The sequence below is a fragment of the Streptomyces sp. KMM 9044 genome (assembly GCF_024701375.2).
GTDB lineage: Bacteria > Actinomycetota > Actinomycetes > Streptomycetales > Streptomycetaceae > Streptomyces.
On sequence record NZ_CP113910.1, the window covers coordinates 3506329 to 3563063 of the forward strand.

Below are 56735 nucleotides of genomic sequence, written 5' to 3' on the forward strand. Positions count from 1 at the left end.
GCGCGCGATAGGTCTCGGTGAGGTGGTCGACGGTCGTGCCGGCCGCCACCACGTCGTCGGCACCGCCGTCACGCTGACCGGGTATGCGGGCGGGCCGCGCTGCGGGCATCGGCGCGATCACCGGCATGCCACCGGACGCACCGGCCCTGCGGGGTCGGAGTGCCTGGCGGGGCGGGCGCAGAGCCGGGCCGCGCGGCGTTGCGAAGTCGAGTACCTCAGCCACGCCAGTTGGACACCCGCCCCTCCGTGAGGGTTGTACGTGCCGGACGTCGCGTTTGTTGCGGCGCCCGGAATCCGCCGTCCCCCGTCCGCCCCGGGCAGCACCACCGACAGCACACCGAATGCCCTCATGCGTCCTGCTCTTCCCTTATGCATCATATGAACGGACGTCCCCACGCCCGGAAAAGACCGCCTCTCCCCCCGTGCGCCCGGAAAAAGGAGTACCCGCAAAGACGCTTTCCGCCCGGCACGCGGTTGCGTGGGGCGAAAGGTAAATCCTTGACTGCCTGCCGGCCAGGAGCAAGAGATCGGGGCACCGTGACCGGTTCACATCACTTGCACAGATCCTACAAAGCAAATGCTGTGACCAAGCATTGTTTACAGTGCGTGCGTCCGGGGCCGGTCCGGCACCGCCACCAGCTCGGCGATCTGCGCGGTGTTCAGGGCGGCGCCCTTGCGGAGGTTGTCGCCGCAGACGAAGAGCTCGAGCGCCGTCGGGTCGTCCAGGGCCCGGCGGACCCGCCCCACCCAGGTCGGGTCGGTGCCGACGACGTCGGCAGGCGTGGGGAACTCACCCGCGGCAGGATTGTCGTACAGCACGACGCCGGGCGCGGTGGCAAGGATCTCGCGGGCCTCGTCGACGGTGACCTCGTGCTCGAACCGGGCGTGCACGGTGAGCGAGTGCGTGGTGATCACCGGCACGCGGACACAGGTAACGGCGACCGGGAGGCGGGACAGGCCGAGGATCTTGCGGGACTCGTCGCGGACCTTCATCTCCTCGGAGGACCAGCCGTCCTCGCGCAACGACCCGGCCCACGGCACGACGTTCAGCGCGACCGGATCCGCGAACGGCCCCGTGCCGTCCCCCACGGCCCGGCGTACGTCACCGGGGCCCGTCCCCAGCTCCGTGCCCGCAACCAGGGAGAGCTGGTCGCGCAGGGTCCGCACACCGGCCTGCCCGGCGCCGCTGACCGCCTGGTACGAGGAGACAACCAGCTCGCTCAGCCCGAACTCGGCGTGCAGCGCGCCCACGGCGACGATCATCGACAGGGTGGTGCAGTTCGGGTTGGCGACGATCCCGCGCGGGCGCGTCCGCACGGTGTGCGGGTTGACCTCGGGGACGACGAGAGGCACCTCGGGGTCCATGCGGAAGGCGCCGGAGTTGTCGACCACCACCGCGCCCCGCGCGACGGCGACGGGCGCCCACCGCGCGGCGACCTCGTCGGGGACGTCGAACAGCGCGACGTCGATCCCGTCGAAGGCCTCCTCTGTGAGCGCCACGACCTCGGTCTCCTCTCCGCGCACGGCCAGCTTGCGGCCGGCCGAGCGCGGGGAGGCGATCAGTCTGATCTCACCCCAGATGTCCGCCCGCTGGGACAGGATCTGGAGCAGCACCGTGCCGACGGCTCCGGTCGCTCCCACGACCGCGAGCGCCGGTCGCCCGGACCGCGTCATCAGCGGCCGGTGCCCCCGTAGACGACGGCCTCGTCGCTGTCGGAGTCCAGCCCGAAGGCGGTGTGCACGGCGCGGACGGCCTCGTCCACTTCGTCCTTGCGGGTGACGACCGAGATGCGGATCTCGGAGGTCGAGATCAGCTCGATGTTCACGCCCGCGTCGGACAGCGCCGTGAAGAAGTCCGCGGTGACTCCGGGATGGGTCTTCATGCCGGCACCGACCAGGGAGATCTTGCCGATCTGGTCGTCGTAGCGCAGGGACTCGAAGCCGATGGCACCCTTGTTCTTCTCCAGGGCGTCGATGGCCTTGCGGCCGTCGGTCTTCGGCAGCGTGAACGAGATGTCCGTGAGGCCGGTGGAGGCCGCGGACACGTTCTGCACGACCATGTCGATGTTGATCTCGGCGTCGGCGATCGTGCGGAAGATCGAGGCCGCCTCGCCCGGCTTGTCCGGCACACCGACGACCGTGATCTTGGCCTCGGAGGTGTCGTGCGCGACACCGGAGATGAGCGCCTGCTCCACCTTCTTGTCCCCTCGCTGAATCGGCTCACTGCTGACCCACGTGCCCCGCAGCCCGCTGAAGGACGAGCGGACGTGGATCGGGATGTTGTACCGGCGGGCGTACTCCACACAGCGGTGGAGGAGCACCTTGGACCCGGAGGCCGCCAGTTCGAGCATGTCCTCGGTCGAGATCCAGTCGATCTTCCGGGCCTTCTTCACCACGCGCGGGTCGGCGGTGAACACGCCGTCGACGTCGGTGTAGATCTCGCACACCTCGGCGCCGAGGGCGGCCGCCAGGGCCACCGCGGTGGTGTCGGAGCCGCCGCGGCCGAGCGTGGTGATGTTCTTGCCCTGCTGGCTGACGCCCTGGAAACCGGCCACGATGGCGATGTTGCCATCGTCCACCGAGGCCTGGATCCGACCGGGCGTGACATCGATGATGCGGGCTTTGTTGTGGACCGAGTCGGTGATGACACCCGCCTGGCTGCCGGTGAAGCTCTGGGCGTTGTGGCCCAGGTTTTTGATCGCCATGGCCAGCAGGGCCATGGAGATCCGCTCTCCCGCGGTCAGCAGCATGTCGAGCTCGCGCCCGGCAGGCATCGGAGACACCTGCTCGGCGAGATCGATCAGCTCGTCCGTCGTGTCGCCCATCGCGGAAACCACGACGACCACCTGGTGGCCGTTCTGCTTGGCTTCCACGACCCTCTTGGCGACGCGCTTGATGCCCTCGGCATCGGCTACGGAGGAGCCTCCGTACTTCTGCACGACAAGGCCCACGTGCGCTCCTCGCTCATTCCGTCGTTGTCCCACGTTCTGCGCACATGTGTGCACAGCGTGGTCGGCTCATTCTATCGAGCACCCGGAAATCGCCTCCGCGATATCGCATCGTGAGACTTCCGGGCACCCGCGCAGGAGGGCTCATGCCCAGGGCGGCGCGGACCACTCGGGAAAGTGCCCCGCGTCACACTCCCCCCGTTCACGCCCTCACGGTTCACGGTCGCTCCACGCGAACGCCCTCCCGGCCGGCACAGGCGGCCGGCGCCCTGGTGTCCCCCCCCTGGCCACCCGGCAGCCGCTGAGCGCTCAGCGCTCAGCGCTCAGCGCTCAGCACAGCATCGCCGCCGAGGCGCGCTCGTCCCCGCACTGCGCCGACGCACCGCCGGAACGGGCGGGACGTCCCCACGCGGCAGCAGTTCCTTGTGACGCCCGAGGAACCGCCGGTCGCTCTTCGCGGCGGCGAGGAGCGCGTCCGCCGTGGACCACGTGACTGGTGCGCCGCGCCGCTCCGCAGCCTGGCCGAGGACCACCGCTTCGTACTCGCAGGGCGCACCGGGGTGGTGGTGCGTCGGCGCCGGCGCACCACCCGCCGCCGGAGGGAAACACATGGGCGGGTCACTTTGACGTTCCCCAGACGCCGAGGCGTCCGGGGGCCTCCCTCGCGCTGTCCGTCCTCGCGGCCTTCGTCTCGTTCCACATGGTCGGGAGCAGGGGCGCGGGCTGGTTCCTCATGGCTGCCGGGCCGACCGGTCCCGCGGTCGCCCTCGTATGGCGGACGGCACGACGTGAACGCCCGGAAGCCGCTTTCGTCGTCATCCCGATGGGCCTGCCGGCACTGATGTCGGTGCTGTTCGGTCTCAGCCAGGGATTCCCCTGGTCCTGAGCCGGTCGGCGAGCAGCCAGGAACGGCGTTCCGCCCTCCCCGCCCTTTCCGCACGAGGCGGAGAGGGCGGGGAGGGCGAAATTGGTTGAAGCCTTGTTGATTGAAGCTTTACTACTTCGCCAGCACCATTCGCTCCGGCAAATCCATCTTCACCCCACGGTCCCCCGGGGAATGACGGACAGATCGCGTCCGGGCGCGGAGCGTTCTACGTGACCGGGCGCATGCCCAGCGGGACGCCGATCTCCTCGGCCATGACCCTGCCCGCCTCGATCTCCAGGGCGTCGTCGCCCACGTCCTGGTCGGTGTCGAGACCGTCCAGGGCGGCCAGGGGCTGGTTGAGACGGACGTGGGCCACTACCGACTGGAGTGCTCGCAGGGCCGCGGACGCGGTGGAGCCCCAGTTGGAGAAGTAGGAGAACTGCCACCACCACAGCGCCTCCGTGGTGCGGCCGGCGCGGTAGTGGACCATGCCGTGGCGGAGGTCGGTGATGACGTCGGTGAGGTCGTCGGAGATCCGGGCCGCGACGGGCGCCTTGCGGGGCTCGTAGGGGTCGAAGACCTCGGAGTAGACGTCGACCGGCTCCAGGAGACGGGCGAGGTTCTCGCGGAGTGTGTCCACGTCGGCCTCCGGGCCCGGATCGGGCTCGTAGCGCTCCTCGGGGAGGATGTCCTCGTGCGCGCCCAGCCGGCCGCCGGCCAGCAGGAGCTGGGAGACCTCCAGCAGGAGGAAGGGGACGGCCGAGTCCGGCTCGTCGCCCTTGGCGACCTCCGTGACGGCGACCAGGAAGCTCTCGATCTGATCCGCGATCTGGACCGAGAAGTCGTCCGGGTCCCGGTCGGTCGCGTGCAGCGTGGCATCAGACATCTAGGAGTCGTCTCCCCTCGAAGGCGCGGCCGAGGGTGACCTCGTCCGCGTATTCCAGGTCCCCGCCCACCGGGAGGCCGCTGGCCAGGCGGGTGACCTTCAGGCCCATGGGCTTGATCATGCGGGCGAGGTACGTGGCCGTGGCCTCACCCTCCAGGTTCGGGTCCGTGGCAAGGATCAGCTCGGTGACCGCGCCGTCGGCCAGCCGGGCCAGCAGTTCCCGAATGCGCAGGTCGTCGGGGCCCACCCCGTCGATCGGACTGATCGCGCCGCCCAGGACGTGGTAACGGCCCCGGAACTCGCGCGTGCGCTCGATGGCGACGACGTCCTTGGGTTCCTCCACGACACAGATGACGGCGATGTCGCGGCGGGCGTCACGGCAGATGTTGCACAGCTCCTCCTGCGCCACGTTGCCGCAGGCCGCGCAGAAGCGGACCTTCGCCTTGACTTCCATCAGGGTGTGGGCGAGCCGCCGTACGTCCGTCGACTCCGCCTGCAGGACGTGGAAGGCGATCCGCTGGGCGCTCTTCGGACCGACGCCGGGCAGCCGCCCGAGTTCGTCGATGAGGTCCTGCACCACGCCTTCGTACAACGGACTGCCGCCCTTCCTGGGTTCCTTCAGTACGTACCGTAGAGGCCCGCGGGCCGTCTTAGAAAGGCAAGCCGGGAATGCCGCCGCCCAGCCCCTGGGCCAGCGGGCCGAGCTTCTGCTGCTGGAGGGCCTGCGCGTTCTCGTTGGCCGCCTGGACGGCCGCGACGACGAGGTCCGCGAGGGTCTCGGTGTCCTCGGGGTCCACCGCCTCAGGGTCGATCTTCAGGGCGCGGAGCTCGCCGGAGCCGGTGACGGTGGCCGTCACCAGACCGCCGCCCGCCTGGCCGTCGACCTCCATGTGCGCGAGTTCCTCCTGCGCCTGGGCCAGGTCCTGCTGCATCTTCTGGGCCTGCTGGAGCAGTTGCTGCATGTTGGGCTGGCCACCACCGGGGATCACGGTTCAGCTCCTTGGTCGGTCCGTCCTTACGGGACTTTCCCGTTCAGCACGAGCCTACGTGGTCCGGGCGGCCGTCGCCCCAGCACTCTTTCGAGTGAGTCCCCCCTCGTGCCCTATACCTGATCACAGCCCCCTTCCGGGCGGAAGCAGCACCCGAACCCCCGGCACGGCCACCCGTTGGGCGGTAGGAAGGGGGCGGCACGTCCGTGCCCACGTCCGCGTCGATGTCCGCGTCCGGCGCCGGGCAGGCGTCGCGCAGGGGCCCGCGGGGGTCCCGTGGAAGTCCGGTAGGGGTCAGGGCAGGGTCGGGTTCCGAGGTCAGTAGGGAGTACCGGATGGTTCAACCGGAGATGCAGCCCGAGGACCGTCCGCAGGACGGGCTCGGCAAGGGGGCGGCCGGGCTGCGGCCGGGCGATCTGGCCGGGCGGGTGTTCCCGCTCGGGGACTGGGGCGAACCCGCGCCCCGGCTGGACGAGCTGTACCGGTGGGTGGAGCGCGGGGCGCTGGACACCGCGGCGTGGTACCTCGCGGTCCGGGCCTGGAAGCGGCGGTGCGCGCGGGCGCTGCGTACGGGGGCCGCGGCGGGGGCGGCCACCGGGGCGGCGCTGCCGCTGCTGGACCTGACCGGAGCGACCGACGGAGCTGCCCCCTGGGGATACACGGCGCTGCTGCTCGCGGCGGTCTGCGTGACCGCGGACCGGTTCTTCGGGGTGACGTCCGGCTGGATGCGGGACGTGACGACCGCGCAGGCCGTACAGCGGCGGCTCCAGGCGTTCCAGTTCGACTGGGCCTCGGAGTGCGTCCGCGAGGTGCTGGGTCCGGCCGAGGGCACCGCGAGCGAGGCGACCGAGCGCTGCCTGTCGGTGCTGCGGCGGTTCTCGGAGGACGTGGACGAGCTGGTGCGGGCCGAGACGGCGGACTGGATGATGGACTTCCGTACGGGCACGAGCGTGCCGCCCGCCGTCCAGGGGACGCTGGCGGGCACGGGTCGCCCCGAGTCGCCCGGACAGCCCCACGGCCGCTTCGCGACCGCGCCCGGGACCACCCGCCCGAACATGCCCCGCCAGCGGCCGCCGGAGCCGAGGTGAGCAGACCGAGGTGAGCAGACCGAGGTGACGTGAGCTCCTCGATGTGCCGGGGAACGCTCAGAGTCCGGAGTCGGCACGCAGGCGTCGGCCTCCCGTGAGGCGGGCGGGTGTCGTGGGGCGAAGTCCGCCGGACGTCCGACCACGGGCTGTGAGTGTGCCGTCGGTGTGTTCTCAGTCCCGCGTGTAGGTGAGCTGGTCGCCGTTGCCGGTGTTCACGCGTTGGAGGGTGCCGTCGGGCAGGAGGATGACGTCGGTGGCGGCACCCGGGGCACAGGCGCTGCGCGGCCGGCCGGCCGTCACGGTGGTCGGGCCGATCTCCAGCCGTTCTCCGGGGCCCGGGGCACTGGTGAGGGCGCCCTCGAACACGCAGTGGTAGGTGCCGTTCCCGGTAGGACCGTCGGCGATGAGGGACATGACCGTGTCACCGGCCCCGCCCTGCCGGATGGTCAGCGTGCGGGTGTGCAGCCCGCTCGCGTTGTCGATGATCGTCGACCAGGTGCCGAGGTATCCGGCCGGGATCGTCCCGTCAGCGGCCGGTGAGGGGGTCGGCTGCTCCGTCCCGGCGGTACCGCCTGCCCTGTCCGTCCCGGCCGAGGACCTCCCGTCGAGCGACGGGTCACTGCCGTCGGTGCCCTGGGACATGCCCTCGTCCGGCGTGCCCGAAGGGCTGCCGCCGACGGTGTTGCCGTCGCCACCGCTCGTCAGTGCGTACACCGTGCCGCCCGCGGCGAGCGCGACGACCAGCGCGATCACGACGAGCAGCGCGGTGGAACGGTCGTCGCGCGGGAACCGTGCCGGGCCGCCGTACGGTGGCGGGGCGGCCCCGAAGGGCGGCGGGCCGTAGGGAGGGGTGGCGCCGGCGGCTCCATAGCCGTTGCAGGGATAGCCGCGGCCGGGGGGCTGGGGGTGCTGCTGGGCGTACTGCTGGGGGTGGCCGTATGCGGCAGGGGGCTGTCCGGCCGCCGGGGCGCCCGAGGCCGGGACAGGGGGCGCGGTGGGGCCGTTCGGGCCGGTGACCAGGGTGGGCAGGTGGTTCACCGCCGCACCGTCACCGGGTGCGCCCGGCGGGGGCGGGGCGGAGCCGTCGGCGGCGGGGGCGTGTTCGGGGGTGGCGGCGGGGCCGTCCGGCGCGGGCGGCGGCGCCTGAGGGTCCTCCGCGTCCAGGAGCCGTACGGCGTGCCGGCCGAGCTGGGCGACCAGGGCGCCCGGCAGCCAGGGCTCGCGGGAGCGGCCGTCGGCGACGGTGTCCTCGGCGCCGGTGCGCAGCAGGATCTGGTCGAGGGTGGGCCGCCGGGCGGGGTCCTTCCTGAGGCAGTCCCGCACGAGGTCGGCGAGGCCCTCGGGGAGCCGGCCGAGGTCGGGTTCCTCCTCGACGATACGGAACATCAGGGCGTGCACCCCGCTGTTGGCGGTGCCGAAGGGCAGCTCGCCGGTGGCGGCGTAGGCGAGCATCGAGCCGAGGCAGAAGACGTCGCAGGCGGGGGTGATGCGGTCGCCGCGCACCTGCTCCGGCGCCATGAACCCGGGCGAGCCGACCAGCGCCCCGGTCCGGGTGAGGCCGCCGTCGGTCACGGTCTCCAGGGCCCGCGCGATCCCGAAGTCGATGACGCGCGGCCCGTCGATGGTGACGAGCACGTTGGACGGCTTGAGGTCGCGGTGCACGATGCCGGCGGCGTGGATGTCCTTCAGCGCGTGCGCGAGACCGGCGGCGAGAATGCGTACCGAACGCTCGGGCAGCGCCCCGTGGTCGTGCCCGACGACCTGCTGGAGGCTGGGCCCGGCGACGTACCCGGTGGCGACCCAGGGCACCGGGGCCTCGGTGTCCGCGTCCAGCACCGGCGCGGTCCAGTCGCCGCCGACCTGCCGGGCGTTCTGCACCTCCTGGCGGAAGCGGGCCCGGAACTCCTCCTGCTGGGCCAGTTCCTCGCGCACCAGCTTGACGGCGACAGTGCGTCCCCGGTCGGAACGGGCGAGGTAGACCTCGCCCATGCCCCCGGCGCCGAGCCGCGCGAGCAGCCGGTACGCGCCGATCCTGCCCGGGTGCCGAGCGCCCTGGCCCCCCGCCGCGCCCCCCGGTCCGTGCTTCTCCACCGCTCTGCCGCCTTCCCCCCGCCGTGAGCAACAGCCCGAGGATAAGCCGGGCAAGGTCCGGGGTGAGCCGGGCGCCGCCTACAGTTCCGTAACAGGCGGTACATCGGGTGAGACTGCGGGTGATACGGGCAGGCCGAGGTCGTCGAGCACGGTGCACAGGTGTTCCACCGTCTGGACCGCCTGTGCGAGTTCGGCCTCGCCGCACGCCTCCGCGAGCCGCTTCGCGAAGGCCGCGTGGCCCGGGTCGGTCCCCGCGACGGCCGCGTGCCCCCGCTCGGTGGGGACGAGGAGCTTGGCCCGGCGGTGCGCCGGGTGGGCCGGTACTCGGCGAGACCGCGATCGACCGGCAGGTCGGCGATGCGCTGCACGCTCTGCCGGGTGATGCCCATGACGCGGGCGATGCCGGAGACCGGCAGGGGTTCACGGAGGACCGCGCCGAGCACCTGCCACCAGGCAGCGGTGAGTCCGGCGGGACTGGTGAGTTCCTCGGCGACCGCGAGGAACTCACCGTTCAGCCGGAAGACGCTGAGCGCGCCGCGGCTGAGCAGATCCTGCTGTTCCCTGCTCACCGGCCCAGGGCCTCCTCGAACTCGGCGTACGCCTGGGGGCCGGAGTCGTGGAAGAGCCGGTACCAGGCGTCGGTCGCCGGTTCGTCGTAGGCGCCGAGCAGCCGGAAGACCTCGCGGGCGAAGGCGACGGGCCCGGTGGGGACGGCGGTGGGGACGGCGGTGGGGACGGCGGTGGGGACGGCGGGCGTCATGCCGCCGCCGCCCGGTTACCTCGCCGGGGCGCGGGAGCTGTGCGACAAGCACGGGATCGTCTTCGTGCTGGACGAGGTGACGGCCGGGTTCGGCCGACCGGCACGTGGTTCGCGGCGGACCTGTACGACGTCGTGCCGGACCCGATGACCTGCGCGAAGGGCGTGAACTCCGGTTACGTGCCGCTCGGCGGCGTCGCGATCTCCGGCGCGATCGCGGACACGTTCGGGAAGCGGCCGTACCCGGTCGGGCTCACCTACTCCGGGCATCCGCTGGCCTGCGCCGCGGCCGTCGCGACGATCGACGCCATGGCCGAGGAGGGCGTCGCAGAGAACGCGGCGCTGCTCGAGGAGTCCGTCGTCGGGCCGACGCTGCACGCACTGGCACAGCGGCACAGCGGCACAGCGGCACGGCGGCACAGCGGCACGGCGGCACAGCGGCACAGCGGCACAGCGGCACAGCGGCACAGCGGCACCCGAGCGTGGGCGAGGTCCGCGCGGTCGGCATGTTCCGGGCGCTGGAACTGGTGCGGAACCGGGAGAGCCGGGAGCCGCTGGTCCCCTACAACGCGGCCGGTCAGGCGAACGCCCCCATGGCAGCCTTCGCCGCCGCCGCGAAGGCGCACGGGCTGTGGCCCTTCGTGAACATGAACCGCACCCATGTCGTCCCGCCGTGCACCGTGAGCGGGGCCGAACGGAAGGAGAGCCTGGGGCCGCGCTGGACTCGGCGCTGTCGGCGGCGGACGCGTACGCGGACCGACCGCGAGGAGACGACCCGGCCATTCGAACAGGCACAGGGTACTCGAACACGTAAAGTGGAGTGACCGTGGACGGACGCGTGCGCCGGAGCAGGCGGCCGACGCGCGGGCCGGATGCACACGGCCGGCGCGCGGTACCCGCGCACCACCCCCGCGCGTGGCACGGTCACGCCACTCGAACACGACGAGGGAGACGTCCGACCATGCCCGGCATCGGCGGCAACGGCGCGGTGACGCGCAGCACGCTGCGGCAGCAGATCGCCGACGCGCTCCGTGACGAGGTGCTGGCCGGGCGGATGGAGCCGGGGCAGGAGTTCACCGTCAAGGAGATCGCCGACCAGTACGGGGTGTCCGCGACCCCCGTACGGGAGGCGCTGGTCGACCTGTCGGCGCAGGGACTGCTCGACGCCGACCAGCACCGGGGGTTCCGGGTGCACGAGTACTCCGTCGGTGACTTCCGCGGCATGGTCGAGGCCCGCGCGCTGGTGATCGACGGGATGTTCCACGCCCTGACCGACGCCGACGGCCATCTCGCCCGCCTCCGGCCCGAGGAGCCCCGGGTCGCCGCCGCACTCGCCGGGGTCCGGCGGCGCGGCGAGGAGGCCCAGCGTTCGGCCCTCGCCGGGGAGCTCACCGTGCTGATCGGCTACGACCTGCGCTTCTGGCGCGAGCTCATAGCCCTGTTCGGCAACCCCCACCTCACCGCCTTCCTGCACCGGCTCCGCGTCCAGACCTGGGTGTGCGTGGTGCAGCGTCTGCGCCGGCTGCCCGATCTGCGGGGGCGTCTGTGGTGCGAACACACCGATCTGGTCGACGCGCTGGTGCGCCGTGACACCGACTCCGCCCGCGCGGTCGTCGAGTCGTACAACACCCACTCCCTCGCCCTCGTCGAACAGCTCCCCGCGGACTGAACGGCCCGGGTGATCGCGAGCGAGAGCCCGGGGGCCGGGTCCCGCGTCGTCTGTGTTCGTATGGGTAGAGGACCTGCACGAGGGGAGTCACCCTCGCGCCGCGCCGATATTCTTCCCTGACCGCCGTACCGGATGTGCCAGACGTACCGGATGCGGGGGACGTGCTATGCGAGGAGCCCTCTTTGGCCTGTGACCTGTGGCTGGTACCGCTCGTCGACGTGTTGTGCCATACGCCCGACAATCCGTTCGCCGAGGAACTCGCGCAGTACAACAAGGTGCTCGCCGAGTCCGAGCTGCCGCCGGTGCCGGTGTACCAGTACATGCCGGGTCTGTCCGGCGAGGTCGCCCCGGTCGCGGGCTTCGACTACGACGCGCTGCACTTCCTGCGGCGCACCTACCTGCTCCAGGTGTGCGGGCTGCCGGTCACCCCGGTGGGCGAGCTGGGCGGTGACTACGAGCAGTTGCTGGAGATGTTCGAGACGACGGCCCAGCAGTCGCACCTGGTCTGGCACTACGACCACGCCGGGGCCTATGTCCCCGTGGACTTCCCGCACCCGCTCTCCAGCGACGAACTCCTCGCCGGCGGCGGCCCGCTGGGCTCCTCCCACGCGCTGCTGCGGGAACTGGAGGTCGTCGCCCCGGCCCTCGGCATCGACCCGGCGAACCCCCCGGCCGCGCCGGACCCCCCGCAGGGGCCGACCGAGCTGGAGGAACCCGCCGTCCCCGCCTCGTACGACCCCAGCCCCTTCGCCCGCGAACGCCACGTCTGGCTCGGCCTGCACGCGGCGGCCACGCGCAGCCTGGCCCAGGGCTCGATGATCGTGTTCAGCTGAGCCGGCCGGAAGTCAGTGAGGGAGGTCCCCCATCCAGACGCGTCCGCCCAGCTCGTCCAGCTCCTCTTTCGCCCGGCGGCACTCGGGCAGGGCCCGGCCCAGCAACCTCCAGTAGGCGGGGCCGTGTCCCGAGATCCTGACGTGGGCGAGTTCGTGCGCGATCACGTAGTCGACCAGGTGGACGGGCAGCTGGAAGGTGGCCCCGTGCAGGGCGATCGTTCCGTTTCCCGGTCCGGCGCGGTAGCTCCCCCACCGGTGTCCGAGATCGCGCACGCGGACCTCCGGTTCGGGGACGCCCAGGCGGGCGGCCCAGGGCTGGAGGCGTCCGCGTGTCCAGTGCTGCCCGGCCCGGGTGTACCACTGCGCGAGGGCCCGCCGGGTGAGGGCCGGATCCCCGGCGACCGAGCGGTGGACGCGCAGCCGCCCTGCGACCAGTCGTCCCCCGGGTACTTCGGCTTCGTTCCCCTGCCGCGGGCCCGGCCCGGACTCCTCTTCTCAGAGCCCTTCCGCCCCCGCCCTTAAGTCGTCGTCCATCGTCCCGGAGCCCAGTTCGGCCGTCTCCTGGGTCCGCAGCAGCCGTGGGCCGACCCGGCCCTCCGACACCTTCGGTACGGCCCCGAAGGTTCCGGCGAGGTAGGACGCCATCAGGTCCTCCTCCGCCGTCGGCTCCCAGTCGGCGACCGAGGTCAGGCTCGTGGCGCCCCGCTCGTCCTTCTCGGTGAGCCAGATCTGGCCCGGATGCAGCAGCCGCCCCCCGGCCGGGGTCCGCAGGAGGGAGAGGTCGTGGGCGGTGAAAACGAGCTGGGCGCCCTTGCGGTTGAGCCAGGGCGCCGGGAAGAGGCGCACGACCTCGGCGGCGAAGCGCGAGTGGAGGCTGGTGTCGAGCTCGTCGACGAGGAGGACCGCTCCCGTGTCGAGGGCGAGGAGCAGCGGGCCGATCAGGGCGAGCCAGGAGCGGGTTCCCCAGGACTCCGCGTCCCAGTCGAGGGTGGTCCGGTCGCCCCCGTTCCCGTGCACGAGCCGTACCAGGGGCCTGCCGGAGGAGGTCTGCTCGACCTCCACTCCGGCGATGCCCAGGTCGGCGACCTCCAGGAGTTCCTCGGCCCGGCGTCGGAAGCCCTCGTCGCGCGGCAGCCGCAGGGCCGTGTAGTCCTCGCGCCGGGTGCGTTCCGTCTCGGGGGTGACGTCCCAGAAGTTGTTCCTGAACCAGTCGAACACCGGGGTGAGCTGGTCGTGTCCGTCGTTCGCGGCGCGCGTCAGCAGCAGGGCGTCCGGGCGGGTGGTGCGGGCCAGCCTGACACGGTCGCGAAGGCGGTCGCCGGGGAAGTCGAAGTCCTTCTCGCGGGTGGCGTCCCGTTCGAACCACACCTGGCGGCGGCCCTTGGGGTAGGCGTAGAGCCACTCGGCCTCCACCCGGCGCTCCCGAGTTCGAACCCGTACGTCCAGCGCACGCCGTCGGCGAGGACGAGGTCCGCCTCGTAGAGGGAGGTTTCGGCGGCGGCCTTGGGGGCGAGGGCGAACTCGTCGCGGGGGATGCCGTCGCAGGAGGTCCAGTCGGCGTACGACCGCAGCACGCAGTGGCGCATGTTCCGCAGTGCGGCGATCGGGTTCGACTTGCCGGACGCGTTGGCGCCGAAGACGCCGAAGACGCCGAGGACGGTGTGGACGGGGAGCCGCCGGCCGTCGGAGAGTTCCGTGTCGCGTGCGGTGGCCCGCTCGTTCTCGTCGTCCTCGGGCGCGACGAACGACAGTTCCTGCTCGTCGCGCAGGGACCGGACGTTGGCCACCCGGAATCTCAGCAGCATCCCGCTTCCTTCACGACGTGCACAGGGGTCGCTTCCCCGGTCACTCGGCACTGATCGGTACTGATCGGTACTGATCGGCACTGAGAAGAGTGGGGCGGCCGGTCCGGTCGGGTTCACCGTACCGGCCGTCCCATCAGATCTACGGGACTACGGAGAAGCTCCCTCAGAGGAACGAGTTGATCTCGATCGTCTCGTCGCGGCCCGGGCCCACGCCGATCGCGGAGATCGGGGCTCCGGACATCTCCTCCAGGGCCTTGACGTACGCCTGGGCGTTCTTCGGCAGGTCGGCGAAGGACTTCGCGCCGGTGATGTCCTCGGACCAGCCCGGGAGCATCTCGTAGACCGGCTTCGCGTGGTGGAAGTCCGACTGGGAGTAGGGGAGTTCCTCGACGCGCCTGCCGTCGATCTCGTAGGCCACGCAGACCGGGATCTGCTCCCAGCCGGTGAGGACGTCGAGCTTGGTGAGGAAGAAGTCGGTCAGGCCGTTCACGCGGGTCGCGTAGCGGGCGATGACCGCGTCGAACCAGCCGCAGCGGCGGTCGCGGCCGGTGGTGACGCCCCGCTCGCCGCCGATGCGGCGCAGCGCCTCGCCGTCCTCGTCGAACAGCTCCGTCGGGAACGGGCCGGCACCGACGCGGGTCGTGTACGCCTTGAGGATGCCGATCACCCGGCTGATCTTCGTCGGGCCCACGCCGGAGCCGGTGCAGGCGCCGCCCGCGGTCGGGTTCGACGAGGTGACGAAGGGGTACGTGCCGTGGTCGATGTCGAGCAGGGTGCCCTGGCCGCCCTCGAAGAGGACCACCTTGTCCTGCTCCAGCGCCTGGTTGAGGACCAGGACGGTGTCGGCGACGTACGGCGCCAGCTTGTCGGCGTAGCCCAGCAGCTCCTCGACCACCTGCTCGACGGCGATCGCGCGCCGGTTGTAGAGCTTGGTGAGCATCTGGTTCTTGGCGTCGAGTGCCGCCTCGACCTTCTGGGTGAGGATCGACTCGTCGTACAGGTCCTGGACCCGGATGCCGACGCGGTTGATCTTGTCGGCGTAGGTCGGGCCGATGCCGCGGCCGGTGGTGCCGATCTTGCGCTTGCCGAGGAAACGCTCCGTCACCTTGTCCACCGTCACGTTGTACGGCGTGATGATGTGTGCGTTGCCGCTGATCAGGAGCTTGGACGTGTCGACGCCCCGCTCGTTCAGCCCGCTCAGCTCGGAGAACAGGACGGAGGGATCGACGACGACCCCGTTGCCGATGACCGGAGTGCAACCGGGGGACAGGATTCCGGAAGGGAGCAGGTGGAGGGCGTACTTCTGGTCGCCCACGACCACCGTGTGGCCGGCGTTGTTACCGCCTTGGTAACGCACCACGTAGTCGACGGATCCGCCGAGCAGGTCCGTCGCCTTTCCCTTGCCCTCGTCACCCCACTGAGCACCGAGCAGCACAAGTGCGGGCACGCGCGTACACCCCTTCCGGGCGGGGCATGTCCAGGGTCAGAGGCGTACGCGGAGGATCTCCGCCGCGCACACACCGCGACCACCGTTGGCCGCCAACCGTCGGACCGGATGCCCCGGAATAGACGAAGCCCCTGCGCAACAGCGCAAGGGGCTCTTGCACAAAGATGCTACCCGAGGAAGCGAGGCAAGGCCGAGGTGGCGACTTCCCCGACGTCCGATCAGCTCCTGGTGGTCATCGATCCGGTCGCCCGCCGCAGGGACGGCGAGTCCGTACGTATCGCGAAAGACGTGCTCAGCGGGGGTGCGACGACGAAGGTGTGCCTGCCGGACGGCCCGGAGGAATTCGCCCGCGCGCTCGCCCGGCGGGGCTCGAGGCGCCCGGTGCTGGTCGGCGACGACCGGGCCCTGATCCGGGCGGTGGGGCTGCTGCACCGGCAGCGGGAGCTGACCGGCTGCGCGCTGGCCCTGGTGCCGGTCGGGGGCGCGCTGTCGCTCGCCCGGTCGCTGGGGGTGCCCACGGGGGCGGTGGCCGCGTCACGCGCCGTGCTGGAGGGCACCGAGCGGCGGATGAACCTGCTGGTGGACGACAGCGACGGCGTGGTGCTCGGCGCGGTACGGATTCCGCCTGCCGGTGCCGCGCAGACGCGGGAGGAGGGAACAGACGGGACCGAGCACGCCGGCAGGGGTGACGGCACGGGACAGCATCCGTGGCTGCGGACCTGCCAGACCCTGGTGCGGACCCTGGTGCCGGACCGGCCGTCCCGGGTCGCCTCCGACCCCGAGAGCGGGCCGGTGCGGCTGCGGGTGGAGGTCGACGGGACGACGCTCGTCGACCTGCGCCAGCCGGTGGCGGCCGTCTCCCTCGTGCCGGGCCCCGGCGGGATCGCCCGGGTCGAGGTGCGGCCGGTGTCGGTCGGTACGGAGGCGTCGCCGCTGCTGGCCGAGGGGCACACGGTGACGGTGTCGGGCGCGCACTTCCGCTACCGGACGGACGCGGTCGTGTCCGGGCCGGTGGGCACCCGGACGTGGGTGGCCCGGGAGGACGCCTGGGGGCTGACACTGCCGGTGTGAGCGAGGGGCCGGCCTCGGCTCGGCGGAGTGGCTCAGTCGCGGCCGAAGCGCTCCTCCCGGTGGTCACGCCAGCGGTCCATGAGCGCCTCGATCTCCTTCTCGGCGAACTCGAAGAAGGCCAGCGTCTCCGCCAGCCGGAGGCCCGCCGGGGTGCCGGGGCCCACGCTGGCGACGCCCTCGCGCAGCGCGTCCTGCCAGCGCCGGAGGACGGCACCGCGGCTGGTGAGCGCCTCGTACCACTGGTCGCCGTGCACCCGGTAGCGCTCACGGCGCGAGCCGGGCTCCCGCTCGCGGGAGACCAGGTGCTGCTGGTCGAGGTAGCGCACCGCCCCGGAGACCGCGGCGGGCGAGATCCGCAGCATCTCCCCCAGTTCGGCGGAGGTGCTGACGCCGGTGTCCGAGACCAGCAGGGCCGCGAAGACCCGGGCCGGCATGCGCGGCACTCCGGCCGCCACCAGCTGCGCGGCGAAGTGCTCGACGAACCGGGAGACCGTCTCGGGGTCCCGCTCCGGCCGCCCGGCCCCTTCCTCCGTCATGACCCGCTCATCTCCGCCCTCGGCCCGTACACGCCCCGTCCGCCCTCCGTGGACCCGTCCCCGTATCCGCAGCTCAGCGACGTCGGCCAGTCTAGCTCTGAATTTATACACTTCCTTAACTTCACAAATTTGTGAAACCAGCGTACGTTCCGAACATGACCAAGGCCATCACCGTGTCCGGACTCCACAAGTCGTTCGGCCGCACCCACGCGCTCGCCGGTCTCGACCTGGAGGTCGAGACCGGCGAGGTCCACGGGTTCCTGGGCCCGAACGGCTCCGGCAAGTCCACCTCCATCCGCGTCCTGCTCGGTCTGCTGCGTGCCGACGCGGGCACCGCCCGGGTGCTCGGACGCGATCCGTGGGCGGACGCCGTGGAGCTCCACCGCCGCCTCGCCTATGTCCCCGGCGACGTCGAGCTGTGGCCGAACCTCACCGGCGGCGAAGCCATCGACCTGCTGGCACGGCTGCGCGGGGGCCTGGACAAGAAGCGGCGCGCCGAGCTCGTCGAGCGCTTCGACCTGGACCCGACCAAGAAGGGCCGCGCCTACTCCAAGGGCAACCGGCAGAAGGTCGCCATCGTCGCCGCGCTCGCCTCCGACGCCGAACTGCTGCTGCTCGACGAGCCGACCGCGGGACTGGACCCCCTCATGGAGGTCGTCTTCCAGGACGTCATCGGCGAGGCCAAGGCGGCCGGCAAGACGGTCCTGCTCTCCAGCCACATCCTGGCCCAGGTGGAGAAGCTCGCCGACCGCGTGAGCATCATCCGGCTGGGGCGCACCGTCCAGTCCGGCACCCTCGGCGAGCTGCGCCACCTGACCCGCACCACCATCGAGGCGGAGACCGAGCGGCCCGCCACCGGCCTCGACGCACTGCCCGGCGTCCACGACCTGCGGACCCTCGACGAGGCCACCGGCCGGGTCCGGTTCGCCGTCGACGGCGGCCAGGTCGACGGAGCGGTCCGCAAGCTCACCGAGTTCGGCATCCGCAGTCTCGTCAGCCACCCGCCGACCCTGGAGGAGCTGATGCTCCGCCACTACGGCAGCGAGCTCGCCGCCAACGGACACGGGACGGACGGACCCGGGACGGACGGACCCGGGACGGACGGACCCGGGACGGACGGACAGCGTACGAACGGAGACCTGCGATGACCACCGCGACCGCCGCCCCCGAGGCCCCGGCCCCCGCCGGACCGGTCGCGGGCGGCAACGCGCTGGCCGGGACCCGGACACTGGTCCGCTTCGCCCTGCGCCGGGACCGGATCCGGCTCCCGGTGTGGATCCTGGCCCTGCTCCTCGGCACCCTCATGACGGCGAACAGCTTCAGGACGCTGTACAGCGACCCGCAGGACCGGGCCAACGCCGTCAGGAGCGTGGACAGCCCGGCCGGCCTCGCCATGTCCGGCCCCCGCCACTACCTCGACGACGACGGCTTCGGCTCCATACTGAGCCACCAGATGCTCGGCTTCATGGCCGTCCTCGTCGGCCTCATGAGCGTGCTGATCATCACCCGGCACACCCGCGCCGAGGAGGAGACCGGCCGCGCCGAACTGGTGCGCTCGACCGTCGTGGGCCGCCACGCCCACCTCACCGCCGCCCTGTCCGTCGCGGTCCTGGCCAACCTCGCCCTGGCCCTGTTGCTGACCGTCGGCCTGGCCGGCCTGGGGATGGAGGGCATCGACACCGCGGGCTCGCTGCTCTACGGTTTCGGCCACGCCGCCGTCGGCCTCGTCTTCGCCGCCGTCGCCGCGGTCACCGTCCAGTTCACCGCGCACACGCGCGGCGCGTCCGGCATGGCGCTCGCGGTCATCGGCGTCGCCTACGTGCTGCGCGCGGCCGGCGACAGCGGCGAGAACGGTGCCCTGTCCTGGCTGTCCCCGATCGGCTGGGTGCAGCGCAGCTACCCGTACGTCGACAACCGCTGGTGGCCGCTGCTGCTCTGCCTGGTGTTCGCGGCGGCGGGTGCGGCGGCGGGGTTCGTGCTCTCCACCCGGCGGGACGTGGGCGCGGGTCTGCGTCCGGAGAAGCTGGGCAGCCCCACGGCCTCCGACGCGCTCGCCACACCGGTCGGCTTCGCCCTGCGCCTGCACCGCGGCATGCTGACCGGCTTCGGCACCGGCCTGTTCCTGATGGGCGCGATGTACGGATCGATCCTCGGGGACGCCGAGGACATGCTGGCGGGCATCGACGAGATCCAGGAGGCCCTGGACCGCATCGGCGGTGCGGGCGTCGTCGAGTCCTTCGCCTCCATGATCATGGTCGTGCTCACGGTCGTGGCGGCGGTGTACGTCGTCATGGCGGCCCTGCGGCCCCGCTCCGAGGAGACGGCGGGCCGCGCCGAACCCCTCCTCGCCACCGGCCTCTCGCGCACCCGCTGGGTCGGCGGCCACCTGGCCGTGGCCATGGGCGGCGGCACGCTCGTGCTGCTACTGGCCGGGCTCGGCTTCGGCGGCGCGGGCGCGGCCTCCACCGGCGACGCCGGGCTGTTGCCGGACCTGGTGGGTGCGGCCGTGGCGTACGCGCCCGCCCTGTGGGTCACGGTCGGCGTGGCCGTGGTGCTCTTCGGCTGGTTCCCGCGGGCGAGTTCGGCGGCCTGGATCGTGCCGGTGTACGCCTTCGTGGTCGGCTACCTCGGCCAGATCCTGCAGTTCCCGGCCTGGACGGACAACCTCTCCCCGTTCGGCCACGTCCCCCGGCTCCCCGCCGCGGACATGGACTGGACCCCGCTGCTCCTGCTGTCCCTCGTCGCCGCCGGCCTGGTGTGGCTGGGCCTGGCGGGCTTCCGGCGGCGGGACCTCGAGACGAAGTAGCCGGGTGGGGCCGCGGGACGAGGCAACCGTCCCGCGGTCCCGTCCGGCGCGGGCCTGCGGCGGTCAGACCTCGACCGCCAGCCCCTCCAACCCCCGGATCACGAAGTTCGGCTTGCGCTTCGGTTCCTCCACCGGGGCGAGGGCCGGGGCCCGCTCCAGCAGCGCCCTCGTGGACGCCGCGAGTTCGATGCGGGCCAGGGGCGCCCCGATGCAGTAGTGGATACCGGCGCTGAAGGAGAGGTGCGGGTTGTCCGTGCGGGTGAGGTCGAGGCGGGCGGGGTCGGTGAAGACGGCCGGGTCGTGGTTGGCGGAGCCGAAGAGCATGGCGATCTCCGCGCCCCGGGGGATGACCGTGCCGTCGATCTCGATGTCGTCCAGGACCCAGCGCTCGAAGAGCTGGAGCGGGGTGTCGTAGCGCATCAGCTCCTCCACGGCGGAGGGGACCAGGGAGTGGTCCGCGCGGAGGGCGGCCAGCTGGCCGGGGTTGTGGAACAGCGCCGCCCAGCCGTTGACCGTGGAGTTCACCGTCGCCTCGTGGCCCGCGTTCAGCAGGAGCACGCAGGTGGAGATCATCTCCTGCTCGGTGAGGCGGTCGTCGTCCTCGTCGTGGGCGGCGATCAGCCCCGAGACCAGGTCGTCGCCGGGGTGGGCGCGACGGTGCGCGATCAGCTCGCGCAGGTACCCGGTGAACTCGACCGAGGCGCGCACCGCCCGCTTCGCCGTCTCCTGCGACGGGTTCAGCTCGTACATCCCGCAGATGTCCGCCGACCAGGGCCGCAGCGGGGCCCGGTCGGACTCGGGGATGCCCAGCATCTCGGCGATCACCGCGACCGGGAGCGGTTCGGCGACGTCCCGCAGCAGGTCACCCCCGCCGGCGTCGACCAGCGCGGCCACCAGGTCCCTCGCCAGTCCTTCGACGTACGGCTTCAGGCGCTCCACCGTGCGCGGGGTGAACGCCTTCGACACCAGGCGCCGGATGCGGGTGTGGTCCGGCGGCTCGAGGTCGAGCATGCCGTGGTCGTTGAGGGTGTGGAACGGCTCGTGCTCGGGCGGCGGGGCGGTCCGGCCGAACTCCTCGTGGGTGAAACGGTGCTGGTACGTCCGTCCCAGACGCCTCTCGCGCAGCAGCGCGGAGACGTCCGCGTGGTGCGGGACCAGCCACTGGTTCGTCGGCTCGAACCAGTGCACCCGCCCGCGTTCCCGCAGCTCGGCGTAGGCGGGGTACGGGTCGGCGAGGAACACCGGGTCCCAGGGGTCGAACGCGAGGTCGCCAGGAGGTGCCATGGACGGACGGTAGCCCGGCGGACCCGCGCTGACCAGAGGCGTCCGTCACTCCGGCCGTGCCCCGCCCGTCACCTCACCCGGGTGACGGGCGGGGGTCACCCGGGGGTCACCACCCGCGCCTCGTAGGCGAAGACCGCGGCCTGGGTGCGGTCGCGGAGGCCCAGTTTCACCAGGATGCGGCTCACATGCGTCTTGATCGTCGACTCGGCGACCACCAGACGCCCGGCGATCTCCACGTTCGACAGACCCTGTGCGATGAGCACCAGGACCTCCGTCTCGCGTTCGGTCAGGTCGCCGTACGCCGCGTGTGCGGACGGCATCAGGCGCGGGGTCTCGGACAGTTTGGAGAACTCGGTGATCAGCCGCCGGGTCACCGAGGGGGCGAGCAGCGCGTCACCGGCCGCGACCACCCGTACCCCGTCGGCGAGGCGGCGGGCCGAGGCGTCCTTGAGGAGGAAGCCGGAGGCTCCCGCGCGCAGCGCCTGGTAGACGTACTCGTCGAGGTCGAAGGTGGTCAGCACCAGCACCTTCGCGGCACCGTCGGCGGCGATGATCTCGCGGGTCGCCTCGATGCCGTTCATCTCGGGCATGCGGATGTCCATCAGCACGACGTCGGGGGCGAGTTCACGGACCCGCTGCACCGCCTGCCGGCCGTTGACGGCCTCGCCGACGACCTCGATGCCCGGCATCGCGTTCAGCAGGACCGAGAAGCCCTCGCGCACCATCATCTGGTCGTCCGCGATGAGGACACGGATGTTGTCCTCGTCGCCGGTCCCGCGTCCTGTTCCGGGGCCGCTCGCCCCGCTCATGCCTCGTCCTCGTCCGCCGCGCCGACCGGCAGGAACACCGCGATCTCGTAGCCGCCGTCGTCCGCCGGGCCCGCCGTCATCTCGCCGTTCAGCATGGTGACCCGCTCGCGCATGCCGGTGATGCCGTGTCCGGCCCCGGGCGAGGGCTTGACCAGGTTCGGCTCGGGCGCCGGACCGTTGACGATGCGCAGGCCGAGCCCGCCGAGGACGTACCCGATCTCGACCCGGGCGCTCGCCCCGGGCGCATGGCGCAGGCTGTTGCTGAGCGCCTCCTGCACGATCCGGTACGCCGACAGCTCCACGCCGGGCGGCAGCTCGCGCACCGCCCCGGTCACCACCTTCTCGACGTCCGGGCCGGCGTCCCGCACGTTGGCGAGCAGGGCATCGAGGTCGGCGAGGGTCGGCTGGGGGGCGTCGGGGGCCTCGTAGTCCTCGGCGCGGACCACGCCCAGGACCCGGCGCAGTTCGGTGAGGGCGGCCACCGCGTTCTCGCGGATGGTGGCGAAGGCGCGCTCCATCTCGGGCGGCGGGTTCTCCACCCGGTAGGGCGCGGCCTCGGCCTGGATCGCGACGACCGACATGTGGTGGGCGACCACGTCGTGCAGCTCGCGGGCGATGGTGGTGCGTTCCTCGAGGAGCGTGCGCCGGGAACGTTCGTGCGCGGTGACCGTCTGCTGGGCGGTCACCTCCTGCTGGGCGGTGTGACGGACATGCCGGAAGGAGACCACGAGCAGGGCGAAGGCGGACGTCACCATCATGGGCCCGCTGTTCGTGTAGGAGTACGACCCGCCGAAAACGATGTCCGAGAGGAAGGCGTACACGGCGGTCAGCACCCACATCCAGGCGGCGGTGCGGGGCCGGGTGCGCAGCGCCACGACGATCAGCACCGCCAGGTGGCAGACGAACGCGCCGGGCATCCACGGCCATTCGCCTCCGCTGCCGCTGAGGACCGCGACCACCGGGGTCACCGCCAGCGACATCCAGAACGCGCCGACCGGCCGGACCAGCGTGGCGAGCACCGGGAACGCGCACAGCAGGCCGGCCAGCAGAGCCAGTACGTTCCCGCCGGGCAGGCCGCCCCCCAACGCGCCGGCGCACAGGGCGAGCAGCGCGACCACTCCCACCAGCGCGTGCGGGAGATGTTCCGCGGAGGACCTCAGCCGGCCGGGCAGCCACCGGACGAACGGGCCGTCCGTGCGCCGGCGCGGCAGCGGCCGGTAGGCGAAGGCGTCCTCGAACAGGTCGTGGCGCAGTCCGCGCAGGGCGTTCTGGGCCAGCCGGTACTCCGGGCTGCGGGTCTTGGCCCCGTCTCCGGGCCGCTGGGCCGCGGAGGGGGCGTGGGTCGTCTCGGTCACGGTCACACGTTAGGCCGACCGGGGGGCCGGTGGCGTCCCCGGTGGGAGGGGTTCTCGGGCGTCCGTCTCAGGTACTACGAGGGGTGGCGGGGGCGGTGAGGGGGCGCGGAGAGAGTTCCGTGCCCCGAGAGCCCGCCCGGCCCCGCGTCAGTACCCCGACGGCCTGAGCAGCCCCGACTCGTACGCGAAGACCGCCGCCTGGGGAGAGCCCCGCCGGGCACACCTCGGCCGGCCGGGTTCACCAGGCGAGCTGGGCGATCTCCTCCGCCACCACCGCGCAGGCGTCCGCCGTGGGGTCGATCAGCGGAAAGTGGCCGACATCCTCCAGCAGCGTCACCCCCACCACCTCACCGGCCTTGGCCGCCGCGTCGGCGTACGACCCGGCGACCGCCTGCGGGACATCGGCGTCGGTACGGCCCTGGACGATGGTGGTGGCGATGCCGGTGGGCAGCAGCAGCGCGGGGTCGGCGTAGGGCTGCCGTTCGGCGAACCGCTCGTCGCCGCCGAGGAACTGGCGTACCGCACCGCCGCAGACGTCCAGCTTGTCGGCGACCGCGAGGTCGGCGATCGGGGCGAGGGCGACCACGCCGCGCAGGGGCGCGGGGCGGTCGGTGTGCCAGGGGGCGTCGGCGGGGAGGAGGTGCCGGGCGGCGGCCCACAGCGCCAGGTGGCCGCCCGCCGAGTGACCGGTGACCACGGTGCGGCGCGGGTCGGCGCCGGGCAGGTGACGGCGGGCCAGCTCGGGCAGCGCGTCGAGCGCGGCGGCGATGTCGTCGAAGGTGTCGGGCCACCGTCCCGCGACCGGGTCCCCGCCGCCCGTCTCCCCCGCCCCGCGCCGGTACTCGACACTGGCCACGGCGAATCCCCGGCGGGCCAGGAAACCGGCGAACGGGCTGACATGCCGCCGGCCGTAGGGCGCCCGCCAGGCACCACCGTGCAGGACCACGACCACGGGCGCGGGGCCGCCGGGGCCACCCGTGGCACGTGGGACGTAGAAGTCGATCAGCTGGTCCAGGCCGTCGCCGTAGGCCGCGGTCGCGTCGGCGGCGACCGGCGGGCGGGAGAAGACCGACTCCTCCTCGGCTGCGGACCGGGCGGCTGCGACGTCGTCCCTCATGCTCAACCTCTCAGCGATCAAACGTACTTGACGGACGAGAGAAGAATTCGGCCGTTGGCCGGGACGGTATCAGCACGATGACGTGCGTGGACATGGGGATATCACGCTCGGTGAACCTTTCCCGAGGATGGCCGGGCGGAGAGCACCTCCTGACCCCGGCCACCCTCTTCCGGCCGCCGGTCAGGCCTCGCTGTCGGCTTCTGCCTCCGTCAGCACCTCCGCCAGCACCCGGGCCGCCCGCTCCGCGTCAACGAAGCCGACGTACAGCGGGGTGAAGCCGAAGCGGAGGACGTCCGGGGGGCGGAAGTCACCCACCACCCCCCGCTCGATCAGCCGCCGCATGACGTCACCGGCGTCCCGGCAGCGCAGGGCGATCTGGCTGCCCCGCTCCCGGTGCGCACGCGGGGTCACGCACTCGACCCTGCCCTCGGGGAGGTACGCCTCGACGCACTCCAGAAAGAAGTCGGTCAGGGCGAGGGACTTGGCCCGTACCGCCTCGACCGTGACGCCGTCGTCCCAGACGTCCAGCGCCGCCTCCAGGGCGAGCAGGGACAGGATGTCCGGGGTGCCGACCCGCCCGCGCAGCGCGCCCGGCGCCGGTGCGTACTCCGGTCGCATGCCGAAGGGCTCCGCGTGGGAGTTCCAGCCGGGCAGCGGGGAGTCGAAGCGGTCCTGCAACTCCGCGCGCACATAGAGGTACGCCGGTGAACCGGGGCCGCCGTTCAGGTACTTGTAGGTGCAGCCGACCGCCAGGTCCACGCCGTGCTCGTCCAGCCCGACCGGCAGCGCGCCCGCACTGTGGCACAGGTCCCAGACAACGTACGCCCCCGCCGCGTGCACGGCGGCCGTGAGCGAGGGCAGGTCGTGCAGTCGGCCGGTGCGGTAGTCGACGTGGTTGAGCAGTACGGCGGCCGTACGGTCGCCGAGCGCACCCGGGACCTCGGACGGCGGCACCGGACGCAGGGTGCAGCCGGTCATCCGGGCCGCCGACTCGGCGATGTAGCCGTCCGTGGGGAACGTGGTCGCGTCCGCCACGATCTCGTCGCGGGCGGTTCCGGCGGCACCGTCCGTCAGCCGGGCCAGGCGCACCGCGCCCACCACCGCCTTGAAGACGTTGACACTCGTGGAGTCGCCGACGACGATCTGCCCGGCCGCCGCGCCGACCAGCGGAGCGATCCGGTCGCCGATCCGCTCGGGCGCCGTCCACCAGCCGCTCTCCGTCCAGGACCGGATGCGCAGCTCGCCCCACTGCCTGCGGACGACGTCCTCGACCCGGCCGGGGACGGCGACGGGGAGCGCGCCCAGCGAGTTGCCGTCGAGGTAGACCGCGTCACCGCTCTCGCCGTCGCCCGCGTCGAGCACGAACCCGGCGCGTTTGGCGGCCAGCCCGTCGGCCGCGTCCAGCTCCTTCGCCCTGAGCCTCGGTTCAGACATCGGTTCAGACATCGGTTCAGACATACGACCGTGCCGTCCACAGCTCGGGGAACACGTTGTTCCGTGCCCGCTTCTCCAGCCAGGCCACTCCGGCGGAGCCGCCCGTACCGGTCTTGGCGCCCATCGCGCGGCGGGTGGCGACCAGATGGTCGTTGCGCCAGCGCCACACCAGCTCGGCGACATCGGTGAGCGCCTCGCCCAGCCGGGCGACGTCACCCCGTTCGTCACCCGAGTAGACGGCCGTCCAGGCCTCCTCCACCTGCGGCGACGGCTCGTACCGCCGGGACACGTCACGGCTCAGCACCTTGCCGGGGACCACGTGCCCGCGGCGTGCGAGGAGGCGCAGTGCCTCGTCGTACAGGCTCGGCTCGTGCAGCGCCTTCTCCAGTTCGGCGTGCGCCCGCGGCGCGCCCCGGTGCGGGACGAGCATGGACGCGGACTTGTCGCCGAGCAGGAACTCCATGCGCCGGTACATCGCCGACTGGAAGCCGGACCCCTCGCCGAGTGCGCCGCGGTAGGCGTTGAACTGCGCCGGGGTGAGCTGTCCGAGTGGTTTCCAGGAGGCGTTCAGCGCCTCCAGTTCCCGGACGGACCGCTTCAGCGCGTCGATCGCGGTGGGGATGTCGTCGCCGCGCAGCGCGTTCGCCGCCGTCTCCCACTCGTGCACGATCACGGTGAACCACAGCTCCATCACCTGGGTGGTGACCAGGAAGACCATCTCTCCGGGATCGTCGGAGAGGGTGTGCTGGAGGTGGGTGAGGACGTCGGCCTTGACGTAGTCCTCGTAGGGGGTCGTGCCCTCGAAGTCGAGATGCGGGGTCTCCGGCTCAAAAGCCTCGTGGGACATCGCTGTCTCCTGTTTTTGTGCTCCGGGTAGCGGTCCGCCCCTGCCGTTACCGACACGGGGGCCCCGGTCCCCACACGGCATCCTCCGCAATCGTCCCCCGGCATCGCAAGGTCCGCCTGATCACGGACGGGCCACGGGGACACGTCACAGGGACACGTCAGGGAACACGTCACGGGAATGCGCCGGGGAGCCGCACCGCCGGAACGCATCGCAGGGGCCCCGCACAACGCCCCGGCCGTCGGCGCCGGCCCGTGCCCGCGGAGATCTTCCGGTAGCCGTCGCCGGGGGCGTGCCGGAGACTGGGTGCCGGCCGCACCGGCGGGACGACCACCTCAGGAACGCTGAATCGCATGCGAAACGGGCGCAAGGAAGTGAGGGAGCGCGAGCGGTGGCTCCGGTGGCTGCCCGCCGCGCTGCTCGTGAGTGCCTTCGTCCTCGACCTCGGCGTCCTGAACAACTTCAGCACGTTCCCCCTGCTCGCGGCCGCCCCCGTCCTGGCCGCGCCGGTGCTCTCCCTGCGCGGGACGATCACCACAGGTGTGGCAGCGAACATCGTGGGGCTCTTCCTGGTGGGCCTGGAAAGAGAGCCGACCCGCGCCGACGGCACCGCGTTCAGCAGTTTGATCCTGCTCACCGTCATCGCGGCGGGCCTCAACGTGCAGCTGACACGCGACCGGCAGCAGCTGAGGACGAGCCGCGAGGTGGCGGCGGTGGTGCAGCGCGCGGTGCTGCCGGACCCACCGCACCGGGTGGGACGGCTGACCGTGGCCGCCCGGTACGAGGTCGCCCACGTGGAGGCCGCCATCGGCGGTGACCTTTTCGCCATCCACGAGACGCCGCACGGTATCCGCATGCTCATCGCCGATGTCCGCGGCAAGGGTCTGGAGGCGGTCCGCGCGGTGAACTCCCTGCTCGGATCGTTCCACGAGGCCTGCCTCTACCGGTCGGACCTGCGAGGCGTGGTCCAGCAGCTGGAGGAGCGGATGCGGGGGACCATCGACCAGGCGAGCGGGACGGAGGCCGAGTCGTTCGCCACGGCCGTCGTCGCGGAGCTCGCCCCCAGCTGCTCCGAACTTCGTATCGCCGTCCGGGGCCACGCGGCACCCCTGCTGGTGCACGACGGCCGGGCGGTCCCGCTGGAACCTGCCGTACCGTCGCTTCCCCTGGGCCTGGGCGTTCTCGGTGACGGCCCCGGTGGCGCTCCCGACGGCGACGAGATCCCGGTCGACCGGTTCGCGCTACCGGCCGGGGCCACGCTGGTCCTCTACACCGACGGCATCAACGAGGCCCGCGACGCGGACGGTGTCTTCTTCGACCTCGTTCCGATGCTGTCCCGGCCCTTCCCGCCGGATCCGGACGTGGTGCTCGACGCCGTGCTCGACGCCGTCTTCCGGCACACCGGGGGCGCGCTGCAGGACGACGCCGCGCTCTTCGCCGTCACCCTGGACACGGACACCGCCGCCCCGCCGGAACGGTCCGCGGCAGATGGCAGACTGGCGTCATGACCACTCAGAAGAACCTGCTCGGCGGCCCGGACCCGACCCATCTGCCGGAGAACGAGGAGGCGTACCGCCTGCTCGGCGAGGAGTCCCTGCCGCCCTCCGAGGTGGCGGCGAAGTTCCCGACGTTCTCGCTTGCCTGGGCCATGCTCGCCGACGAAGCCTTCGAGGCGGGGCGAGTGGTCGAGTCGTACGCGTACGCCCGGACGGGCTACCACCGAGGGCTCGACTCCCTGCGCCGGTCCGGCTGGAAGGGGCACGGCCCCGTCCCGTGGAGCCACCGTCCCAACCGCGGCTTCCTGCGCTGCCTCGCCGCCCTCGCCCGCGCCGCCGAGGCGATCGACGAGAAGGACGAGGCGGAGCGCTGCAAGCAGTTCCTCCAGGACAGCAGCGCCGAGGCGTACGAGGAGCTGAAGCGCGCTTAGAGCCTCCCGGGCCCGGGCGGTGGTGGTGTTTCACGTGAAACACCACCTTTCCGCCCCGCCTCGGGTCCGGGGCCGGATTCGGATGCGGTCTCGGATGCGGTCTCGGGTTCCAGTGGGGGTACCGCCACACTGCCGTGTGTACGGCACTCGGGGTGGCGGCAGCCCGGCGCGGGACGTCGCACGGTCACGAAGGCGATGACCGAGCCGACCACCAGAACCGCGGCACACAGCACCATCGCCCGGCCGAACGCGTCGTCGAAGGCGTCCGGCTCCCGGTACGCCTCCGGCCCCATCCCGACCAGCAGCGGCAGCGCGGCCACCGCCACCAGGCCGGCCGCGCGGGCCGCCGCGTTGTTGATGCCGCTGGCCAGGCCCGCCCGCCCGGTGTCCACGGCGGCGAGAACGGTCGCGGTCAGCGGCGCCACCAGGGTGACCATGCCGAGCCCCAGCACCAGCAGCGCGGGCAGGACGTCGGGGAGGTACGAGGCACCCGGCCCCACCCGCGTCATCAACAGCATCCCGGCTGCGCACAGCAGTGGCCCGACCGTGAGCGGGATCCGCGGTCCGATCCGGTCGGCGAGCTCGCCGGAGCGGGCGGAGAGCAGCAGCATCAGCACGGTCGTGGGCAGCAGCGCCGTACCGGCGGCGAGCGCGGACCAGCCGACGGCGACCTGGAGCTGGAGCGCGGCGAGGAAGAAGAAGCCGCCGAAGGCCGCGTACACGCACAGCGTGACGACGTTGACCACCGTGAACAGGCGGGAGCCGAAGACGTCCAGCGGCATCATCGGGTGCGGGCCGCGCTTCTCGACGGCCACGAAGGCGACGGCGACGGCCAGTCCGGCGACCGCGGTGACCGCGACCAGGAGGGAGCCCTCACCGGCCTCACCGGCCTCGATCAGCGCGTACGTCACCAGGCCCAGGGCGAGCGCGCCGAGCACCGCGCCGAGCACGTCGAAGCGGCCGTGGGCCTGCTCCCCGCTGTCCGACTCCGGTACGTGACGGACGGCGATCAGGACGCACAGCACCGCCGGCGGCACGTTGATCAGGAACACCCAACGCCAGCCCGGCCCGTCCACCAGCCAGCCGCCGAGGAACGGGCCGACCGCCGCGCCGATCCCGCCGAAGCCGGACCACAGGCCCACCGCCCGGCCCCGGTCGTCGGGGTGGAAGGACGCCTGGATCAGGGCGAGCGAGCCGGGCGTGAGCAGCGCCCCGCCGACCCCCTGCAGGGCACGGGCGGCGATCAGCACACCGGCGTTCGGCGCGAGGCCGCACAGCAGGGAGGCCGCCGCGAACCACAGCACCCCGACCACAAACACCTTGCGGCGGCCGAACCGGTCGCCCAGCGCCCCGCCCAGCAGGATCAGTCCGGCCAACGTGACCATGTACGCGCTGACCGTCCACTGCAGGACGGCGAGGTCCGCGTCGAGGTCACGGCCGATACGCGGGAGGGCGACGTTGACGACGGTGGAGTCCAGCAGGACCATGCTGGAACCGAGCACCGTGGTGAGCAGAACCCACCTGCCCTGCGGGGAGGCCAGCCGGACACCGGGCATGCTCGGAGCATACGCAAACGGGCCGGGCCCGGCACCACAGGCGCCGGGCCCGGCCACGCGTGAGAGCGACTACTTGATCTTCGTGCCCGTGGAACGCAGGTTCTGGCAGGCCTCCAGGACGCGGGCGGACATCGACGCCTCGGCCAGCTTGCCCCAGGTACGCGGGTCGTACGTCTTCTTGGAACCGACCTCGCCGTCGACCTTCAGGACACCGTCGTAGTTCCTGAACACGTGGTCGACGACCGGACGCGTGAAGGCGTACTGCGTGTCCGTGTCGATGTTCATCTTCACGACGCCGTTCTCCAGCGCGGTGAGGATCTCCTCCGGCGAGGAGCCCGAGCCGCCGTGGAAGACGAAGTCGAACGGCTGCGAGCCGGCCGGCTTGCCGTACTTGACGGCGGTGCCCTCGTTCAGCTCCTTGAGCAGGTCCGGGCGCAGGACGACGTTGCCCGGCTTGTACACACCGTGCACGTTGCCGAACGACGCGGCCAGCAGGTAGCGGCCCTTCTCACCCAGACCGAGCGCCTCCGCCGTGCGGATCGCGTCGTCGACCGTGGTGTAGAGGGAGTCGTTGATCTCGTGCGAGACGCCGTCCTCCTCACCGCCGGTCGGGGTGATCTCGACCTCGAGGATGATCTTCGCGGCGCGGGCGCGCTCCAGAAGCTCCTGGGCGATGCTCAGGTTGTCGGCAAGGGTCTCCGCGGAGCCGTCCCACATGTGGGACTGGAACAGCGGGTTGCGTCCGCCCTTGACGCGCTCCTCCGAGATCGCGAGCAGCGGACGGACGTAACCGTCGAGCTTGTCCTTCGGGCAGTGGTCCGTGTGCAGGGCGATGTTGACGTCGTACTTCTCGGCGACGATGTGCGCGAACTCGGCCAGGGCGACCGATCCGGTCACCATCTCCTTCTTGTGCTGACCGCCCAGGAACTCGGCGCCGCCCGTGGAGATCTGCACGATGCCGTCGCTCTCAGCCTCGGCGAAGCCGCGCAGAGCCGCGTGCAGGGTCTGGGACGAGGTGACGTTGATGGCCGGGTAGGCGAACTTTCCTGCCTTCGCCCGGTCCAGCATCTCGTTGTAGACCTCGGGAGTTGCGATGGGCATCTGTCCGCTCCTTATGCATGCGCGTGCGGGTTGGCGTACTGCGTACTGTCGGCCCTGACCTGGAACCTTGGATGCGACGTCGTTGTCGGGCCCATCCTCCCAGACTCGTCCCGTCCGTCGACGGTGCCGGTCGAGTCGTTGTGCGGGGTGACGCCGGGGGGCCGGTCCCGTCTCCCGTGATGCCCGCCCGTCAGTCCAGGCCGAGCTCGTTCTTGCCGAAGGCGAACAGGTACGGCACCCCGGCGCCCTCCTGGATCTTCTCGGCGGCGCCGGTCGCCCGGTCGACGATGGTCGCGACGGCCACGACCTCACCGCCGGCCTCGCGCACGGCCTCGACGGCGGTGAGCGGGGAGCCGCCGGTGGTGGAGGTGTCCTCGACGACCAGGACCCTGCGGCCCCTGATGTCCGGACCCTCCACCCGCCGCTGCATGCCGTGCGCCTTGGCCGCCTTGCGGACCACGAACGCGTCCAGTCGCTGCCCGCGCGCCGCGGCGGCGTGCAGCATGGCGCCGGCCACCGGGTCCGCGCCCATGGTGAGGCCGCCGACCGCGTGGAAGTCCAGCTCGGCGGTGAGGTCAAGCAGCACCTGGCCGACGAGCGGGGCGGCCTCTCCGTCGAGGGTGACGCGGCGCAGATCGACGTAGTAGTCGGCGTCGAGCCCCGAGGAGAGGGTCACCTTGCCGTGCACCACGGCCTTGTCCTTGATCTGCTGCAGCAGCGCGCCACGTACGTCACTCATGGAAGCCAGCTTAGAGGCGGGTCCACGTCCAGGTGGATGTGGCCTCCAGCGGCTCCAGCGGGGTGACCAGGCGCGGGTGGGTGTTCAGTCCGTTGGGCGGCCCGGTCTGCGGTTCCACACAGACGGCCTCGCGCTGCTCGTCGTAGACCACCACCCACTTCTCGCGGCTGGTCACCCTCAGTTCCAGCCGCCCCGGCCAGGTGAGGGTGACGTCGACCCCGTCGGGCATGCCGAAGCAGTCGTCCCAGGGGCCGGGGCGGGGGTCGATCCGGTTGCCGGTGGGCAGGTGGTCGTCGCCGCGCTCCTCCTGCCAGGCGGCGGTGAAGCCGAGGCGTACGTCCTGGGCGTCGTCCGGGCCGCCGAGGGTGCGGTTGAACCAGGGGTGCCAGCCGATCTGCGCCGGGAAGGACGACTCGTACGTCTCCACGGCCATGGTCAGCGTCAGCGCGTCCTCGCCGAGCGTGAACTGCTGCGTCACCCGCCCGGGGTACGGCCACGGCTCCACGAGGTCGTACGTGAGCACGGTCTCGTCGGCACTCTTGCGGGCGGTGCGCCAGGCGGCGTCACGGGCGGTGCCGTGGATGGCGTTGGGCGGGGCGTTCAACGGCAGCTGGTGGACGGTCGCCCCGTCCCGGAACCGGCCCTCCCTGGTCCGTCCGCACCAGGGGACCATCGGGAAGCACCCGAAACGGTCGCCCTGCCGCAGCAGCTCGACGCCCCCGACCCGCAGCCCTGAGACCCGCCCGCCGTTTCCCGGCCGTACGGTCACCTCCGCGTCGCCCGCGGTCAGCGTGATGTCTTCGTCACTCACGGGACGACCCTACTTGGGGTGATCAGGACTGCCTCCACCGGTCGGGCCGGCCCCGCCCCTCGGCCACGGGTCTCAGCGGCGCCTGCGAAGGGCCCGCACCGCGACGATCGCCGAGGCCACCGCCAGGGCCGCCGCCGGGACGGCCCAGCGCAGGGGTGCGGCGGCGGAGACGGTCTGGGGGGCGGGGACCGGCGCGTAGCGGCCCCGGGGCGGAGCGTGGTCCACCTCTTCTGCGCTGCGGCCGATCATGGTGCGGCGCGCGTGCGCGGCCTCGGCGACGGCGTCTTCGTCCGCGTCGACGGAGTCGTCGGCCCCGTCCTCGTCGCCCGCCGGGTCCGCCGTCCCGTCCACCGGCTCGTCCGCTGTCTCGTCCGCTGTCTCGTCCGCGTCGTCCTGGGGTCCGGGGCCGAGGGGCGGAAGGGAATTCTCCGCGTCGAAGGCGGAGGGGGCCGAGGAAGCCGGGGGCGCCTCCGGGACGGGGGGCTCCTCCGAGGACGACGTCCCCTCCGCGGATGCCTCCCCCGCGGGCGTTTCCTTCCCGGGCGTCTCCCCCGGGGTCGTCGCCGTCGCTGTATCCGCCGTGGCCCCCGTCTCCGTCCCCAGGTTCGCCGCGAAGCGGTTCAGGAGGCGGGCCACCGCCGAGGTCACCGTATCCGGCGGCAGCTCCACGACCCGGCCACCGGCCGCCGCCGTGCCGTGGACGGTGAGCGTGGCACCGCCCTCCGCGGCCCGCAGGGTCAGCCGCAGGGCCAGTTTCACCGTGCCGGTGCCGCGCACCTCGGCCCCCTCGCCCTCGACCGCGTAGGAACCGTCGTCCCGCCGGGACACCCGGACGGCGCCCCGGTAGGTGATGGAGTGACTGCCGATGCGGACCTTCAGCCGGCCGGCGACCGGCTCGGCACCGGCGTCGTGCTGGAACCCCGGCACCGCGCGGGCGACCCGTGCGGGATCGTCCAGCGCCTCCCTGAGCCGCCCCACCGGAACCGGAACGAACACCTCGTGCTCCATGACTGCGGAGCCTACCCACGCGAACGCCGGGCTGTATCCCCGTCGGCGTGAAAGGACCATCGGACACGGCACGGTGGACCTGCCTCAGCGGTCCCGGGTCGGCGGTCGTGCCTCAGCGGTCCTGGCTCACCGCGCGTACCGGGGATGGATCAGCGTCGACGGCGGGAGACCGGGGACGCGGGTGCGTTCGGCGGCCCGCGCGCCGGCGGCGAGGGAGCTGTCCGTGAGGGTGCGCGGGCGGGGGCCGGACGGGTCCAGGCGCAGCTCGGGGGCGGTACGGGCGGCGAGGACGAAGCCCCGGTCGCGCAGGGCGCGGGTGGTGCCCGCCGGAGCGAGGCCGGGCCCGGCGGCGAGACCGGCCGACCGGTCGGCCGTGCCGTACGGGGCGGTGTGGAGGCCGGCCGAGCGGATCGTGGACTCCACCGTCCAGAACGCCTCGGGCCGGGACGCCACCGGCCCGGCGTGCACCACGAGCCGCCCGCCCGCGGCGAGAACGCGCCGGACCAGGCCGTAGAACTCCTGCGAGTACAGCTTGGTGCTCGCGGTGATCTCCGGGTGCGGCAGATCGGAGACCACCACGTCGTACGCGGCCGGGGGCGCTCCGCGCAGCCAGTCGAAGGCATCCGCGGTGGTGACGCGTACGCGCGGGTCGTCGAGGGCGTGGTCGTTCAGCGCGGACAGGGCGGGGTCGTGGCGGGCCAGCCGCACCACGCCCGCGTCGAGGTCGACGACGTCGACCCGCCGCGCGCCGGAATGGCGCAGCACCTCGCGGGCAGCCAGCCCGTCGCCGCCGCCGAGGACGAGCACACGCGCGTGCGGGCCGGTCATCGCGGGGTGCACCAGTGCCTCGTGGTGGCGGAGTTCGTCCCGGCTGTCGGCCCGCAGCCGGCCGTCGAGGAACAGGCCGAGGGACCGGCCGTCCCGGTCACCGGTGAGCACCACTTCCTGTACGCCGGTCCGCAGGGCCACCCGGACGTCCGCGCCGTACATGGCGCGGCGGGCGGCCCGCTCGAAGTCCTCGACGAGGACGGTGGCCGAGGCGAGGACGGTCAGCACGCAGAGGTTGCCGATGATCAGCAGGCGGCGGGCGCGGCGGGTGAGATCCTGCCGGAACAGACCGAGCACCAGCGCGCCGCCGACCACCGTGTTGACCGCACCGGTGATCAGGGTTCCCGTCAACTGGCCGAGGAACGGCAGGAGAAGGAACGGGAAGGCGAGCCCGCCGACGAGGGCTCCCACGTAGTCCGCGGCGAACAGGTCGGCCACCGCGCCTCCCGCGTCCTGGCGTCGGATCCGCTGGATCAGCTCCATCAGGAGCGGCACCTCGGCCCCGATCAGCAGGCCGACGGCCAGCGAGAACACGACCAGCAGGACAGGCGGCCCGTGCGCCCACGGGCCGCCCCAGTCGCCGGTCCACGCGAAGACGGCGTACAGGGCCATCGCGCTGCATCCGCCGACCAGGGCGAGGGCGGCCTCGACGGCTCCGAAACCGGCCGCCGCGTGCCGCCGCAGCCGCTTGGCGCCCAGCGAACCGATGCCCATGGCGAAGACCATGACGGACAGCACGACGGATGCCTGGGTGACCGAGTCGCCCATCAGGTACGCGGCGAGTGCGACGAGTTCGAGTTCGTACACGAGTCCGCAGGCCGCGCAGACGAACACACCCGCGAGCACCAGGAACCGCCCGGTGCCCGGCCGCACGGGCAACCGCAGAGAACTGCCCGGGCCATCCCCTCCGCCGCCCCCGCCACCGCTTCCGCCCACGCCCTCGCGACTGCCGTCGCTACTGCCGCGTGGCCTGCCCGGGGACTGCGTGGAGCCGGGCGGAGCGGGGGCCTGCGGTTCGATCACCCTGCGACGTTACGTTACGCCTCAGCCGCGGAACGTCACCCATGCGTGTGATGTTTATTCGCCCTTGCCCGATTTCAGCAAGAACGGAAAAGACCCCACCCGACACACACGACACCGCTCACACGCCCGCCTTCACCCGTACGCCCACCCTTGTCCGGGTCGCCACCAACTGACCGTCCTGCGGGTAGGCGTGCCAGGTCCGCCAGTGGACCCGGCTCTCCTGGCGCTGGGCAAGCATCGCGGTGAACGCGTGCGGGCTCCCCGGAAACACGCCCGCAAGACCGTGCGGATGTTCGGAGACCAGGGCGAGCAGTTCCTGGGCGCGGCCCGCGAAGGAGCCCGGGGAGAGCATCTCCACGCGGGCGGCGAACTCGTACTCCCAGTCGCCCACCCGGGTGGCGACGCCCAGGGGAAGGGGTGTTCTGCTGCCCGGGATGCACGCCACCGTCTCCGAACAGACCCCTTGCTCCTCCTCCAGCAGCACCTGGTGGGAGGCACCGAGAAGCCGCAACTGGACTCTGGCTCGAGCCAGTTCGAGCTCGAGTGTGGCCAGCGCGGGCAGCGGCTCGCGCCCCAGGGCCCAGGCGAGGTCGGCCGCGCGCGTGTCGGTGTAGACGGTGGTCAGGGTCGTGAGCATGGATCGGCTCCGCAAGCGCACATGGAGAGGGGGTGGGAGGGGAGATACGGGCGTCCGTCGCACCCCGGTCGTACCGGAGGGTTCGGCTCGCCAGCCCGGCCGACCGGTCGGATGAGGTCCGCAGGGAGTCCGAGGGCTGTGCTGGTAGGGGAGAGGGAATCACGAACTATGGCGCCGCCACAGTGTTTTTACCCAACTTCGTGCGGTTTCCATCCCCTCGGGGGCTCCTCAGATCACCTGTTCAAGGTGTCGGGCATGGCGCTTGCCCGGCGCGCGCTCGGGCGCACATCCGGCGTACAGCGCGACAGTGGGGCCCGCCAGGCGCGGACCCCACTGTCTTCCGGGACGGGCTGCCCCGGCCCTCCTGCCTCCCCGGCTCCGTCAGCTGCCGCCCCCGCCGCATCCTCCGCCGCCCCCGCAGGACGATCCGCCGGAGCTTCCCCCGCCTCCGTCACCGTGTGACGAGCCGCAGGAGGCACCGACGGCCCCGCCGCCCGCCCACCAGCTGTCGCTGTCGCTGCCGCCGCTGCCGCCGCGGCGCGGCCTGCTCGCAGGGCGACGGCGCCCCGCCGCCACCGCGAACACGACGGCCGACGCGAAGACCAGGGTCAGGATGATTCCGATGACCATGACGCCACCGTCCTTTCGTCCCCCCGTGATTCCCCCGAAGCGACCCCCCGTGGGTGCCTCGCTCACGTGTGTGGACGGGAGATGCCCGATGCCCGCACGGCCCAAGCCGGAGTTGAGCGACTCCAGAGGTTCGGCGCAGGATGAGCCGCATGACCTCCAGCGTGCGTCCCCTCCTGAACCGCCGGCTCGCCGGGTTCGGGACCACGATCTTCGCCGAGATGTCCGCCCTGGCCCTGCGCACCGGCTCCATCGACCTGGGCCGGGGATTCCCGGACACCGACGGCCCGAAGGAGGTCGGGGAGGCGGCGGTGCAGGCACTGCGGGACGGCCGCGGCAACCAGTACCCGCCCGGCCCCGGCGTCCCCGAACTGCGCACCGCGATCGCCGCGCACCAGCAGCGCCGCTACAGCCTCTCCCCCGACCCCGACACGGAGGTCCTCGTCACCGCGGGCGCCACCGAGGCGTTCGCCGCGTCGCTGCTTGCCCTGCTGGAGCCGGGCGACGAGGTGGTCGCCCGGGAGCCGTACTACGACTCGTACGCGGCCTGCGTCGCGCTGGCGGGCGCCACCCGCGTACCGGTCACCCTGCGCCCGCGCGAGGGCCGCTTCCACCTCGACCTCGACGCACTGCGCGACGCCGTCACCGACCGCACCCGCCTGCTGCTGATCAGCACCCCGCACAACCCGACCGGCACCGTCCTCACCCGCGAGGAGCTGTCGGTGATCGCCGCGCTGGCGGTGGAACGCGACCTGCTGGTGGTCACGGACGAGGTGTACGAACACCTGGTCTACGACGACGCCGAACACGTCCCCCCGTCGGCCTTCCCGGGCATGCGCGACCGCACGGTCACCTTCTCGAGCGCCGGCAAGACCTTCGTGCACTGACCGCCGCCCTACGGGCCGATCGTCGCATTCCTCGTCGCCCGCCGCACCGCACCGGCCCGGAGCTTTCAGGCCGGAGGTCGCCCGGTCACGGCCGCCCTTCTGGCACTTGCCCGCACGAGGACCGACGTACAACTTCCTGCACGCAAAGGGAGGGTCGACCGTGAAGACCATGACGTATTCCGAGTCGCGCGCCCGGTACGCCGAGGTGCTCAACTCAGTCACCGACGACCGCGAAGAGGTCGTCATCACCCGGGCCGGACACGAGCCGGTCGTCATCGTCTCTCTTGAGGACTACGAGTCCCTGAAGGAGACGGCGTACCTGCTGCGAAGCCCGGCGAACGCTCGGCGTCTGCTCGCGTCCATCGACGAGCTGGAAAGCGGCGGCGGCACCGTACGCGAGCTGGCGACCGACGAACAAGGGCCGCGAGTGAAGATCACCTTCTCCTCCCGCGCCTGGGAGGACCACCTGTGGTGGCGGCTCCAGGACCGGAGGATCCTGGAGCGCATCAACACGCTCATCGCGGACATTGCCCGGAACGGCAACGAGGGGATCGGCAAACCGGAACCGCTCAAGCACGGATCCCAGGGCTACTGGCCGCGCCGCGTCAACGACGAGCACCGACTGATCTACAAGGCCACCGAGGACGGCGTCCTGATCGCACAGTGCCGTTACCACTACGGGAGCTGACAGGACTCAAGGATCGAGCACAGCCCCTGCCAGGCCCAGCGTCGCGCAGCAATCACGCATGTCGGCAACGACAGAACCCGGGTCTGACGTGTCTCTTGGCTTTCGTCGCGGGTTCGACTTCATCGGCGGCGCTGGGATCCGACTTTGGTCGCCGACCTGCGCAGCCGCTGGGCCAACGCCTTGTCCCGAGCCCTGAGGTGTCGCCCCGCCGCTTCCAGAACGGCCCCGGTGCCAGGGTGGTCGCAGCGCCACAGGTCGTCGGCAGCCTGCTCCAGAAGCGGCAGTACCAAGTCCCCCTCCTGGTCCAGGAACATGGCAAATGCCTCGTCGCCCGCGCCGAGTGGGCCCCACAGATGGTCGACGAGCCCCCAGCGCCGGATCTCCGAACCGTGTCCCTCGGGGATCTCGCCCCGGCCGACCAACGTGATCACCGCGGTCTCGGCGCAGCCAGGGACACCCGAGGCCGCTGCCTTGCGCAGGACCGCGAGCGCTCTGGGTTCATCGAGTTCCGCCAGCACCGCTGTGGCGGACAGGCGACGGAGGGCCGCGTCGGCTTCCAGTCCGGCACAGGCGTCGATGAGCTGGACCGCGGCCGGGCCCTGGCCCCGATGGCTGATCCATCCGGTGATCTCGGAGTGGGCGGCGTCCTGGTCGTAGTCGAGCAGGGCGTCGAGCAGCGTCGGGGCGTCGGCGTCGGCCAGTTCGCCGATCAGCGGAGCGTGGAGTCCCTCGGCAAGCAGATACTCGCGCAGTCCGTGGCGTCCCAGTGGGGTGAGCCTGAGCCGTTTCCCGGGCAGGGGAGTGTCGCCGCTGTCTTCGGTGCTCCCCGTGATGCCGAGGATGCCGAGGAGGAGGTGGTCACGCTCCGGGCTCGTGTCCGGGCCGGCCTCGACCTCCGCCGCCCGGTACTCGGCGAGGAGCATGGCCGCCTGGTCGAAGATCTGCAGGATGAGCAGTTCGACCAGTCGTGCCTCCTGCTCGGGGAGGCCCGCCCGGAGGTCGCCGACGAGCAGCGCCGTGTCCAGCCACTCGCCGTCGGGCACCTCGTACAGTGCCCGCAGCACCACCGCTGCCAGGCCGTCGCCGTCCTCGTCCTGCATGCCCAGCGCGGCCGACAGCCACAGGGGCAGGCCGAGGTTCCCGAGGTCGTTCAGGTCGTCGAGTTCGTCCTTGAGCGCCTGACACCAGAGCTCCAGTACTCCCTCGTCTTCCTCGGTGGCGGGCAGGTCAGGACCGGGGCGAGCGGAGCCCGCGCTGATCTCCACTAGGTCCGCGTACAGAGCGAGCCGCCAAGGAGTGTCCAGACAGGGCAGGTCGCCGGAGCTGCGCAGGCGGGCCAGGCGCCTGTCGCGCTCCGCGGGCCGCAGTGCGCTCAGTTCTTCGTCCCGGGCCCACAGTTCGAGTTCCTGGACGGCCAGGCGGCCCAGTGCGGGCTTGAGCACCTCCCGGGACGTGACGGCTCGCCCACCCCGGCACCAGTGGGCCAGGCGGAGCGCGGTGGCGACCAGCGGCACCTGCCGGGCGTCCGCGGCAAGGTCCGCGCGCGGTGCCAGGGAGACAGGGCGCACCGGAACGAACTCCACGTCCACGTCGTCCACGTCGTCGTGGACCTCACCGCAGGAGCAGCGCCGCCCGCCGGGGGCGACTGCGGCCGACCCTCGTACCGGGGTGGCCGTGGGCGACCGCGGGTCCAGGCCGGCCAGTTCCCGGTCGAGGGCCTCGCGGTCGAAACAGGCGGGGTCGAACCCCTCCTCGCGCAGCGTTTCGATCAGGTCCGTCCACGGCTCGGGGGCCGGTGCGCCGTGGTCCGCGACGGCGTCGAGTACGGCCTGCAGCCCCCAGGCTCCCCCGATGTCCTCGGCATAGGGCATGGCGCGGCGGCCCCCGGTGCAGCGGACGCGCCGGTCGGGGGTGGACGCGGGGAGGATCTTCTCCAGCGTGATCCGGTGCCGCCAGTCGTCGCCGAAGTCGTAGGTGTACTCCAGCCGGCCGCCTTCGTAGGGCAGCACCTCGGCCACGGTCACGGACTCCTCGTCTGCGTCGCGGAAAGGATCGCGGTCCATCGGTGCGTCGAAGTCGACGATTTGGCAGCCGGAGCCAGGTTCGGTGAAGGAATGCAGGTGGGAGTCGTCCCAGCCGAAGCATGTCCGGACGATGTCGTGCAGGCAGCCGAGCGAAGTGTCGGCGGGCAGAGTGACCCGGCGCCAGACCGGCGGGCTGGTCTCTCGCAGGGCGATCTTCAACTGGTAGGTGGGCACGGGGTCGGCGGTCACGGCGAGGGGTTCCCTTGATCGAGGCGGTGAAGGATTCCGGCACCGGTACGGGGCCGCGACCGCACAGGTGTCGCAGCCGTCCGTGGTGGCTATTGGTGGCATCCTTCCGCACTCCACCGAACGGGCGAAGCCATTCTTGACACGCCCTGTCCGCCCGCGCGGATAACCTTGCCCCACCGAGGGAGCGCGGAGGACCCACATCCTCCCGAACAAGTACAGGAACGTGTGCAGGAGTGGGCGTAGTGGCGAAAGTCTATCCGTCGGCAGAGTCCGCTGCCCCCCGCACGGCCGGATCCGGCGGGCCGACTGCGGCCGAGTCGGCGGTTCCGGACCAGGAGCGTCTGTCCGCCCGGTTGCCGGGGTTCGCCGTGGGCGAGGCGGTGTTCCTTCCCGCGGATCCGCCCCGGTCGGGACGGGTGGCGTTCTGGACGCCCGGCGGTGAGCCGCCGGACCTGGGGGTGGAACCCGGGGAACTCACCGTGGTCCGCCCGCACGGCTCGTCCGTACGCCGGGCCAGGGTGGCCGCCGTACTGCTGCCGGTGGAGCACGCGCTGCCGCTGCTGACCCGCTGCCGGGCGCTCGGTACCGAAGGCAGCGGGCGGGCGTCGGCCAGTACGGTGTTCTGGGGTGCGGCGGCCCTGCTCGGTCTGGCTCTGGCCGCCCGCGGCCGGGTGCTTCCAGGGGTGTCGCCGGAAGGATTCGACGCGTGGCGGGTCGGCCCGCTGGACACCGAGGACCGCGAGCGGTTGGCTTCCCTGGCCGCCGCCATGCCTCCGGAGGCCCGCGCGGTCGCAGTTCCCGGGCTCTCCCCCCTCACGCTTCCGGCGGCCGAGCCGCTGCTGCGGGCCTTCCTGGACGCCGTGGCCGATTCCCTCACCCGCCCTCCCGCCGCCCGCCAGGTGGCCGGCGGACCGGCGTTCGCTGCCCGTGCGCCGCAGCCGGTGCCTGAGCAGCGCGCCTGGGCGGCGGAGGTCGCCGCCGGCCGCGACGCGGGTCTGGCGGTGTCGCTGCGGCTGGAGCTAGGCCGCGCGGACTCCTTCCGGGCCGTGGTCCAACTGCGCAGCCTGGCCGATCCCACGGTGCTCGCCGACGCCGCGGACCTGTGGTCCGGCAGGGCCACCACCCCCGAACTGTTCGGCCCACGGACCAAGGTGGACACGCTGCTGACGCTGCGCCGGGCCGCCCGCGCATGGCCTCCGGCCGGACGGCTGCTGGACGCGGCCGCCCCGACCGCCCTCGATCTGTCCGACGAGGAGGCCACGGCGCTGCTGGGCGACGCGGCCGAGAGCCTTGCGGCGGCCGGGGTCGCCGTGCACTGGCCCAAAGAGCTGGTACGCGAGCTGACCGCCTCCGGAGTCCTGGAACCCGTACGCCGCAGGGGGACGCAGTCCTCCGCCGAGTCCTTCCTGTCCTCCGGTGGGCTGCTGGACTTCCGCTGGCGGGTCGCCCTCGGGGACCGGGAACTCACCGAGGAGGAGCTGGAGCGGCTGGTCCGGGCCCACCGGCCGATCGTGCGGCTGCGCGACCAGTGGGTGGTCGTGGACCCGGAGCTGGTCCGCCGACTGCGGCGGGCCGCGCAGTCCAAGGCACCCTCACTGACCGCGATCGACGCCCTGGGCGCCGCGCTGACCGGCAGCGTCGAGGTGGACGGCGAGCGAGTGGCGGTCACCGCGGGCGGCGTACTGGAGGAGCTGCGCTCCAGGATCGCCGCCCCCGAGGCCCGCGCCGCGCGCGAGCCCCAGGGGCCGCCGAAAGCCCTGGCCGCGACCCTGCGCGACTACCAGCTGCGCGGCCTGAACTGGCTGCACCGGATGACCTCGCTCGGCCTGGGCGGCTGCCTCGCCGACGACATGGGCCTGGGCAAGACCGTGACCCTGATCGCTCTCCACCTGCGCCGCCAGGAACGGAAGACCACCGCCGGCCCCACCCTGGTGGTCTGCCCCGCCTCGCTCCTCGGCAACTGGGAGCGCGAGATCCAGCGCTTCGCACCGGCCACCCCCGTGCGCCGCTTCCACGGCCCCGGCCGCGACCTGGCCGGCCTCGACGGCGGTGCGGACGACGGCTTCGTCCTGACCACCTACGGGACCATGCGCCGCGACACCGAACGCCTCACCGAGCAGCCCTGGGGCCTGCTCGTCGCCGACGAGGCTCAGCACGTCAAGAACCCGCACGCGCTCACCGCCCAGGCCCTGCGCCGGATCCCCTCCCGGGGGCGGGTCGCACTGACCGGCACCCCGGTCGAGAACAACCTGTCCGAACTGTGGTCACTGCTCGACTGGACCACCCCCGGCCTGCTCGGCACGCTCACCTCCTTCCGCGACCGCTACGCCACGGCCGTCGAGGGCGACCGCGACGAACAGGCCGCCCGGCGGCTGGCCGCGCTGGTCCGCCCCTTCCTGCTGCGCCGGCGCAAGTCCGACCCCGGCATCGCGCCCGAACTGCCGCCCAAGACCGAGACCGACCAGCCGGTTTCCCTGACGAAGGAGCAGGTGTCGCTGTACGAGGCGCTGGTGCGCGAGCTCATGGCCGAGATCGAGGACAAGCAGGGCATGGCGCGGCGCGGCCTGGTGATGAAGCTGCTCACCGGCCTGAAGCAGGTCTGCAACCACCCCGCGCAGTTCCTGAAGGAACCCGCGGGCGCCAAGCTCCCGGGCCGCTCGGGGAAACTGGAACTCCTGGACGAACTCCTGGACACCGTCCTGGCCGAGGGCGGGTCGGCGCTGGTCTTCACCCAGTACGTGGCCATGGGCGCGCTGATCGAGCGCCACCTGGCCGACCGCGGAGTGGACACCCTGTTCCTGCACGGAGGCACCACGGTCAAACGCCGCGAGGAGTTGGTCGACGCCTTCCAGACCGGCGAGAAGAAGGTGTTCCTGCTGTCCCTCAAGGCCGCCGGTACCGGTCTGAACCTGACCAGGGCCGGCCACGTCATCCACTACGACCGCTGGTGGAACCCGGCCGTGGAGGATCAGGCCACCGACCGCGCCTACCGGATCGGACAGACCCAGCCGGTCCAGGTGCACAAGCTGATCGCCGAGGGCACCGTGGAGGACCGGGTCGCCGAGATGCTCCGGCAGAAGCGGGAACTGGCCGACTCGGTGCTCGGCTCGGGCGAAGCGGCCTTCAGCGAGCTGAGCGACAGCGAACTGGCCGAGCTGGTCACGCTGCGAAGGACGGGACGATGAGCAGACGCATCCCGGCTCAGCGGGAAGCCGCGCGCACCCTCGACGCACTCCCGCCGGCCAAGGGCAGCCGCGCGCCCTTCGCCGAGTCCTGGTGGGGCCGCGCATGGCTACGCTCCCTGGAGGAGTCCTCCCTGGACTCAGGCCGCCTCTCGCGCGGCCGGACCTACGCGCGCGGCGGTGCGGTCGGACCGGTCACCATCGCCCCCGGCTCGGCCGCCGCCCCGGTACAGGGCAGCCACCGCACCCCGTACCGCTCCAGGGTCCAGGTCGAGCAGCTGACGGACCGGCAGTGGGACCAGCTGCTCGACATGATCGCCGAGCGGGCCGCCAACATCGCCGCGCTGCTGGACGGCGAGATGCCCACCGGGCTCGCCGACGACGCCGCAGCCGCCGGTGTCCCGCTGCTGCCCGGCCCCCGGGACCTCGATCCTGGATGCAGCTGCCCCGACTGGGGCTACCCCTGCAAACACGCCGCCGCCCTCTGCTACCAGGTCGCCCGACTCCTGGACCGCGACCCCTTCGTGCTGCTGCTCCTGCGGGGTCGCGGCGAGCGGGAGCTGATGGACGAGCTCGGCCGCCGCAACACCGCCCGCGCCTCCGCCGAAGCCGCCGAAGCCGCCGAAGCCGCGGCGACCGCAGGCGCGGGCCCGGCCGCGCTCCCGGCCCGGCCCGGTGATCCAGCCGGGCCCACCTTCGCCTCCCGTACCGCGCTACCGCCCCTGCCCGGCCCGCCGCCGCTCCCCGATCGGCCCGGCCGCGGCCCCGCGCTGGTGGATTCCGCCGTCCCGGAGCCCGGTCTGGACCCGGCAGCCCTGGAACTGCTCGCCGTCGACGCCGCGGTGCGTGCCCACCACCTCCTCGCCGGAGCTCTCGGCGCACGGCACACCGACACCGCCCCACCCGCCCCCCTCACCGAATGGCAGGACGCAGTCCGCCTCGCCGCCACTCACCCCACCCTGGACGTCTTCGCCAGGATCGCCTCGAACTGCGGCCGCACCCCCGGCGAGCTCGCCGCCGCCACCCGTGCATGGCGGCACGGCGGCGCAGCATCCCTGGACGTACTGGAAAGCCCCTGGAACCCACCCGCCTCCCACCTGAAACGTGCCCGCGAAGCGCTGTGCGCAGACTGGGCCGACGGCAGACCACCCCGGCTCCGCTCCTGGCGCAACCGCTGGACCGTCGAGGGCCACGCCGCACAGCTGCGCCTGGGCCGCGACGGACTGTGGTACCCGTACACCAAGGACCGAGGCACCTGGTGGCCGGCCGGACCGCCCGACACCGACCCCGCCGTCGTCCTGAGCACACTCCTCGCAGCCTGACCCTCGCCGCATACCAATAGGCGTGCGAATAGGGAGTGACCTGGGTGACAAGAACCCCCGAACCGGTGACGGCGGTCCGCTCGGCGAAGCGGTACCCGACGTACGTCTCAGCGCGCCCTTTCCGGTACGCGGTCGCCGAGGCCCTCACGCCGCCCGAGTCGTACTGCACCGCGCTCCGCGCGGACCTGGACTCTGCTGCTCCATTCGAGGGAGGGTCACGCACCGCATCCGAGAGGGGCCGGCCGGGGCGCCGGCCCGCCTCCCCGCGAGACCCGTTCCCTGCGCCCCGCCGACAGGCCGGCGTCACTCTCCGCAATGGAGCAACAGAGTCGACCTGGACTCTGCTGCTCCATTCGGCGAGCGATCACGTGCCGTGCTTTCAGGGCTCGGCCGCGCCCGGCCTGCCTGCATCTGCGACGCGCTCTGAAGGCCGTATCGGCACGGCGTCATCACGCCGGGTAATTGCGCAGCAGAGTCGACCTGCGGGCCAAAGACGACCTGCTGTCGACGGACCGACGGAGGCGGGCTTCGACGTCCTCCGGCCGGCCGGCACCTACTTCATCACCGCCGGCATCCGCTCCCTCGGCGAAACCGACGGCGAAGCCTTCTGCCGCGCCCTCCCGGAACGCGCCGGTGTCGTCGCCATCCCCACGTCGGCCTTCCACGACCACCGGGAGGCGGGCACCCCGTACATCCGCTTCGCCTTCTGCAAGCAGAAGAGCGTATGGGAGGAGGCGGCCTCCCGGCTGCGGTAGGCGGGGAGGCGGGGAGGCAAAGCCCGTGGTGAACGAGCACGTCACCGAACGCTATGCGGTGTCCTTCGGATGCTGCGGCCATGCGTACACGACAGATCGGTGAACGAGACGGATTCCGATTCACCGGCGGGATGCGCGGTATTCATAATCAGACCGTAATCCGACCGTAATCCGACCGCGGTCTGATTTTCATCTCGAAGCGGCCTTCCCGGGCGCCGGAAAGCACGAAGGAGCCCAACTCCGGGACGACCTCTGTGGGTCGGTTTCGGAGTTGGGCTCCGTCGCGCCTGCGGGGCGGGTGACTACTCGTCCTCGGACTTCTCCGCCTCGTTGACCTCCTGCTCCAGGCCGAGCTGCTCGACGAGCCACTTGTCGAACTCGATCGCGGCCCGCACCCAGCTGACCGTCGACGAGACGAAGTGCTCCAGGCTGACGCCCGTGCCGATCAGCATCTGGGCCTCGCCGATCAGGCGGACCGTGCCGTCGTCATGGGTGTGGGTATAGACCTTGGGCCACAAGGTGCGGCGATTCCAGTCGTCGATCGACTCGAGGAGCTGCTGCTTCTCCTCGATCCCGTGCGGCCGGTCGTAGAAGGTCCGCACGGAGAAGATCTGCTGGTCCCCCTCCCCGCGGAACATGAAGTAGGTACGGAACTGCTCCCACGGCGCCGCGAGGTCTCCCTCGTCGTCGACGACGTACTTGAGCTCCATCTGGTCGAGGAGCTGCTTCACGAGGTCCTGATCCGGGACGACGGGGCCTGCGGGGCCCTGGGGCTGCGGCTCCGGCTGCTGGCCCCCGAAGCTGGGAATCGAGGACGGGTCGATGGACATGCTGGGACACTCCTGCGGTCGTCTGGCGTCCGGCCGTGGATGGGACCAGACGTACGTCCCACCCTCTCTCTCTTGGCACGTGCCGGGCAACCTGCCTGGCCGAGGGGTCTCCCCGCGTGCCGGTCTTCATGATCACATTCCGGTGACCACGGCGACCGTACCCCCAGGGGGTGTTACAGCGTCTTGCCCGTCGCCGCGCCCACCAGGAGGCCCTCGCCGGCGAGGTCCACGCGGACCGTGTCGCCGTCCTTGATCTCGCCGGACAGGATCTCCTTGGCGAGCCGGTCGCCGATGGCGGTCTGCACCAGGCGGCGCAGCGGGCGGGCGCCGTAGGCCGGGTCCATGCCCTCCTCCGCCAGCCAGGCCAGCGCCTCGGGGGTGACCTCCAGGGTGAGCCGGCGCTCGGCGAGGCGCCGGCCCAGCCGGTCGAGCTGCAGCGCGGCGATACGCGCCAGCTCGGGCTTGGTCAGCGCGGAGAAGACGACCAGGTCGTCGAGGCGGTTGACGAACTCCGGCTTGAAGGAGGACCGGACCACTTCCAGGACCTGTTCCTTCTTCTGCTCCTCGGTGGTCAGCGGGTCGACCAGGAACTGGCTGCCCAGGTTCGAGGTGAGGACCAGGATGGTGTTGCGGAAGTCGACCGTGCGGCCCTGGCCGTCGGTGAGCCGGCCGTCGTCGAGCACCTGGAGCAGGATGTCGAAGACCTCCGGGTGCGCCTTCTCCACCTCGTCGAGCAGCACCACGCTGTACGGGCGGCGGCGCACGGACTCGGTGAGCTGGCCGCCCTCCTCGTAGCCGACGTAACCGGGCGGGGCACCGACCAGGCGGGCCACGCTGTGCTTCTCGCTGTACTCCGACATGTCGATGCGGATCATCGCCCGCTCGTCGTCGAAGAGGAAGTCGGCGAGTGCCTTGGCCAGTTCGGTCTTGCCGACGCCGGTGGGACCGAGGAAGAGGAAGGAGCCGGTGGGACGGTCGGGGTCCGCGATCCCGGCGCGGCTGCGGCGTACGGCGTCGGAGACCGCCCGCACGGCCTCGCCCTGGCCGATGAGCCGCTTGCCCAGCTCGTCCTCCATGCGCAGCAGCTTCTGCGTCTCGCCCTCCAGCAGACGGCCGGCGGGGATGCCGGTCCAGGAGGCGACGACGTCCGCGATGTCGTCGGAGCCGACCTCCTCCTTGACCATGGTGTCCCTGGCGACCTCCTCCTCGGCCTCGGAGGCGGCCTCCAGGTCGCGTTCCAGGCCGGGGATCTCGCCGTAGAGCAGCTTGGAGGCGGTGTCGAAGTCGCCCTCGCGCTGGGCGCGTTCGGCCTGTCCGCGCAGTTCGTCGAGCTTCTCCTTCAGCTCGCCGACCCGGTTCAGGGACTGCTTCTCCTTCTCCCAGCGGGCGTTGAGGCCGCGCAGTTCCTCCTCCTTGTCGGCGAGGTCGCGGCGCAGCTTCTCCAGGCGCTCGCGGGAGGCGGCGTCGGTCTCCTTGCCGATCGCCAGCTCCTCCATCTTCAACCGGTCCACGGCGCGCTGGAGTTCGTCGATCTCGACGGGCGAGGAGTCGATCTCCATGCGGAGCCGGGAAGCCGCCTCGTCGACGAGGTCGATGGCCTTGTCGGGCAGGAAGCGGGAAGTGATGTAGCGGTCGGAGAGGGTCGCGGCCGCCACCAGCGCGCTGTCGGCGATCTGCACCTTGTGGTGGGCCTCGTAGCGGCCCTTCAGACCGCGCAGGATGGCGATGGAGTCCTCGACCGACGGCTCGGCGACCAGCACCTGCTGGAAGCGCCGCTCCAGCGCCGGGTCCTTCTCGATCCGCTCGCGGTACTCGTCGAGGGTGGTGGCGCCGACCATGCGCAGCTCACCGCGGGCGAGCATCGGCTTGAGCATGTTCCCGGCGTCCATGGCGGAGTCGCCGCCCGCACCGGCGCCGACGACCGTGTGCAGCTCGTCGATGAAGGTGATGATCTGCCCGTCGGAGTCCTTGATCTCGGCGAGGACCGTCTTCAGCCGCTCCTCGAACTCGCCGCGGTACTTGGCCCCGGCGACCATCGCCCCCAGGTCGAGCGCGACCAGCCGCTTGTCCTTCAGCGACTCGGGCACGTCGCCCTTGACGATCCGCTGCGCGAGCCCCTCGACGACGGCGGTCTTGCCGACGCCGGGCTCGCCGATGAGCACGGGATTGTTCTTGGTGCGGCGGGACAGCACCTGCACGACCCGCCGGATCTCCTGGTCCCGGCCGATCACCGGGTCGAGCTTGCCCTCACGGGCGGCCTCGGTGAAGTCGGTCCCGAACTTCTCCAGGGCCTTGTACTGGCCCTCGGGGTCGGCCGTCGTCACCCGGCGCGCTCCTCTCGTCTGCCGAAAGGCCTCCTGCAGCTTCTTCGCGGTGGCTCCCTGCCGGGACAGTACCTCGCCGGCGGCGCCCCCCTTCGCGGCGATGCCGAGGAGCAGGTGTTCGGTGGAGAGGTACTCGTCGCCGAGGTCATGGGCGCGGGACTGGGCGTCCGCGATGACAGCGAGCAGCTCACGGTTGGGCTGGGGCGGGGCGACGGTGGACCCGGCGACGCTCGGCAGTCCGGCGAGGACGCGCTCGGCCCCGGAGCGTACGGCCGCCTGGTCGGCGTCGACCGCGGCGAGCAGGTCGGTGATGTTCTCGTTGTCCTGCCCCTCGAGCAGGGCGAGCAGCAGATGGGCGGGGGTGAGGTCGGGGTGTCCCCCGGTCAGGGCCCGATTGCCGGCTGCGTTGATCGCGTCCCGGCTCCGGTTGGTCAGCTCGGCGTCCACGTTCGCGTTCTCCTCCTTGCGGTGACCTTCGTTCAGCGGCCTTCACGACTGACTCGGCTTGGCTGACTCGGTCAGCGTACACAAAATTGAGTCTATTCCACTCAAGGTGAGGACGGGAGGTCCGGGCGGCCCTCAACCCGGGATTCCGGCCTCCGCACGCGGTCGCCACCCGCACACGGACATGGATACGGACGCGGACGCGGATGTGGATCAGTGGATACGGATCGGACACGGACACGAACGCGGACGCGGACACGGACACGAACGCGGACGCAGACGCGGACGCAGACGCGGACGCAGACGCAGACGCGGACGCGGACACGGTCGGTGCCATGATGTGAGGTAGGCGCGGAGGAAGCGTGAAGGCGCACGGTCGGCGTGAAGACGCGGGGCCGACGTGAAAGACGCGCGACGGATCCGCGCACGGGGGACGACAACCGCCGGTCGTGGGCGACACTGGAGGGGTGACAGCCCGTCACCCGGACCGGCCGAAAGCGCGCGACAGAGGCACGGACGGGGCGCCACGGGCAGGTGCGGCCGGGGCCGGCACCGGATCCGGCGCGGAAGACCATGGAGAACGCACTCGCACGCGCGAGGGGGCAGGAGTGAGGCCACGGTGATGGTTCGCACCGTCCAACGACCGGTTCCGGCCATCACCGGACCCTGCCCATACCCGGAAATGTCCCCGAAAACTGCAGTGGCGTCACCGTGTTCAGGTCACGGTGACGCCACTGCCGGGAAGCGCCTGCGCGATCTTTTACGACGGGGGAATCGCGTCAGGCACTGCGGGGGGTGGCCGAGATGGTCCGGGCAGCGGGAGAGTCGGACTCCACCTGCTCATGGTCCCGTTGGTCCAGGTTCACAAAGATCATTCCGTACCGGATGGCACACCGTACGGGCTGCGGAGCCCCGCGGGGCCGCCGCAGGCACCGGTACGCCCGTACGTCCTGCTCGTCGTCGCGCGTGACGACGACCGGTTCACCGAACACGGTCACCATCAGGGAGTCACCGCTGTGGGGGATGGCGGTGACCAGGTCGATGAAATGCCATCCGGACCGGTAGGCGGTGGCCATCTCGCGGCGGAAGGATCGGTCGTCGGGAGGCGTGGTCATCACTCAACCCCAACTGCTGTCGTCCGCGGCAGCGGGATTGACCACACCCCAACTGCTGTCGCCCCCGTCCACGGACTGGGCGCCCACCACCGATCCCCGGCTACTGTCCGCCCGGACGTCATCCTTCGCGCCGGCCAGGCCACTCAGCGCCCCGAAGGCCACGACGGCGGAGAATGCGGCGACAAGCACCGAGCGAAGCGTTCTCTTGCGCATAGTCGGCTTCGTCCTCACTCGAAGATCACCCTTTTCCCCCGTCAGGTACGACGATGGCTCATTCAGGCACGTCGTGGCCACACAATCGGTGCATCATGTTCCTGCATGTTCAGGACCCTGTGGGGTGGAGATTTAATAATGAATCGGATTAATGGCGCACATCCCCATGCGGTCACCGAACTGTGCGAGGCCGGCAGCCGCCTCTACGCCGACGCCCTGCGTGCGGGCCGCATCGCCCGCACGGACGTGGAACCCGCTCCCTGTCTGATGGAGCTCACCCTGCTGCACCCCGACCCGGACGACCCCACCTGGCTGCGTCCCCTCTCCCCGGCGGTGGCCCTGGCCCACCGGCTCAACCCGTTGGAACGGGAGATCACCGAGCGCAGGCGGATGTCGATCGAACTGGCCGACGCCTTCGAACCGTTCATGGCCCTCAGCGCCCAGGCGACGATGACCACCCACTCGATCACGGTGCTGGAGGGCCTCGACCGGATAAACGCCGCCCTCGATCTCGCCACCGCGCAGTGCCGGTCCGAGATGCTCACCGTCCAGCCGGGCGGCCGTCGGCTGGAACACACCCTCGCCCAGGGGCTGGAGCGCGACCAGCAGCTGACCGAGCGGGGGGTGCGCATCCGGACCCTCTACCAGCACACCGCCCGCCACAGCCCCGAGACGCTGGCGTACGTGGCACGGTTCGACACCGGCAGGGTGGAGTACCGCACCATCGACGAACTCGTGGAGCGGCTCATCATCTGTGACGAGACCGTGGCCTTCATCCCCACCCGCGACGACCGTCAGGTCGCCCTGGAACTGCGCCACCCCGGCCTGGTCCGCTATCTGATCAAGGTCTTCGAGTTCATGTGGACCCGCGCGGTCCCCCTGAGCATGGGCGCCCCGTACGAACCGGCCTCGGACGGCCTCACGGACATCCAGCACTCCATCGCCAAACTCCTCGTGGAGGGCCACGTCGACGAGGCCATCGCCCGGCGCCTGGGGATGAACGTCCGCACCTGCCGCGCCCACATAGCCAAGCTGGCCTCCGCCCTCGGCAGTGGCAGCCGCGCCCAACTGGGCTACCTCATCGCCCAGTCGGGGATCCTCGATCAGGGATCGTGACGGAGGCCACGGCCGAGCCCGGCGGGCCGTCCAGGCCCGCCTGCGCGATCCTGACACCCAGCTGGGTACGGCTGGCCGCGCCCAGCGTCTCCGACAGCCGGGCGATGTGGGCGCGGCAGGTGCGCACGCTGATCCCCAGCCGCTCCGCGATCACCGCATCCTGGTGGCCCTCCGCCAGCAGCGCCGCGATGGACCGCTCCCGGTGCGAGATGCCCTCGATGCCCGTGTCGGGGAGTGGGGCGGCCAGCGGGAGGGCGAGTCGCCACAGCCGCTCGAAGACCGTGCTCAAATACTCCACCAGCGCCGGGTGCCGCAGCTCCAGCGCCATCGAACGCTCGGCGTTGGCCGGAATGAAGGCGACCGTGCGGTCGAAGAGGATCAGCCGCTCGGTCACCTCGTCCAGCGTCCGCGCCTCCACCGCCTCGCCCATCAGCTCCAGGTACGTGTGCAGTCCCTGGCCGTGCCGGGCCACATGCGTGTAGAGGTCCCGCATCCGCACCCCGCGCCCGCGCAGTGCCGTCGCCCGGTGCAGGCCCTCCGACAGCTCCGCCTCGCGCCGGATGCCGCCGGGCTGGACCGTCAGCACCTCCCTGGTGCACGCCTGCGTCGCCTCGTCCATCGCGGCCTGGATACGGGCCACACCGTCCAGTACCCGGATGGCGGGGCCCTCCCCTGCCGTGGCGGCCAAGACCGGCGGCGACTGCGCCCCGCGGCCGAGACCGGCGTACCACTCGAAGGCCTCGACGGCCGAGCCGACCCGGCGCTGGCTCGCGCTGACCTCGTCGTACATCCCGCGCAGCAGCCGGGTCATGACCTCCTGCGGGGCGGTCGGCACCAGCCAGTCCATGTCGTCGGGGTCCGGATGCAGCAGGGCCAGGTCCAGGAGGCAGGGCACCGGTTCCGCGTCCCGGCGCGGCACCCGCCCGCGCCGTACGGCCCGGGAGTACACGCGATCCCCGGCGTCGCACAGTCGGTCAGCACCATGTGGATGCTCGCCCGTCCCGCGCCCGGCCATTGCCCGTCCCACCCCCGGTTCAGCCACTTTCCGATGCGCAACTATGCGCGGACCCACCCGGCTCCGCAACACGGCTTCCGTCGGCGTGACTGCCGGAAACCACCGGTATGACCGCCTATCTCTGGTCCTCGCCGCATGACATCGCAACAAAATGGCGAGGACCGGGCCCGGGTGAGCGGTATCGGAGCGGTATGCGCGCGGCGGGGCACGCGGGACACGGAGAGGGTGAGGGCCCGGGGGCGCGCAGGGGGGAACAACGCTGCCGGGGGGCGCGGCGCTCCGCGCTCCCCGGCAGGACGGTCGAGGGCTACTTCAGCCCGGCCTCGTCGCACGCCTCCTTGTAGGTGGCCGTGCAGATGTCCGACAGCTTGTAGATCCCGTCGGCGACGACCGTGTCCGCGATGTTCTTCTTGGTCAGGGCCACCACGGGCACGAGCTGCGCCGGAACGTCCTTGTGGGTGGGGCTGTCGACGCGGTCGCCGGTCAGCGCGTCGAACTGGATGCTCTTGCCCTGGATCCGCGCCACCGCGATCTCCGCGGCGTTGTCCGCCTCGGTCGGGTAGGACTTGTACACGCTCATGAACTGGTCGCCCAGGAGGATCCGCTGCACCGCGGCGAGTTCGGCGTCCTGGCCGGTGATCGGGGGCAGCTCGGTCACACCGGCCTCCTCCAGGGCCTTGACGATGCCGCCCGCCATGCCGTCGTTGGCGGAGTAGATTGCGGCGATGTCGTCCGCGCCGATCTCGGCGATCGCCTCGACCATGTTGGCCTCGGCGTTTTCCGGCTTCCAGTCCTTGGTGTCGTAGGACTTGGCGATGGTCACCGTGCCCTTGAGCTCGGACAACGCGCCCGCCTTGAACTGCTTGGCGTTCGGGTCGGTCGGCGAGCCGTTCATCATGACGATTTTGCTGGTGATCCCGCCGTCGCCGCCGAGCGCCTCCAGCAGGGAGCGGCCCTGGACCTCGCCGACCAGTTCGTTGTCGAAGGAGATGTACGCGTCGATCGGGCCCTCGGCCAGCCGGTCGTAGGCGATGACGGGAATGCCCGCGTCCTTGGCCTTCGTCACGTCCTCGGCGATGGCGTGCGCGTCGACCGCGTCCAGCACGATGACGTCGACCTCGTCCTCGATCATCTGCTGCATCTGGCTCGACTGCTTGCCGGCGTCCGCCTCGGCATTGGCGTAGTCCACCTTGCCCTTGTCGCTGGTGAGCTCCTCCACCTTCTTCTTGAAGATGGGGTAGTCGAACTGCTCGTACCGGGTGTTGGTCTTCTCCGGCAGCAGGAGCCCGATGGTGACGTCGTTCCCCTTGGTGGGGCTCGCTCCGTCACTGCTCCCCGTCACGTTGAGTGCGCCGCAACCGGCGAGCACGACGGACATCGAGGCGGCGGCGACTGATATGGCGATACGACGCATAAGGGAGCTCACTTCAGTGCGTTTTTGGACGTGGGCACAACATTGCGGCCCATGTGACTGAAAAGCCAACGCTCCAGCGACCACTGGCGTCAAGACCAACTACTTAACGAGATGAACACAGCACCGTGCGCTGAAGTCGTGTGGGCTCGACGAAAGACTCGCACATAACCCCTACACACGCATACATGTGCTGCTCACAGCCGTGCGCGGGGCGTACGAACGGAGGGGTGACGAGCCATCAACCGTCCGCACACAGGTGAGGCCGGCAGGTTCGTTCGAACCTGCCGGCCTCACACGCGACCGCTTCCGTCACAGCGCCGCCGCACCGGCCCGACGCCTTCACACCACCCGGCCGACGGCGGTCGGCGCCTGCCGTCAGTCGGACTGCTGCTGACGCTTGGGCCGCCACACCACCAGCGCGCTGGTCTGCTGCACCTCCTGATACGGCACCAGGTCCCGGCGGTACGACGCGTGCACCGCCGCCTCGCGCTGGCGCATGGTCGCCGCCGCGCCGTCCAGCGCGCCCTCCAGGTCCGCCACCCGGGCCTGGAGCGCGGCGACCTGGTTCTCCAGTTCGATGATGCGCTTGATGCCGGCCAGGTTGATGCCCTCGGTCTGCGACAGCTGCTGCACCTGGCGGAGCAGCTCGATGTCACGGGCCGAGTAGCGGCGGCCCCGGCCGGCGGTGCGGTCGGGGGAGACGAGCCCCAGACGGTCGTACTGACGCAGCGTCTGCGGGTGCAGCCCGGAGAGCTGGGCCGCCACCGAAATGACGTAGACCGGGGTTTCCTGCGTCAGTTCGTACGGATTGCGTCGACGACCGCCCATCGCCCTCAAGCTCCCTTCGCGGCCTGGAACAGCTCCGCCCGCGGATCGTCGTCCGCGGTCGCCTCGCGATACGCCTCCAGTGCGTCACGAGCCTTCCCCGGAAGATCCTTGGGAACACTCACCTCGACGGTGACCAGCAGATCACCGCGCGAACCGTCCTTGCGGACGGCTCCCTTGCCCCGCGCCCTCATGGTCCGCCCGTTGGGCGTCCCCGGGGGGAGCTTCAGCGTGACCGGCGGACCGCCGAGTGTCGGGACGCGGATCTCACCGCCGAGCGCCGCCTCCGGATAGGTGACCGGGACGGTGACGGTGAGATTGTCGTCCTTGCGGCCGAACACCGGGTGGCTTCCGACGTGCACGACCACGTAGAGGTCGCCCGCCGGGCCGCCGCGCTCGCCCGGAGCACCCTTGCCGCGCAGCCGGATCCGCTGGCCGTCGCTGACCCCGGCGGGGATGCGCACCTGCATCGTCCGCGAGGACTTGGCCCGGCCGCTGCCCTTGCAGATGTCGCAGGGGCTCTCCGCGATCAGCCCACGGCCCTTGCAGTCCGGGCACGGGTCGGTGAGCGAGAAGCCGCCGCCGCTGCCCCGGGCGACCTGCCCGGTACCGACGCAGGTCGGGCACACGCGCGGTGTGCCGTTCTTGTCGCCGGTGCCCGAGCAGGCCTTGCAGGCCTGCTGGGAGGACATCCGCAGCGGGACCGTCGCCCCCTCGATCGCCTCGGTGAAGCTCAGGGTGACCTCGGACTCGATGTCCTGGCCGCGCCGGGGCTGGGTGCGCGTGCCGCCCGTGCCGCCGCCGCGGTTGAACAGGCCGCCGAAGACGTCACCGATCCCGCCGCCGAAGCCACCGGCACCGGCCTGACCGCCGCCCTGACCACCACCCGGGCCGCCTCCGAAGAGGTCACCCAGGTCGAAGTTGAACGACCCGGCACCGCCCGCCCCCGGCCCCGCGCGGAAACCGCCGCTGCCGAAGAGCGAGCGGGCCTCGTCGTACTCCTTGCGCTTCTTGGGGTCTCCGAGGATGTCGTTCGCCTCGGAGACCTCCTTGAAACGCCCCTCCGCCTTGACGTTGCCCTTGTTGGCGTCCGGGTGGTATTCGCGAGCGAGCTTCCGGTACGCTTTCTTGATCTCGGCCTCGGTGGCGTCCTGAGGCACGCCGAGAACCTTGTAGTAGTCCTTCTCGATGAAGTCCTTGGTACTCATCCCCGACGTCCCTCCTCTCCTGCCCTGCAGACCGGCCCCGGCCTGCCTGTCATGCCCGCCCGCGCCGGCGTGCTCGCGCCGGCCGGGGCGTCAGCCCTCCTGGGGGCCACCGGTCTCCTTCTCGTCCGCCGCCGCCTCGGTGCCCTCCTCGGCCGGCTTGCCCGGCTGGGCACCCGGCTGCGGCTCGGCGACGGCCACCCGCGCGGGGCGGATGGTGCGCTCGCCGATGCGGT

Annotated in this window: 49 protein-coding genes and 7 pseudogenes (2 of these 56 only partly in view); 19 read left to right on the plus strand and 37 right to left on the minus strand. The window is 71.8% G+C overall.

Annotated features, from left to right (window positions below):
- The 3 genes from HUV60_RS15715 to HUV60_RS15725 all read right to left on the minus strand — a co-directional run.
- Positions 1–223: the start of a SigE family RNA polymerase sigma factor gene (locus tag HUV60_RS15715; RefSeq protein ID WP_257850659.1), read on the minus strand. Its footprint begins 452 nt before the window's first position; the window shows 223 of its 675 coding nt (coding positions 1–223); it begins with the start codon at positions 221–223; its stop codon lies beyond the left edge, outside the window.
- Between the two features lie 374 nt (positions 224–597).
- Positions 598–1674, minus strand: a complete 1077-nt coding sequence (locus HUV60_RS15720) for an aspartate-semialdehyde dehydrogenase (RefSeq protein ID WP_257850658.1) — start codon at positions 1672–1674, stop codon at positions 598–600.
- Positions 1674–2951 carry an aspartate kinase gene (locus HUV60_RS15725; RefSeq protein WP_257850657.1) on the minus strand — a complete coding sequence of 426 codons (1278 nt, stop codon included), beginning with the start codon at positions 2949–2951 and terminating at the stop codon, positions 1674–1676. Before HUV60_RS15725 ends, HUV60_RS15720 begins: the two co-directional genes overlap by 1 nt.
- A gap of 697 nt (positions 2952–3648) precedes the next feature.
- Between HUV60_RS15725 and HUV60_RS15730 the strand changes: the two genes are divergently transcribed.
- A complete protein-coding gene (locus HUV60_RS15730) occupies positions 3649–3834 on the plus strand; it encodes a hypothetical protein (protein ID WP_257850656.1) in 186 nt (61 codons plus the stop codon).
- 205 nt (positions 3835–4039) lie between these two features.
- Here HUV60_RS15730 and HUV60_RS15735 read toward each other — a convergent pair whose 3' ends face one another.
- Genes HUV60_RS15735 through HUV60_RS15745 form a run of 3 tightly spaced genes read right to left on the minus strand, consistent with a single transcriptional unit; the run spans position 4040 to position 5688 of the window.
- The gene (locus HUV60_RS15735) at positions 4040–4699 is read right to left on the minus strand and encodes a DUF5063 domain-containing protein (protein WP_257850655.1); all 660 of its coding nucleotides are present in this window, start codon (positions 4697–4699) and stop codon (positions 4040–4042) included.
- On the minus strand, positions 4692–5291 hold the full coding sequence (recR, locus tag HUV60_RS15740; protein ID WP_257850654.1) for a recombination mediator RecR: 600 nt from the start codon (positions 5289–5291) through the stop codon (positions 4692–4694). Before recR ends, HUV60_RS15735 begins: the two co-directional genes overlap by 8 nt.
- A 58-nt stretch (positions 5292–5349) precedes the next feature.
- A complete protein-coding gene (locus tag HUV60_RS15745) occupies positions 5350–5688 on the minus strand; it encodes a YbaB/EbfC family nucleoid-associated protein (RefSeq protein WP_257850653.1) in 339 nt (112 codons plus the stop codon).
- A gap of 335 nt (positions 5689–6023) precedes the next feature.
- Here HUV60_RS15745 and HUV60_RS15750 point away from each other — a divergent pair, with 335 nt between their 5' ends.
- On the plus strand, positions 6024–6776 hold the full coding sequence (locus tag HUV60_RS15750) for an SLATT domain-containing protein (RefSeq protein WP_257850652.1): 753 nt from the start codon (positions 6024–6026) through the stop codon (positions 6774–6776).
- A gap of 171 nt (positions 6777–6947) precedes the next feature.
- On the opposite strand, the gene HUV60_RS15755 is transcribed toward HUV60_RS15750, so the two are convergent.
- From HUV60_RS15755 to HUV60_RS15765, 3 genes and pseudogenes are all read right to left on the minus strand, one after another.
- Positions 6948–8867 carry a serine/threonine-protein kinase gene (locus tag HUV60_RS15755; RefSeq protein WP_257850651.1) on the minus strand — a complete coding sequence of 640 codons (1920 nt, stop codon included), beginning with the start codon at positions 8865–8867 and terminating at the stop codon, positions 6948–6950.
- A 78-nt stretch (positions 8868–8945) separates the two neighbouring features.
- A pseudogene (locus HUV60_RS15760) lies at positions 8946–9436 on the minus strand (MarR family winged helix-turn-helix transcriptional regulator).
- A complete protein-coding gene (locus HUV60_RS15765) occupies positions 9433–9627 on the minus strand; it encodes a hypothetical protein (protein WP_443047308.1) in 195 nt (64 codons plus the stop codon). Before HUV60_RS15765 ends, HUV60_RS15760 begins: the two are co-directional and overlap by 4 nt.
- On the opposite strand from HUV60_RS15765, the pseudogene HUV60_RS15770 reads away from it, so the two are divergent.
- The 3 genes and pseudogenes from HUV60_RS15770 to HUV60_RS15780 all read left to right on the plus strand — a co-directional run.
- Positions 9602–10438, plus strand: a pseudogene (locus tag HUV60_RS15770) (aminotransferase class III-fold pyridoxal phosphate-dependent enzyme); the annotation flags it as partial. The gene HUV60_RS15765 and the pseudogene HUV60_RS15770 sit on opposite strands and share 26 nt — an antisense overlap.
- 147 nt (positions 10439–10585) lie before the next feature.
- Entirely contained in the window at positions 10586–11293 is a 708-nt protein-coding gene (locus HUV60_RS15775) for a GntR family transcriptional regulator (protein WP_257850650.1), read from the plus strand.
- A 182-nt stretch (positions 11294–11475) separates the two neighbouring features.
- On the plus strand, positions 11476–12126 hold the full coding sequence (locus HUV60_RS15780; protein WP_257850649.1) for a hypothetical protein: 651 nt from the start codon (positions 11476–11478) through the stop codon (positions 12124–12126).
- 12 nt (positions 12127–12138) lie between these two features.
- On the opposite strand, the gene HUV60_RS15785 is transcribed toward HUV60_RS15780, so the two are convergent.
- The 3 genes and pseudogenes from HUV60_RS15785 to HUV60_RS15795 form a co-directional block, all read right to left on the minus strand.
- Positions 12139–12561, minus strand: a complete 423-nt coding sequence (locus HUV60_RS15785; protein WP_331462046.1) for a YgjP-like metallopeptidase domain-containing protein — start codon at positions 12559–12561, stop codon at positions 12139–12141.
- Positions 12562–12621: 60 nt separating this feature from the next.
- Positions 12622–13931: pseudogene (locus tag HUV60_RS15790) on the minus strand (AAA family ATPase).
- A 163-nt stretch (positions 13932–14094) separates the two neighbouring features.
- Entirely contained in the window at positions 14095–15378 is a 1284-nt protein-coding gene (locus HUV60_RS15795; protein WP_257850647.1) for an adenylosuccinate synthase, read from the minus strand.
- Between the two features lie 195 nt (positions 15379–15573).
- On the opposite strand from HUV60_RS15795, the gene HUV60_RS15800 reads away from it, so the two are divergent.
- Entirely contained in the window at positions 15574–16449 is an 876-nt protein-coding gene (locus HUV60_RS15800) for an acylglycerol kinase family protein (RefSeq protein ID WP_257850646.1), read from the plus strand.
- Between the two features lie 32 nt (positions 16450–16481).
- Here HUV60_RS15800 and HUV60_RS15805 read toward each other — a convergent pair whose 3' ends face one another.
- Entirely contained in the window at positions 16482–16985 is a 504-nt protein-coding gene (locus HUV60_RS15805; protein WP_257850645.1) for a GbsR/MarR family transcriptional regulator, read from the minus strand.
- A gap of 155 nt (positions 16986–17140) precedes the next feature.
- Here HUV60_RS15805 and HUV60_RS15810 point away from each other — a divergent pair, with 155 nt between their 5' ends.
- The gene (locus tag HUV60_RS15810) at positions 17141–18133 is read left to right on the plus strand and encodes an ABC transporter ATP-binding protein (RefSeq protein WP_257850644.1); all 993 of its coding nucleotides are present in this window, start codon (positions 17141–17143) and stop codon (positions 18131–18133) included.
- Positions 18130–19791: an ABC transporter permease gene (locus tag HUV60_RS15815; RefSeq protein ID WP_257850643.1), complete on the plus strand. Its 1662-nt coding sequence runs from the start codon at positions 18130–18132 to the stop codon at positions 19789–19791. Before HUV60_RS15810 ends, HUV60_RS15815 begins: the two co-directional genes overlap by 4 nt.
- Before the next feature lie 63 nt (positions 19792–19854).
- Here HUV60_RS15815 and HUV60_RS15820 read toward each other — a convergent pair whose 3' ends face one another.
- The 6 genes from HUV60_RS15820 to HUV60_RS15845 form a co-directional block, all read right to left on the minus strand.
- Positions 19855–21075 carry a cytochrome P450 gene (locus tag HUV60_RS15820; RefSeq protein WP_257850642.1) on the minus strand — a complete coding sequence of 407 codons (1221 nt, stop codon included), beginning with the start codon at positions 21073–21075 and terminating at the stop codon, positions 19855–19857.
- A gap of 95 nt (positions 21076–21170) precedes the next feature.
- Complete coding sequence (locus HUV60_RS15825) at positions 21171–21884, minus strand: response regulator (protein WP_257850641.1); 714 nt, start codon at positions 21882–21884, stop codon at positions 21171–21173.
- Positions 21881–23239: a sensor histidine kinase gene (locus HUV60_RS15830; RefSeq protein WP_257850639.1), complete on the minus strand. Its 1359-nt coding sequence runs from the start codon at positions 23237–23239 to the stop codon at positions 21881–21883. The genes HUV60_RS15825 and HUV60_RS15830 overlap by 4 nt, the downstream gene beginning before the upstream one ends.
- A 238-nt stretch (positions 23240–23477) precedes the next feature.
- Positions 23478–24356, minus strand: coding sequence for an alpha/beta hydrolase (locus HUV60_RS15835; protein WP_257850638.1), 879 nt, complete (start codon positions 24354–24356; stop codon positions 23478–23480).
- 180 nt (positions 24357–24536) lie between these two features.
- Positions 24537–25802, minus strand: a complete 1266-nt coding sequence (kynU, locus tag HUV60_RS15840; protein WP_443047309.1) for a kynureninase — start codon at positions 25800–25802, stop codon at positions 24537–24539.
- A 4-nt stretch (positions 25803–25806) separates the two neighbouring features.
- Entirely contained in the window at positions 25807–26637 is an 831-nt protein-coding gene (locus HUV60_RS15845) for a tryptophan 2,3-dioxygenase family protein (protein WP_257850636.1), read from the minus strand.
- Positions 26638–26987: 350 nt separating this feature from the next.
- Between HUV60_RS15845 and HUV60_RS15850 the strand changes: the two genes are divergently transcribed.
- Both HUV60_RS15850 and HUV60_RS15855 read left to right on the plus strand, forming a co-directional pair.
- Positions 26988–28142, plus strand: coding sequence for a PP2C family protein-serine/threonine phosphatase (locus HUV60_RS15850; protein WP_257850635.1), 1155 nt, complete (start codon positions 26988–26990; stop codon positions 28140–28142).
- Positions 28139–28561, plus strand: coding sequence for a DUF3151 domain-containing protein (locus tag HUV60_RS15855; protein ID WP_042163490.1), 423 nt, complete (start codon positions 28139–28141; stop codon positions 28559–28561). Before HUV60_RS15850 ends, HUV60_RS15855 begins: the two co-directional genes overlap by 4 nt.
- On the opposite strand, the gene HUV60_RS15860 is transcribed toward HUV60_RS15855, so the two are convergent.
- From HUV60_RS15860 to HUV60_RS15895, 8 genes are all read right to left on the minus strand, one after another.
- Complete coding sequence (locus tag HUV60_RS15860) at positions 28558–30117, minus strand: MFS transporter (protein WP_257850634.1); 1560 nt, start codon at positions 30115–30117, stop codon at positions 28558–28560. The genes HUV60_RS15855 and HUV60_RS15860 overlap by 4 nt on opposite strands.
- A 69-nt stretch (positions 30118–30186) precedes the next feature.
- Positions 30187–31218 (minus strand): class II fructose-bisphosphate aldolase, encoded by a 1032-nt coding sequence (gene fbaA / locus HUV60_RS15865; RefSeq protein WP_257850633.1) that lies wholly within the window; start codon positions 31216–31218, stop codon positions 30187–30189.
- A 190-nt stretch (positions 31219–31408) separates the two neighbouring features.
- Entirely contained in the window at positions 31409–31957 is a 549-nt protein-coding gene (gene pyrE, locus HUV60_RS15870; protein ID WP_257850632.1) for an orotate phosphoribosyltransferase, read from the minus strand.
- A 10-nt stretch (positions 31958–31967) separates the two neighbouring features.
- Positions 31968–32768, minus strand: coding sequence for an aldose epimerase family protein (locus tag HUV60_RS15875; protein WP_257850631.1), 801 nt, complete (start codon positions 32766–32768; stop codon positions 31968–31970).
- A gap of 72 nt (positions 32769–32840) precedes the next feature.
- On the minus strand, positions 32841–33776 hold the full coding sequence (locus HUV60_RS15880) for an SRPBCC domain-containing protein (RefSeq protein WP_257850630.1): 936 nt from the start codon (positions 33774–33776) through the stop codon (positions 32841–32843).
- A gap of 126 nt (positions 33777–33902) precedes the next feature.
- Positions 33903–35627, minus strand: coding sequence for a polyamine aminopropyltransferase (locus HUV60_RS15885; RefSeq protein ID WP_443047310.1), 1725 nt, complete (start codon positions 35625–35627; stop codon positions 33903–33905).
- A gap of 118 nt (positions 35628–35745) precedes the next feature.
- The gene (locus tag HUV60_RS15890; protein WP_257850629.1) at positions 35746–36264 is read right to left on the minus strand and encodes a DUF2617 family protein; all 519 of its coding nucleotides are present in this window, start codon (positions 36262–36264) and stop codon (positions 35746–35748) included.
- A gap of 381 nt (positions 36265–36645) precedes the next feature.
- On the minus strand, positions 36646–36894 hold the full coding sequence (locus tag HUV60_RS15895) for a hypothetical protein (RefSeq protein ID WP_257850628.1): 249 nt from the start codon (positions 36892–36894) through the stop codon (positions 36646–36648).
- A 140-nt stretch (positions 36895–37034) separates the two neighbouring features.
- Here HUV60_RS15895 and HUV60_RS15900 point away from each other — a divergent pair.
- The 3 genes and pseudogenes from HUV60_RS15900 to HUV60_RS15910 form a co-directional block, all read left to right on the plus strand.
- Positions 37035–37769, plus strand: a pseudogene (locus HUV60_RS15900) (aminotransferase class I/II-fold pyridoxal phosphate-dependent enzyme); the annotation flags it as partial.
- Positions 37770–37938: 169 nt separating this feature from the next.
- Positions 37939–38184 (plus strand): annotated as a pseudogene (locus tag HUV60_RS15905) (type II toxin-antitoxin system Phd/YefM family antitoxin); the annotation flags it as partial.
- Between the two features lie 21 nt (positions 38185–38205).
- Positions 38206–38466: a Txe/YoeB family addiction module toxin gene (locus tag HUV60_RS15910; protein WP_257851690.1), complete on the plus strand. Its 261-nt coding sequence runs from the start codon at positions 38206–38208 to the stop codon at positions 38464–38466.
- 119 nt (positions 38467–38585) lie between these two features.
- Here the strand turns inward: HUV60_RS15910 and HUV60_RS15915 are convergent, their stop codons facing one another.
- A complete protein-coding gene (locus HUV60_RS15915) occupies positions 38586–40739 on the minus strand; it encodes a plasmid pRiA4b ORF-3 family protein (protein ID WP_257850627.1) in 2154 nt (717 codons plus the stop codon).
- Positions 40740–40972: 233 nt separating this feature from the next.
- Here HUV60_RS15915 and HUV60_RS15920 point away from each other — a divergent pair, with 233 nt between their 5' ends.
- The 4 genes and pseudogenes from HUV60_RS15920 to HUV60_RS15935 form a co-directional block, all read left to right on the plus strand.
- Entirely contained in the window at positions 40973–43924 is a 2952-nt protein-coding gene (locus HUV60_RS15920; RefSeq protein WP_443047311.1) for a DEAD/DEAH box helicase, read from the plus strand.
- Positions 43921–45243 carry an SWIM zinc finger family protein gene (locus HUV60_RS15925; protein ID WP_257850626.1) on the plus strand — a complete coding sequence of 441 codons (1323 nt, stop codon included), beginning with the start codon at positions 43921–43923 and terminating at the stop codon, positions 45241–45243. The genes HUV60_RS15920 and HUV60_RS15925 overlap by 4 nt, the downstream gene beginning before the upstream one ends.
- Before the next feature lie 35 nt (positions 45244–45278).
- Positions 45279–45431 (plus strand): annotated as a pseudogene (locus HUV60_RS15930) (aminotransferase); the annotation flags it as partial.
- Between the two features lie 283 nt (positions 45432–45714).
- Positions 45715–45998 (plus strand): annotated as a pseudogene (locus HUV60_RS15935) (aminotransferase); the annotation flags it as partial.
- Between the two features lie 302 nt (positions 45999–46300).
- On the opposite strand, the gene HUV60_RS15940 reads toward HUV60_RS15935, so the two are convergent.
- Positions 46301–46828 (minus strand): YbjN domain-containing protein, encoded by a 528-nt coding sequence (locus HUV60_RS15940; protein ID WP_257850625.1) that lies wholly within the window; start codon positions 46826–46828, stop codon positions 46301–46303.
- A gap of 173 nt (positions 46829–47001) precedes the next feature.
- Positions 47002–49599, minus strand: coding sequence for an ATP-dependent chaperone ClpB (clpB, locus tag HUV60_RS15945; protein WP_257850624.1), 2598 nt, complete (start codon positions 49597–49599; stop codon positions 47002–47004).
- 203 nt (positions 49600–49802) lie between these two features.
- Here clpB and HUV60_RS15950 point away from each other — a divergent pair, with 203 nt between their 5' ends.
- Positions 49803–49940 (plus strand): hypothetical protein, encoded by a 138-nt coding sequence (locus tag HUV60_RS15950; protein WP_269441193.1) that lies wholly within the window; start codon positions 49803–49805, stop codon positions 49938–49940.
- Between the two features lie 435 nt (positions 49941–50375).
- Here HUV60_RS15950 and HUV60_RS15955 read toward each other — a convergent pair whose 3' ends face one another.
- The gene (locus HUV60_RS15955; RefSeq protein WP_257850623.1) at positions 50376–50711 is read right to left on the minus strand and encodes a hypothetical protein; all 336 of its coding nucleotides are present in this window, start codon (positions 50709–50711) and stop codon (positions 50376–50378) included.
- A gap of 3 nt (positions 50712–50714) precedes the next feature.
- On the minus strand, positions 50715–50900 hold the full coding sequence (locus HUV60_RS15960) for a hypothetical protein (protein ID WP_443047313.1): 186 nt from the start codon (positions 50898–50900) through the stop codon (positions 50715–50717).
- Between the two features lie 162 nt (positions 50901–51062).
- Here HUV60_RS15960 and HUV60_RS15965 point away from each other — a divergent pair, with 162 nt between their 5' ends.
- Entirely contained in the window at positions 51063–52040 is a 978-nt protein-coding gene (locus HUV60_RS15965) for a helix-turn-helix transcriptional regulator (protein WP_257850621.1), read from the plus strand.
- Here HUV60_RS15965 and HUV60_RS15970 read toward each other — a convergent pair.
- From HUV60_RS15970 to grpE, 5 genes are all read right to left on the minus strand, one after another.
- Positions 52003–53055 carry a helix-turn-helix transcriptional regulator gene (locus tag HUV60_RS15970; RefSeq protein ID WP_257850619.1) on the minus strand — a complete coding sequence of 351 codons (1053 nt, stop codon included), beginning with the start codon at positions 53053–53055 and terminating at the stop codon, positions 52003–52005. The genes HUV60_RS15965 and HUV60_RS15970 overlap by 38 nt on opposite strands.
- Positions 53056–53362: 307 nt before the next feature.
- A complete protein-coding gene (locus HUV60_RS15975) occupies positions 53363–54469 on the minus strand; it encodes a substrate-binding domain-containing protein (protein WP_257850618.1) in 1107 nt (368 codons plus the stop codon).
- A 375-nt stretch (positions 54470–54844) separates the two neighbouring features.
- A complete protein-coding gene (locus HUV60_RS15980) occupies positions 54845–55297 on the minus strand; it encodes a heat shock protein transcriptional repressor HspR (RefSeq protein WP_257850617.1) in 453 nt (150 codons plus the stop codon).
- A gap of 5 nt (positions 55298–55302) precedes the next feature.
- On the minus strand, positions 55303–56502 hold the full coding sequence (gene dnaJ / locus HUV60_RS15985) for a molecular chaperone DnaJ (RefSeq protein ID WP_257850616.1): 1200 nt from the start codon (positions 56500–56502) through the stop codon (positions 55303–55305).
- 90 nt (positions 56503–56592) lie between these two features.
- A protein-coding gene (gene grpE, locus HUV60_RS15990; protein ID WP_257850615.1) for a nucleotide exchange factor GrpE crosses the window boundary here: on the minus strand, positions 56593–56735 show its 3' portion. Its footprint extends 529 nt past the window's final position; the window shows 143 of its 672 coding nt (coding positions 530–672); its start codon lies beyond the right edge, outside the window — the gene reads right to left on this strand; the stop codon is at positions 56593–56595.

Excerpts from the sequence above, each read along its gene's own strand:
- HUV60_RS15815 (WP_257850643.1), top strand. The coding sequence starts at position 18,130 with ATGACCACCGCGACCGCCGCCCCCGAGGCCCCGGCCCCCGCCGGACCG.
- HUV60_RS15775 (WP_257850650.1), top strand. The coding sequence starts at position 10,586 with ATGCCCGGCATCGGCGGCAACGGCGCGGTGACGCGCAGCACGCTGCGG.
- HUV60_RS15895 (WP_257850628.1), bottom strand. The coding sequence starts at position 36,894 with ATGGTCATCGGAATCATCCTGACCCTGGTCTTCGCGTCGGCCGTCGTG.
- HUV60_RS15825 (WP_257850641.1), bottom strand. The coding sequence starts at position 21,884 with ATGAGCGGGGCGAGCGGCCCCGGAACAGGACGCGGGACCGGCGACGAG.
- HUV60_RS15750 (WP_257850652.1), top strand. The coding sequence starts at position 6,024 with ATGGTTCAACCGGAGATGCAGCCCGAGGACCGTCCGCAGGACGGGCTC.
- HUV60_RS15980 (WP_257850617.1), bottom strand. The coding sequence starts at position 55,297 with ATGGGCGGTCGTCGACGCAATCCGTACGAACTGACGCAGGAAACCCCG.
- pyrE (WP_257850632.1), bottom strand. The coding sequence starts at position 31,957 with ATGAGTGACGTACGTGGCGCGCTGCTGCAGCAGATCAAGGACAAGGCC.
- HUV60_RS15890 (WP_257850629.1), bottom strand. The coding sequence starts at position 36,264 with ATGCTCACGACCCTGACCACCGTCTACACCGACACGCGCGCGGCCGAC.
- HUV60_RS15835 (WP_257850638.1), bottom strand. The coding sequence starts at position 24,356 with ATGAGGGACGACGTCGCAGCCGCCCGGTCCGCAGCCGAGGAGGAGTCG.
- fbaA (WP_257850633.1), bottom strand. The coding sequence starts at position 31,218 with ATGCCCATCGCAACTCCCGAGGTCTACAACGAGATGCTGGACCGGGCG.
- HUV60_RS15855 (WP_042163490.1), top strand. The coding sequence starts at position 28,139 with ATGACCACTCAGAAGAACCTGCTCGGCGGCCCGGACCCGACCCATCTG.
- HUV60_RS15860 (WP_257850634.1), bottom strand. The coding sequence starts at position 30,117 with ATGCCCGGTGTCCGGCTGGCCTCCCCGCAGGGCAGGTGGGTTCTGCTC.
- HUV60_RS15805 (WP_257850645.1), bottom strand. The coding sequence starts at position 16,985 with ATGACGGAGGAAGGGGCCGGGCGGCCGGAGCGGGACCCCGAGACGGTC.
- HUV60_RS15940 (WP_257850625.1), bottom strand. The coding sequence starts at position 46,828 with ATGTCCATCGACCCGTCCTCGATTCCCAGCTTCGGGGGCCAGCAGCCG.
- kynU (WP_443047309.1), bottom strand. The coding sequence starts at position 25,802 with ATGTCTGAACCGATGTCTGAACCGAGGCTCAGGGCGAAGGAGCTGGAC.
- HUV60_RS15735 (WP_257850655.1), bottom strand. The coding sequence starts at position 4,699 with ATGTCTGATGCCACGCTGCACGCGACCGACCGGGACCCGGACGACTTC.
- HUV60_RS15970 (WP_257850619.1), bottom strand. The coding sequence starts at position 53,055 with ATGGCCGGGCGCGGGACGGGCGAGCATCCACATGGTGCTGACCGACTG.
- HUV60_RS15955 (WP_257850623.1), bottom strand. The coding sequence starts at position 50,711 with ATGACCACGCCTCCCGACGACCGATCCTTCCGCCGCGAGATGGCCACC.
- HUV60_RS15965 (WP_257850621.1), top strand. The coding sequence starts at position 51,063 with ATGAATCGGATTAATGGCGCACATCCCCATGCGGTCACCGAACTGTGC.
- HUV60_RS15975 (WP_257850618.1), bottom strand. The coding sequence starts at position 54,469 with ATGCGTCGTATCGCCATATCAGTCGCCGCCGCCTCGATGTCCGTCGTG.
- HUV60_RS15720 (WP_257850658.1), bottom strand. The coding sequence starts at position 1,674 with ATGACGCGGTCCGGGCGACCGGCGCTCGCGGTCGTGGGAGCGACCGGA.
- HUV60_RS15765 (WP_443047308.1), bottom strand. The coding sequence starts at position 9,627 with ATGACGCCCGCCGTCCCCACCGCCGTCCCCACCGCCGTCCCCACCGCC.
- HUV60_RS15880 (WP_257850630.1), bottom strand. The coding sequence starts at position 33,776 with ATGGAGCACGAGGTGTTCGTTCCGGTTCCGGTGGGGCGGCTCAGGGAG.
- HUV60_RS15730 (WP_257850656.1), top strand. The coding sequence starts at position 3,649 with ATGGTCGGGAGCAGGGGCGCGGGCTGGTTCCTCATGGCTGCCGGGCCG.
- HUV60_RS15845 (WP_257850636.1), bottom strand. The coding sequence starts at position 26,637 with ATGTCCCACGAGGCTTTTGAGCCGGAGACCCCGCATCTCGACTTCGAG.
- dnaJ (WP_257850616.1), bottom strand. The coding sequence starts at position 56,502 with ATGAGTACCAAGGACTTCATCGAGAAGGACTACTACAAGGTTCTCGGC.
- HUV60_RS15850 (WP_257850635.1), top strand. The coding sequence starts at position 26,988 with ATGCGAAACGGGCGCAAGGAAGTGAGGGAGCGCGAGCGGTGGCTCCGG.
- HUV60_RS15925 (WP_257850626.1), top strand. The coding sequence starts at position 43,921 with ATGAGCAGACGCATCCCGGCTCAGCGGGAAGCCGCGCGCACCCTCGAC.
- HUV60_RS15810 (WP_257850644.1), top strand. The coding sequence starts at position 17,141 with ATGACCAAGGCCATCACCGTGTCCGGACTCCACAAGTCGTTCGGCCGC.
- HUV60_RS15820 (WP_257850642.1), bottom strand. The coding sequence starts at position 21,075 with ATGGCACCTCCTGGCGACCTCGCGTTCGACCCCTGGGACCCGGTGTTC.
- HUV60_RS15950 (WP_269441193.1), top strand. The coding sequence starts at position 49,803 with ATGTGGATCAGTGGATACGGATCGGACACGGACACGAACGCGGACGCG.